Source organism: Diaphorobacter sp. ED-3, assembly GCF_027625375.1.
Classification (GTDB): domain Bacteria; phylum Pseudomonadota; class Gammaproteobacteria; order Burkholderiales; family Burkholderiaceae_C; genus Diaphorobacter; species Diaphorobacter nitroreducens.
In genome coordinates, this window is sequence record NZ_CP115182.1 from 1167157 (window position 1) to 1224240 (window position 57084).

At 67.8% G+C, this 57084-nt stretch carries 46 protein-coding genes and 1 pseudogene (2 of these 47 cut by a window edge); 20 read left to right on the forward strand and 27 right to left on the reverse strand.

Features of this window, described 5'->3' with window-relative positions:
* From PCQ86_RS05725 to PCQ86_RS05755, 7 genes are all read right to left on the reverse strand, one after another.
* Positions 1–207, reverse strand: the 5' portion of a protein-coding gene (locus PCQ86_RS05725; protein WP_270175056.1) for a DUF4198 domain-containing protein. 546 nt of this gene lie to the left of the window's left edge; the window shows 207 of its 753 coding nt (coding positions 1–207); its start codon is at positions 205–207; its stop codon lies beyond the left edge, outside the window.
* 265 nt (positions 208–472) lie between these two features.
* Positions 473–826 (reverse strand): DUF3325 domain-containing protein, encoded by a 354-nt coding sequence (locus tag PCQ86_RS05730; protein WP_088887442.1) that lies wholly within the window; start codon positions 824–826, stop codon positions 473–475.
* Position 827: 1 nt separating this feature from the next.
* On the reverse strand, positions 828–2510 hold the full coding sequence (locus PCQ86_RS05735; protein ID WP_270175057.1) for a PepSY-associated TM helix domain-containing protein: 1683 nt from the start codon (positions 2508–2510) through the stop codon (positions 828–830).
* Positions 2507–2815, reverse strand: coding sequence for a DUF3649 domain-containing protein (locus tag PCQ86_RS05740; protein WP_011804469.1), 309 nt, complete (start codon positions 2813–2815; stop codon positions 2507–2509). The genes PCQ86_RS05735 and PCQ86_RS05740 overlap by 4 nt, the downstream gene beginning before the upstream one ends.
* A 329-nt stretch (positions 2816–3144) precedes the next feature.
* A complete protein-coding gene (locus tag PCQ86_RS05745) occupies positions 3145–4044 on the reverse strand; it encodes a sulfurtransferase (RefSeq protein WP_041835920.1) in 900 nt (299 codons plus the stop codon).
* A gap of 60 nt (positions 4045–4104) precedes the next feature.
* Complete coding sequence (locus PCQ86_RS05750) at positions 4105–5016, reverse strand: DMT family transporter (RefSeq protein WP_270175058.1); 912 nt, start codon at positions 5014–5016, stop codon at positions 4105–4107.
* Between the two features lie 97 nt (positions 5017–5113).
* On the reverse strand, positions 5114–6253 hold the full coding sequence (locus PCQ86_RS05755; RefSeq protein WP_270175059.1) for an aromatic ring-hydroxylating oxygenase subunit alpha: 1140 nt from the start codon (positions 6251–6253) through the stop codon (positions 5114–5116).
* A 306-nt stretch (positions 6254–6559) separates the two neighbouring features.
* Here PCQ86_RS05755 and xseB point away from each other — a divergent pair, with 306 nt between their 5' ends.
* The 4 genes from xseB to PCQ86_RS05775 all read left to right on the forward strand — a co-directional run bounded on the left by xseB (position 6560) and on the right by PCQ86_RS05775 (position 11059).
* Positions 6560–6805: an exodeoxyribonuclease VII small subunit gene (xseB, locus tag PCQ86_RS05760; protein WP_015912683.1), complete on the forward strand. Its 246-nt coding sequence runs from the start codon at positions 6560–6562 to the stop codon at positions 6803–6805.
* Between the two features lie 8 nt (positions 6806–6813).
* Positions 6814–7710, forward strand: a complete 897-nt coding sequence (locus PCQ86_RS05765) for a polyprenyl synthetase family protein (protein ID WP_270175060.1) — start codon at positions 6814–6816, stop codon at positions 7708–7710.
* Between the two features lie 103 nt (positions 7711–7813).
* Positions 7814–9703: a 1-deoxy-D-xylulose-5-phosphate synthase gene (dxs, locus tag PCQ86_RS05770; protein WP_270175061.1), complete on the forward strand. Its 1890-nt coding sequence runs from the start codon at positions 7814–7816 to the stop codon at positions 9701–9703.
* Between the two features lie 273 nt (positions 9704–9976).
* On the forward strand, positions 9977–11059 hold the full coding sequence (locus PCQ86_RS05775; protein ID WP_011804476.1) for a TRAP transporter substrate-binding protein: 1083 nt from the start codon (positions 9977–9979) through the stop codon (positions 11057–11059).
* A 140-nt stretch (positions 11060–11199) separates the two neighbouring features.
* On the opposite strand, the gene PCQ86_RS05780 is transcribed toward PCQ86_RS05775, so the two are convergent.
* The 3 genes from PCQ86_RS05780 to PCQ86_RS05790 all read right to left on the reverse strand — a co-directional run bounded on the left by PCQ86_RS05780 (position 11200) and on the right by PCQ86_RS05790 (position 15871).
* The gene (locus PCQ86_RS05780) at positions 11200–13026 is read right to left on the reverse strand and encodes a TRAP transporter large permease (RefSeq protein ID WP_015912686.1); all 1827 of its coding nucleotides are present in this window, start codon (positions 13024–13026) and stop codon (positions 11200–11202) included.
* A 21-nt stretch (positions 13027–13047) separates the two neighbouring features.
* On the reverse strand, positions 13048–13674 hold the full coding sequence (locus PCQ86_RS05785) for a TRAP transporter small permease subunit (RefSeq protein WP_172206491.1): 627 nt from the start codon (positions 13672–13674) through the stop codon (positions 13048–13050).
* Positions 13675–13999: 325 nt separating this feature from the next.
* Complete coding sequence (locus PCQ86_RS05790; RefSeq protein ID WP_270175062.1) at positions 14000–15871, reverse strand: gamma-glutamyltransferase family protein; 1872 nt, start codon at positions 15869–15871, stop codon at positions 14000–14002.
* Between the two features lie 1326 nt (positions 15872–17197).
* On the opposite strand from PCQ86_RS05790, the gene PCQ86_RS05795 reads away from it, so the two are divergent.
* Together PCQ86_RS05795 and PCQ86_RS05800 are read left to right on the forward strand one after the other, a co-directional pair.
* Entirely contained in the window at positions 17198–20998 is a 3801-nt protein-coding gene (locus PCQ86_RS05795; protein WP_333489960.1) for a PAS domain-containing hybrid sensor histidine kinase/response regulator, read from the forward strand.
* A 35-nt stretch (positions 20999–21033) separates the two neighbouring features.
* Positions 21034–22168: pseudogene (locus PCQ86_RS05800) on the forward strand (response regulator).
* 83 nt (positions 22169–22251) lie between these two features.
* On the opposite strand, the gene PCQ86_RS05805 reads toward PCQ86_RS05800, so the two are convergent.
* A complete protein-coding gene (locus tag PCQ86_RS05805) occupies positions 22252–23220 on the reverse strand; it encodes an inositol monophosphatase family protein (protein WP_270175063.1) in 969 nt (322 codons plus the stop codon).
* Positions 23221–23390: 170 nt separating this feature from the next.
* Here PCQ86_RS05805 and PCQ86_RS05810 point away from each other — a divergent pair, with 170 nt between their 5' ends.
* Genes PCQ86_RS05810 through PCQ86_RS05820 form a run of 3 tightly spaced genes read left to right on the forward strand, consistent with a single transcriptional unit; the run spans position 23391 to position 25677 of the window.
* The gene (locus PCQ86_RS05810; RefSeq protein WP_270175064.1) at positions 23391–24185 is read left to right on the forward strand and encodes an RNA methyltransferase; all 795 of its coding nucleotides are present in this window, start codon (positions 23391–23393) and stop codon (positions 24183–24185) included.
* Positions 24186–24218: 33 nt separating this feature from the next.
* Entirely contained in the window at positions 24219–25010 is a 792-nt protein-coding gene (gene cysE, locus PCQ86_RS05815; RefSeq protein WP_270175065.1) for a serine O-acetyltransferase, read from the forward strand.
* Between the two features lie 7 nt (positions 25011–25017).
* The gene (locus PCQ86_RS05820) at positions 25018–25677 is read left to right on the forward strand and encodes a nitroreductase (RefSeq protein WP_123675151.1); all 660 of its coding nucleotides are present in this window, start codon (positions 25018–25020) and stop codon (positions 25675–25677) included.
* A 117-nt stretch (positions 25678–25794) separates the two neighbouring features.
* Here the strand turns inward: PCQ86_RS05820 and PCQ86_RS05825 are convergent, their stop codons facing one another.
* Genes PCQ86_RS05825 through yjgA form a run of 4 tightly spaced genes read right to left on the reverse strand, consistent with a single transcriptional unit; the run spans position 25795 to position 29891 of the window.
* Positions 25795–26895 carry an NAD(P)-dependent alcohol dehydrogenase gene (locus tag PCQ86_RS05825; protein WP_270175066.1) on the reverse strand — a complete coding sequence of 367 codons (1101 nt, stop codon included), beginning with the start codon at positions 26893–26895 and terminating at the stop codon, positions 25795–25797.
* Positions 26896–26952: 57 nt separating this feature from the next.
* A complete protein-coding gene (locus PCQ86_RS05830; RefSeq protein WP_270175067.1) occupies positions 26953–28599 on the reverse strand; it encodes a SulP family inorganic anion transporter in 1647 nt (548 codons plus the stop codon).
* Positions 28600–28627: 28 nt separating this feature from the next.
* A complete protein-coding gene (mog, locus tag PCQ86_RS05835; RefSeq protein ID WP_011804487.1) occupies positions 28628–29236 on the reverse strand; it encodes a molybdopterin adenylyltransferase in 609 nt (202 codons plus the stop codon).
* Positions 29229–29891, reverse strand: a complete 663-nt coding sequence (gene yjgA / locus PCQ86_RS05840; protein WP_135149292.1) for a ribosome biogenesis factor YjgA — start codon at positions 29889–29891, stop codon at positions 29229–29231. The genes mog and yjgA overlap by 8 nt, the downstream gene beginning before the upstream one ends.
* A gap of 95 nt (positions 29892–29986) precedes the next feature.
* Between yjgA and pmbA the strand changes: the two genes are divergently transcribed.
* Together pmbA and PCQ86_RS05850 are read left to right on the forward strand one after the other, a co-directional pair.
* On the forward strand, positions 29987–31396 hold the full coding sequence (gene pmbA, locus PCQ86_RS05845) for a metalloprotease PmbA (RefSeq protein ID WP_270175068.1): 1410 nt from the start codon (positions 29987–29989) through the stop codon (positions 31394–31396).
* A gap of 25 nt (positions 31397–31421) precedes the next feature.
* Positions 31422–32342, forward strand: coding sequence for an O-acetylserine/cysteine exporter (locus PCQ86_RS05850; protein ID WP_011804490.1), 921 nt, complete (start codon positions 31422–31424; stop codon positions 32340–32342).
* Between the two features lie 84 nt (positions 32343–32426).
* Here the strand turns inward: PCQ86_RS05850 and PCQ86_RS05855 are convergent, their stop codons facing one another.
* The gene (locus PCQ86_RS05855) at positions 32427–33455 is read right to left on the reverse strand and encodes a YcjF family protein (protein ID WP_270175069.1); all 1029 of its coding nucleotides are present in this window, start codon (positions 33453–33455) and stop codon (positions 32427–32429) included.
* Between the two features lie 143 nt (positions 33456–33598).
* Positions 33599–35158: a fumarate hydratase gene (locus PCQ86_RS05860; protein WP_015912701.1), complete on the reverse strand. Its 1560-nt coding sequence runs from the start codon at positions 35156–35158 to the stop codon at positions 33599–33601.
* A gap of 238 nt (positions 35159–35396) precedes the next feature.
* Between PCQ86_RS05860 and fumC the strand changes: the two genes are divergently transcribed.
* Complete coding sequence (gene fumC, locus PCQ86_RS05865; RefSeq protein WP_270175070.1) at positions 35397–36788, forward strand: class II fumarate hydratase; 1392 nt, start codon at positions 35397–35399, stop codon at positions 36786–36788.
* A 36-nt stretch (positions 36789–36824) separates the two neighbouring features.
* Here the strand turns inward: fumC and PCQ86_RS05870 are convergent, their stop codons facing one another.
* The 7 genes from PCQ86_RS05870 to PCQ86_RS05900 form a co-directional block, all read right to left on the reverse strand.
* A complete protein-coding gene (locus tag PCQ86_RS05870; protein WP_103737291.1) occupies positions 36825–37601 on the reverse strand; it encodes a Crp/Fnr family transcriptional regulator in 777 nt (258 codons plus the stop codon).
* 195 nt (positions 37602–37796) lie between these two features.
* On the reverse strand, positions 37797–38525 hold the full coding sequence (locus PCQ86_RS05875; RefSeq protein ID WP_270175071.1) for a response regulator: 729 nt from the start codon (positions 38523–38525) through the stop codon (positions 37797–37799).
* A complete protein-coding gene (locus tag PCQ86_RS05880; protein WP_270175072.1) occupies positions 38522–40009 on the reverse strand; it encodes an ATP-binding protein in 1488 nt (495 codons plus the stop codon). Before PCQ86_RS05880 ends, PCQ86_RS05875 begins: the two co-directional genes overlap by 4 nt.
* 242 nt (positions 40010–40251) lie before the next feature.
* Positions 40252–41331, reverse strand: coding sequence for a glycine betaine/L-proline ABC transporter substrate-binding protein ProX (gene proX / locus PCQ86_RS05885; RefSeq protein WP_231403361.1), 1080 nt, complete (start codon positions 41329–41331; stop codon positions 40252–40254).
* A 36-nt stretch (positions 41332–41367) separates the two neighbouring features.
* Positions 41368–42570 carry a glycine betaine/L-proline ABC transporter permease ProW gene (gene proW / locus PCQ86_RS05890; RefSeq protein WP_270175073.1) on the reverse strand — a complete coding sequence of 401 codons (1203 nt, stop codon included), beginning with the start codon at positions 42568–42570 and terminating at the stop codon, positions 41368–41370.
* Positions 42571–42594: 24 nt separating this feature from the next.
* The gene (proV, locus tag PCQ86_RS05895) at positions 42595–43884 is read right to left on the reverse strand and encodes a glycine betaine/L-proline ABC transporter ATP-binding protein ProV (RefSeq protein ID WP_270175074.1); all 1290 of its coding nucleotides are present in this window, start codon (positions 43882–43884) and stop codon (positions 42595–42597) included.
* Positions 43885–44540: 656 nt separating this feature from the next.
* Positions 44541–45152 (reverse strand): TIGR00645 family protein, encoded by a 612-nt coding sequence (locus PCQ86_RS05900; RefSeq protein ID WP_011804501.1) that lies wholly within the window; start codon positions 45150–45152, stop codon positions 44541–44543.
* A gap of 205 nt (positions 45153–45357) precedes the next feature.
* On the opposite strand from PCQ86_RS05900, the gene acs reads away from it, so the two are divergent.
* A complete protein-coding gene (gene acs, locus PCQ86_RS05905) occupies positions 45358–47355 on the forward strand; it encodes an acetate--CoA ligase (RefSeq protein ID WP_015912709.1) in 1998 nt (665 codons plus the stop codon).
* Positions 47356–47952: 597 nt separating this feature from the next.
* Positions 47953–48462, forward strand: coding sequence for a hypothetical protein (locus PCQ86_RS05910; protein WP_011804503.1), 510 nt, complete (start codon positions 47953–47955; stop codon positions 48460–48462).
* 87 nt (positions 48463–48549) lie between these two features.
* Here the strand turns inward: PCQ86_RS05910 and PCQ86_RS05915 are convergent, their stop codons facing one another.
* Positions 48550–48855, reverse strand: a complete 306-nt coding sequence (locus tag PCQ86_RS05915; protein WP_011804504.1) for a c-type cytochrome — start codon at positions 48853–48855, stop codon at positions 48550–48552.
* A 108-nt stretch (positions 48856–48963) separates the two neighbouring features.
* Here PCQ86_RS05915 and PCQ86_RS05920 point away from each other — a divergent pair, with 108 nt between their 5' ends.
* Positions 48964–49206 (forward strand): TIGR04438 family Trp-rich protein, encoded by a 243-nt coding sequence (locus tag PCQ86_RS05920; protein WP_011804505.1) that lies wholly within the window; start codon positions 48964–48966, stop codon positions 49204–49206.
* 132 nt (positions 49207–49338) lie between these two features.
* Here the strand turns inward: PCQ86_RS05920 and ilvD (PCQ86_RS05925) are convergent, their stop codons facing one another.
* Positions 49339–51033 carry a dihydroxy-acid dehydratase gene (gene ilvD / locus PCQ86_RS05925; protein ID WP_196995097.1) on the reverse strand — a complete coding sequence of 565 codons (1695 nt, stop codon included), beginning with the start codon at positions 51031–51033 and terminating at the stop codon, positions 49339–49341.
* A 229-nt stretch (positions 51034–51262) separates the two neighbouring features.
* Between ilvD (PCQ86_RS05925) and ilvD (PCQ86_RS05930) the strand changes: the two genes are divergently transcribed.
* Together ilvD (PCQ86_RS05930) and PCQ86_RS05935 are read left to right on the forward strand one after the other, a co-directional pair.
* Complete coding sequence (gene ilvD / locus PCQ86_RS05930) at positions 51263–53119, forward strand: dihydroxy-acid dehydratase (RefSeq protein ID WP_270175075.1); 1857 nt, start codon at positions 51263–51265, stop codon at positions 53117–53119.
* Positions 53120–53273: 154 nt separating this feature from the next.
* Positions 53274–53702: a PaaI family thioesterase gene (locus PCQ86_RS05935; RefSeq protein ID WP_270175076.1), complete on the forward strand. Its 429-nt coding sequence runs from the start codon at positions 53274–53276 to the stop codon at positions 53700–53702.
* A gap of 13 nt (positions 53703–53715) precedes the next feature.
* On the opposite strand, the gene bfr is transcribed toward PCQ86_RS05935, so the two are convergent.
* A complete protein-coding gene (gene bfr, locus PCQ86_RS05940; protein ID WP_011804509.1) occupies positions 53716–54198 on the reverse strand; it encodes a bacterioferritin in 483 nt (160 codons plus the stop codon).
* Positions 54199–54379: 181 nt separating this feature from the next.
* Here bfr and lgt point away from each other — a divergent pair, with 181 nt between their 5' ends.
* The 3 genes from lgt to PCQ86_RS05955 all read left to right on the forward strand — a co-directional run.
* Positions 54380–55204: a prolipoprotein diacylglyceryl transferase gene (lgt, locus tag PCQ86_RS05945; RefSeq protein ID WP_270175077.1), complete on the forward strand. Its 825-nt coding sequence runs from the start codon at positions 54380–54382 to the stop codon at positions 55202–55204.
* 235 nt (positions 55205–55439) lie between these two features.
* Positions 55440–56111 (forward strand): GntR family transcriptional regulator, encoded by a 672-nt coding sequence (locus PCQ86_RS05950; RefSeq protein ID WP_011804511.1) that lies wholly within the window; start codon positions 55440–55442, stop codon positions 56109–56111.
* On the forward strand, positions 56108–57084 hold the 5' portion of the coding sequence (locus PCQ86_RS05955; protein WP_270175078.1) for a malonyl-CoA decarboxylase. Its footprint extends 490 nt past the window's final position; only the first 977 of its 1467 coding nucleotides appear in the window; it begins with the start codon at positions 56108–56110; the stop codon falls past the right edge of the window. The genes PCQ86_RS05950 and PCQ86_RS05955 overlap by 4 nt, the downstream gene beginning before the upstream one ends.

Here is a 57084-nt window from a genome sequence, read left to right on the forward strand (position 1 = left end):
TGCGGCCTGGCGTAGCACAGGCACTGCGGTGAATTTATCCAACAGGCCCGGCGAGGTCTCGCGCAGGTTATCGGCGTATTCACCGAAGTGCAGGCGCGTCTCGTTCGGTGCCTGCTCCAGCCAGACCTGGTGGGCCTGCGCAGCGCCGCCGGCCAGCAGCAGCGCACCGGCCAGCCGCGCGAGGGGGTGTCGAGGGATGAGGGACATGGGCGTGTTCTCCTGTGAATGGATGGATGTATGCGCGGAATGGCGTTTGCTATTGAATGAATAGCTGCCAGCGCTTTACGGATAAGCGCTGTGGCCGGTTTTTTATGTGAAATACAGGCAGGCGCATGAAGGCTCTCGCAAGGGCGCCCCGGGGCGCCTTGTGGATAACGCTGGCTGCCTGCGCCAGCCGGGCGGCTGGCGTGGGTGGCTCTGAAAGAAGTGCGTGTGCGTCGGCACACCGGCCCGCGATGCGGGCCATGCGGGCTCAGCCCGGCCCGGCGCCGGCGCAGCCCGTGGCCGCGGCCCCTACGAACAGCGCGGCCAGCAAGGCCGCCACGCCGGCGGTGGGCAGCCAGCGTGGCCGCCAGGTGGCCAGCGCCGTGGCGGCCAGCGCTGCCAGCGAGAGGGCTACGCCCCACCACACCAGGCCCATGGGCACGGTCGGGGCCGGCCGTCCCACGGCATGGGCCAGGGCCGCTGCCAGCAGTACCCAGCCCGCGCCGCGCAGGCGCTGCAGCGTGGGCGCGGTGGCGGATCGGCGCAGCGCGTCCTCGTGGTGCCGATCCATGCCCAGGGCCATGGCGCACCAGCCGGCCAGGCACAACAACAGTTCCGTCATCTCAGGCTCCCGCGCGGTGGCCGCGCGCGGCCGTTAGGTGTGCCGGCACGGCCGCTGGGGGCCTTGCGCCAGCGGTCGCCCGCAGGGGTCGCAGCCGGTAGGCCAGCGCCAGCAGCAACGCGCCGGTGGCGAGGAATGCCAGGTCCATGCCTGCCAAAACCCAGTCGCGGGCTGGCAGGCTGACGCCCAGGTGCGCGTGCGTGGTGGCTGCGTTCAACAGCGGCATCAGCGCCCAGAGCGCCCCGGCCAGTGCCAGCAGGGCGCACCAGCCGCGCCGGCCCGGCGAGGCGGCCGCGAGCAGCAGCGCTAGCGCCCATGCGCTGAAGAAACAGGCCAGCTCCGCATCGGCCCGCGCCGCCCAGTGCAGCGGCAGCAGCCGGTTGGCAGCGAGGTAGACCGCCAAAGCCAGCGGCAGGCCGGCCAGCGCCGCCAGGTTGAGGCTGGCCACCAGCCGCTCGCCGAAGGGCAGGCGCTGGGGCTGCCCGGCATGGGGACGCCGTGCCTGCGCTTGGCGCTTGACAGTCCACAGCACCAGGCCGGTGGCGATCATCAGGCTGCCCAGCACGCCGAAGCCGAACAGGGCCCAGCGCAGGCCGGGACCTGCGAACCGTGCAAGGTGCAGGCCGTAGAGCACGCCATAGGTCTGCCGTGCCGCGCCGGCGGGGGCGGCTTCGTGCAGCAACTGGCCACTGGCGCCATCGAACCACAGGCGTTCGGGACCGTACTGCAGGCGGTCGCCGTCATGGCGCGTGACCTCCAGGCGCACATCGCCGCCGGGGTCGCGCTGCGCGCGCAGGCGCTGCACGCGCCCTCCCTGCCAGTGGGCCTGGGCCTGCTGCATGGCAGCGGCCACGGCCAGCGGTGGCAGGGGCGCGGGCGGACCGGCCTGGGCGGTGCCCGCGCTGCGCGGGGCGTCCCCCTGCAGTTCTGCGAAGTAGCTGGCCGTGTCGGTGCCGCGTGCGCCGGGATACACGGCGGCAATGCCCGCCGGCAGGTACAGCGAGTGAAAGATCATGAGTCCGCTGAAGGTGATCACCAGGTAGAACGGCAGCGCCAGCACGCCGCTGACGTTGTGCGCATCCAGCCATGCACGCTGGCCGCCCTTGGCGGGGCGAAAGGTGAAGAAGTCCTTGAAGATGCGCCGGTGCGTGACCACGCCGGTGAGCAGCGCCACGAACATCAGCAGCGTGGCCACGCCCACGATCCAGCGCCCTTGCAGCACCCATCGGCCCTGGTGCGCAGTGCGCAACTCGAAATGGAAGCGGTAGAAGAAGTCTCCCCCCGCCGTGGCCCGTGGCGTGAGGATGTCGCCGGTGGCGGGGTGCACCAGCAGGGTCTGGAAGCGCTCGCGCGGCCCCGCGTGCCACAGCAGCGACACCTCGGGCTGGCGCTCGTCGGGCAGGCGCATGATCCACTGGGTGGCCTGCGGTGCGTGCTGCCGCAGCGCGGCCAGGGCGCGCTCCGCGACGGCTGCCGCGTCATCTGCCTTGGCGGGCGGCAGGGCCTGGAGTTCGGGGCGCATCCAGTGGTTGAACTCGGGCTTGAAATACGACAGCGTGCCCGTCACGAAGATGGCAAACAGCAGCCAGCCCAGCAGCAGTCCCGCCCAGGTGTGCAGCCAGGCCATGGCCTGGCGAAAGCCCTCGCGTGCGGGGGCGCGGGATGCGTCGGCGGGCGGGCTCATGCGGCACCCGCCAGCCATTGCGGCACCTGGGCGGCCAGCCCCAGCAGCATCGCAGGGCCCAGCACGCCGCACCAGGCCTGCCAGGCCGTGCGCGCAAAGAAAACCCAGGCGATGGCCAACACATAGACCAGCCACGCCAGCAAGGTGGCGGCCAGCACGGCGTCCACGCGGGTGCTGCGTTGTGCCAGGGCCATCGCGGCCGCAGCCGTGAAGGCCGCCGTGAGCGCATAGCCTCCCGCCACCGCGGCCAGTGTGCGCGAGGCCACGGCGAGCCGGTAGCGCCACAACGGTTGCGTGGGCCTCATCGGACTCCCTCCTGTGCCGCGAGGGAGCGGGACGGCCGCACGGCGGCCGAGGCCTCGCCGTTGAACAGGGGCGGGGCGGCGTCGAGGCGCAACGTCAAGGCGGAGCAAGCGCAGATCACGGGCTACTTAAGATATGTCATGAGAACGATTCGCATTTAAGTATAGGTGAGAAATGCCTGCGCACGTGAAGGCCGTCCGCCGTTGCGATGCGCGCGCGCGACAGGTGCCGCTGCGCGGGCACCACAGGCGGGCCCATGCGCGGCGCCGGCCTAGCCGTGCACCGCAAAACGGGCTGTAACGTTGCGGAAGCGTCCGCGTCCGCGTGAGCGTCAGCCGCGCTCAACCGGCCGGCCGGGGTCGCTGCACCACTCGCTCCAGCTGCCGGCAAACAGGGCCGTGGGACCCAGGCCCGCGATTTCCATGGCCAGCAGGTTGGGCAGGGCACTCACGCCGCTGCCGCATTGATGGACGACGGTGGCGGGGTCGCGGCCATCCAGCAGGGTGGTGAACTCGGCACGCAGCTGCTCCGGGCTCTTGAAGTGGCCGTCCGTTCCCAGGTTCAGGCCGAAGGGGCGGTTGAGTGCGCCGGGGATGTGGCCCGCCACGGGATCCAGCGGCTCCACCTCGCCCCGGTAGCGCGGTGTGGCGCGCGCGTCGACCACCGTCTGGCCGGGCTGACCCAGTTGCGCCAGCACCTCCTGCGCGCTCACCAGCCGGCGTAGCGGCGCCTGCAGCCGAAAGTGCGACTGGAAACGCGCCGGCTCGTCGCCGCTGGCCACCGCGCCGCCGGCGGCCTGCCAGGCCTGCAGCCCGCCGTCGAGCACGGCCACGGCATCATGTCCCGCCCACTTGAGCATCCACCACAGGCGGCCGCAGTAGTTGGCGCCGTTGCGGTCGTACACCACGGCCTGCATGTCATTAGCAAAGCCGATGTCCGAGAGCCAGGTCGCAAATCGCTCGCGGTTGGGCAGCGGGTGGCGCCCGCCCGATGCGGGCTCGTCCGCCGCCGAGGCCACGACCGTGCCGCCCGCGCCGGGGGCGCCATGGCGGGCGCTCAGGTGCTTGTCCAGGTCGGCGTGGAAGGCGCCGGGGATGTGCGCCTCGCGGTATTGGCTGGCGCCCAGGGTGGGTTGGGTGAGGTCGAAGCTGCAGTCGAAAACCATCAGCGGCTGGCCGCTGTGCAGGAGGGACTGCAGTTCAGGAACGGAGATCAGCGTGGTGTAGGGCATGGTCGGGCTCTGTGCGTATCGATCAGGCCCCATTGTCGCGGCGTTGGGCGCGCCAGCGCGTCAGTGTTCTTCGGCAGGCGTGTCCGGCGCGGCCCGGGCGCGCAGTACGGTGGCCGTGATGCCGCTGCCCACGATGAGCGCCATGCCCGCCCAGCCGATGAGTGGCAACTGGTCGCCGAACAGCGCCACGCCGTAGATGCTGGCGAAGACGATGCCCGAGTACTGCAGGTTGGCCACCACCAGCGTGCCGCGGGCGGTGAGGGCGCGCGAGTAGGCACGTGTCATGCACAACTGCCCGCCCGCGGCCAGCAGGCCCAGCGGCAGCAGCCACAGCGCGGGCCACCCGGGCCAGTCGGACATGCCCGTGACCAGCATGGCCGCGCCGCCGGCTACGGCCGAGCCCACAGCGAAATAGAACACGGTGCGCGTCTCGGGCTCGCCCAGGCGCGACAGCGCCACCACCTGCATGTAGGCGAACGCGGCGGTCAGGCCCGAGCACAGGCCCACCAGGCCCGCGAAGGCCTGGTTGTCGTCGATGCTGGGGCGCAGCATCATGACCACGCCCGCGAACCCGGCCAGCACGGTCAGCACCAGGGTCACTTGCAACGGCGGGCGCGGCTGCGCGCTGGAGGGGCGCCAGGCGAGCAACGCGCCGCCGATCAGGAAGGCGGCGATCCACACGCTGCTCATGTAGTTGAGCGTCATCGCCGTGGGCAGTGGCAGGTAGGCGATCGCGTAGAACCACGCGCCCAGCGATGTCACGCCAATCAGGCTGCGCCAGGCGTGCATGCCAGGGTAGCGTGTGGCCAGTGCCACCTTTTGCGAGCGTGCCAGCGCCCAGAGGATGGCCATGCCGATGAAGCCGCGGTAGCAGACCAGTTCGGCCGCGTTGAAGTAGGCCGAGGCCATCTTCACGCAGACCCCCATGCTTGCGAACAGGAACGCCGCCAACACCATCCAGAGCGCTTGCATGGAAAACCTATGGGTATGAATAAAAATAGCTGCCAGCGCTTGTGTATCAAGCGCTGGCAGCTATTGTAATGGTAGCGTGGGGCGGCGGTGTGGGGCCTTAGCCGCGGGACACGGCGGCACCCATGCGACCGCGGTACCACTCGTGGAAGTGCTGCATGCCGTCCTCCATGGGGCTCTGGTAGGGGCCGACCTCGTTGTCGCCGCGTTCCATCAGGGCCTTGCGGCCCGCGTCCATGCGCTCGGCGATCTCGTCGTCCTCGATGCAGGTTTCCATGTAGGCCGCACGCTGCGCCTCGACGAACTCGCGCTCGAAGGCGACGATTTCCTCGGGGTAGTAGAACTCCACCATGTTCAGCGTCTTGTCCACACCGATCGGGTGCAGCGTGCTGACGGTGAGCACGTGCGGATACCACTCCACCATGATGTGCGGGTAGTAGGTCAGCCAGATCGCGCCGCGCTCGGGGATCTTGCCTTCGCGGTACTTCAGCAGCACCTCGTGCCACTTCTTGTACACGTCGGAGCCCGGCTTGCCGAACGTGGAAGCCACCCCCACGGTTTGCACGGAGTATTCCTTCTGGAACTCCCACTTCAGATCGTCACAGGTGACGAAGTTGCCCAGGCCCGGATGGAACGGACCCACGTGGTAGTCCTCCAGGTAGACCTCGATGAAGGTCTTCCAGTTGTAGTTGCACTCGTGCAGTTCCACATGGTCGAGCGCATAGCCCTCGAACGACAGCTCACGCTGCGTGCCCATGCCGGCCAGGTCGGCGGCGATGTCGCGACCGTTGTCCTCGAACAGCAGGCCGTTCCATTCGCGCAGCTTGTAGTTGTTGAGATTCAGGCAGGGGTCGTGCGCGAAATGCGGCGCGCCCAACAGCTCGCCGCTGGTGGAATACGTCCAGCGGTGAATCGGGCAGACGATGTTGCCGCCCGCATGGCCCTTGCCTTGGGCCTGCAGGTTGCCGCGGCCCTTGAGCATCACTGCCTGGCGGTGCCGGCAGACGTTGGAGATCAGCTCCACCTGCCCCTGGGCATTGCGCACGAGGGCGCGGCCCTCCTTTTCCTGGGGCAGCGCGAAGTAGTCGCCCACCTCGGGGACGGCGAGTTGGTGCCCCACGTAGCGGGGCCCTCGCTGGAAGATCGTCTCCAGTTCGCGCTGCAGCAGCGCTTCGTCGAAATAGCTGGAAACTGGTAGTTGGCTTGCGGCCTGCTGCAGTTGAAGACTTAAATCAGACATGGGTGACCTGACCTAAAGACTCCCCACAGGGAGGGTGCGCGTGCGCACGGGGCTATAGAAAAAACGAAACCGGCCCAGGGAAGTACTCCATAGCCGGTTCGTGGTGAAGGAATGGGATTATAGGTGGTGGGGTTATTTCCGCGGCGGGTGTACGTGTATTGCGCGTGCCTAGCAAGCCGCGTGCGGCGTCCGGGGCGGCGATCTCCCGCCGGCCGCGGGGGCATCCCCGCGGCCTTCGCCGGGCAGGCGCGGGGCCCTGCGCCTAAAATTGGCCGTTTCCACTTGCGCCCTTGGCGCTCCGTCTCCATGGCCAAGGCCCCCGCCGCCCCTTCATCCACCCAGCCCGATCCCGTCAGCTACGAAGCCGCACTGGAAGAGCTTGAGCAGCTCGTGGGCCGCATCGAGTCGGGCCAGCTGCCGCTGGACCAGATGCTGGCGGGCTACCAGCGGGGCGCGGTGTTGCTGAACTTCTGCCGCGCGCGCCTGGACGCGGTACAGGACCAGATCAAGGTGTTGGACGAAGGCACGCTGCAGCCATGGACGCAGGAGTGACGCCCGCCATGTCCGCCGTGCCTGTGTTCGATTTCGATGGCTGGATGCGCGCGCAGCTTGCGCGGGTCGAGGACGCCCTGTCCCGTTGGGTGTGCCCCGATGCGCCCGCAGGCCTGGGCGAGGCCATGCGCTATGCCGTGCTGGATGGCGGTAAGCGCCTGCGCCCGCTGTTGGTGCTGGCCGCTTGCGAGGCCGTCGGTGGAAACGCGCAGGCCGCCCTGCGCGCCGCCTGCGCGGTGGAGCTGATCCACGCCTATTCGCTGGTGCATGACGACATGCCCTGCATGGACAACGATGTGATGCGCCGCGGCAAGCCCACGGTGCATGTGCGCTTTGGCGAAGCGCGTGCACTGCTGGCGGGCGACGCACTGCAGGCGCTGGCGTTTGAGCTGCTCACACCCGAGGAGGGGGTACCGCCGGCCATGCAGGCGCGGCTGTGCCGTGAGTTGGCCCGCGCCGCAGGTGCCGACGGCATGGCCGGCGGGCAGGCCATCGACCTGGCCAGCGTGGGCCTGCAGCTGTCTGAAGACCAGTTGCGTCAGATGCATCGCCTGAAGACGGGCGCGCTGCTGCAGGCCAGCGTGGTGATGGGCGCGGTCTGCGGCCAGACCCCGGAGGGCACGCTGCGCGCGCTGAGCGACTACGGCGCAGCCATGGGGCTGGCCTTCCAGGTGGTGGACGACGTGCTGGACGTGACCCAGGACTCCGCCACACTGGGCAAGACCGCCGGCAAGGACGCCGCGAGCGACAAGCCGACCTATGTCTCGCTGATGGGGCTGGAGGCCGCGCGCGCGCATGCCGAAGCCCTGCGCGCGCAGGCACTGGCGGCGTTGGCCGCCAGCGGCCTGACCGACACGCGGGCGTTGGCGGCGTTGGCCGACATGGTGGTGCGCCGTTCGCATTGATGATGGGCAAGGCTGCGCATGGCGGGGCTGGTGTCTTTTTATGAGTCAAATTGGCCTCTAGCGCTTGTTCATCAAGCGCTAACAGCTACTAAAAATATAGCATATGTCCACGACGAACTATCCGCTGCTTGAGCGCGTGAACGATCCCGCCGACCTGCGCCGGCTGCCCCGTGCCGAGCTCAAGGCACTGGCTACGGAGCTGCGCGCCTTCGTGCTGGAGAGCGTGTCCAAGACCGGCGGGCATCTGTCGTCCAACCTGGGCACGGTGGAGCTGACCGTGGCGCTGCACGCCGTGTTCGACACGCCGCGCGACCGGCTGGTGTGGGACGTGGGCCACCAGACCTACCCGCACAAAATCCTGACCGGGCGGCGCGACCGCATGCCCTCGCTGCGCCAGCTGGGCGGCCTGTCGGGCTTTCCGCAGCGCGCCGAGAGCGAATACGACACCTTTGGCACCGCGCACTCGTCCACCAGCATCTCCGCGGCGCTGGGCATGGCGCTGGCGGCCAAGCAGCGCGGCGACGAACGCCGCTGTGTAGCCATCATCGGCGACGGCGCCATGACCGCCGGCATGGCCTTCGAGGCGCTGAATAACGCCGGCGTGGCCGACGCCAACCTGCTGGTGATCCTGAACGACAACGACATGAGCATCAGCCCGCCCGTGGGTGCACTGAACCGCTACCTGGCGCAGCTCATGAGCGGACAGTTCTACGCCAAGGCACGCGACGTGGGCAAGAGCGTGCTCAAGAACGCGCCGCCGCTGCTGGAGCTGGCCAAGCGCCTGGAGCAGCAGGCCAAGGGCATGGTGGTGCCGGCCACGCTGTTCGAGAAGTTCGGCTTCAACTACATCGGCCCCATTGACGGGCACGACCTGGACTCGCTGATTCCTACGCTGGAAAACATCCGCGGCCTCAAGGGCCCGCAGTTCCTGCACGTAGTCACCAAGAAGGGCCAGGGCTACAAGCTGGCCGAGGCCGACCCGGTGGCCTACCACGGCCCGGGCAAGTTCGATCCGCGCGTGGGCCTGGTGAAACCGGCCACGCCGCCCAAGCAGACCTTCACGCAGGTCTTTGGCCAGTGGCTGTGCGACATGGCCGAGAAGGACGAGCGCCTGGTGGGTATCACGCCCGCCATGCGCGAGGGGTCGGGCATGGTGGAGTTCCACCAGCGCTTTCCCGAGCGCTACTACGACGTGGGCATCGCCGAGCAGCACGCCGTGACCTTTGCCGCCGGCATGGCGTGCGAGGGGGTGAAGCCGGTGGTGGCGATCTACTCGACCTTCCTGCAGCGCGCCTATGACCAGCTCATCCACGACGTGGCGCTGCAGAACCTGCCCGTGGTGTTTGCCCTGGACCGTGCGGGCCTGGTGGGTGCGGACGGCGCCACGCACGCCGGCGCGTATGACATCGCCTTCGTGCGCTGCATTCCCAACATGAGCATGGCCTGCCCGGCCGACGAGCGCGAATGCCGCCAACTGCTCACCACCGCCTACGAGCAAGACCACCCTGTGGCCGTGCGCTACCCGCGCGGCGCGGGCGTGGGCGTGGCGCCGCTACCCGGTCTGGAGGGGCTGCCCTTCGGCAAGGGCGAGGTGCGCCGCAAGGGCCGGCGCATTGCCATCCTGGCTTTCGGCACGCTGCTGTACCCGGCGCTGCAGGCGGCCGAGGCGCTGGACGCTACGGTGGTGAACATGCGCTGGGCCAAGCCGCTGGATACGCAGCTGCTGCTTCAGGTGGCAGCGGAGCATGATGCGCTGGTCACCGTCGAGGAGGGCTGCATCATGGGCGGCGCCGGCAGTGCCGTGGCCGAGGCGCTGGCCGCCGCAGGCGTGCAGCGCCCCTTGCTGCAACTGGGCCTGCCCGACGCGTTCATCGAGCATGGCGACCCGGCCAAGCTGCTGGCCCTGCAGGGGCTGGACGCCGCTGGCATGCAGCGCTCCATCACCGAGCGCTTCGGCGCATTGCCGGGCGAGCAGGCGCTGGCAGCGGCCTGACGCGTTTTCCTTCCCTGCACAACAATGCAGTCATCCCGCGGCAGCGTGCCGCTGGGATGCGTCGCGGCGCCTGTGCAGCCCATCGCGGAGGCCTGCGCTGCCCCTTGCCCGGCCGAGTAGTACGCGCCATTCGCGGATTTTTCAGGGGAAACCCGCAACGGGGCCGGCAACCCACGTTTTTACAATTTACCTCCGCTCATCGGCGGGATTCAGCGGCGCGTACACTCAACCGCGTTACTGTTTGTTTGCTTCATCATTTCGGAGAATTTGTCCATGGATCGTCGCTCAATCATCAAGCAGGCCGGTTTGGCTGGCGTACTCGCAGCCGGGGTTGCACCCGCAGTGCATGCCCAGGCCGCCGTTCGCTGGCGCCTTGCCTCCAGCTTCCCCAAGTCGCTGGACACGATCTTTGGCAGTGCAGAAAAATTGTCCCAGGCCGTCAAGGCGATGTCGGGCGGCAAGTTCGAGATCTCCGTGCACCCCGCCGGCGAGCTGATGCCCGCGTTTGGCGTGGTGGATGCGCTGCAGGGCGACACCATCGATATGGCCCAGACGGCCGCCTACTATTTCACCGGCAAGGACCCCGTGTTCGCCTTCAGCTGCGCCGTGCCCTTCGGCCTGACCACGCTGCAGATGGCAGCCTGGAAGGACCACGGCAACGGCCGCAAGTACCTGGATGCCTTCTTCGAGAAGTACAACTTCAAGACCGCCAGCGCCGGCAACACCACCACCCAGATGGGCGGCTGGTACCGCAAGGAAATCAAGACCGTCGCTGACCTCAAGGGCCTGAAGATGCGCCTGGGCGGCGGCGTGTTCGGCGAGGCCATGGCCAAGCTGGGCGTGGTGGCGCAGAACATGCCCGCCGGTGACGTGTACCAGGCGCTCGAGAAGGGCACGCTGGACGCCGTGGAGTTCGTTGGCCCGTACGACGATGAAAAGCTGGGCTTCAACAAGGTGGCGCCGTACTACTACTATCCCGGCTGGTGGGAAGGCTCCGCTGACCTGGAGTTCTTCATCAACATCAAGAAGTACAACGCCCTGTCGCCCGAGCACAAGGCGATCCTGGACGCGGCCACCCGCGTGGCCGCTGCCGACATGACCGCCAAGTACCAGGTGTTCAATCCGCGCGCCATCAAGAACCTGGTGGCCAACAAGACGCAGCTCAAGGCGTTCCCCAAGGCGATCATGGACGCCGGCTTCAAGGCGTCGATGGAAGTGTTTGCCGAGCACGAGGCCAAGTCGCCCGAGTTCAAGAAGATCCACCAGGACATGCGCGCCTTCCAGCGTGACCAGATCCTGTGGAACCGCTTCTCGGAGTTCCCGTTCAACCAGTACATGAACAGCGTGAAGATCTGATCGCGTGGCGGGCTGCTGCCCTTGCGGCGGCGGCTTGCGACCAATCCAACGAGGCCGCAGTTCCCTGCGGCTTTTTTGTTGCCCGCGCAAAATAAAAAAAGCCCCGGCGTACCGGGGCTTTTTAGTGGGGTTGAGACGGCTTACTTGCTGCCCGAGCCCATGGCGTCCTGCAGCGCCTTGGCTGGGTCGTCCGAACCGTAGCCGCCGTCGGCAGGGGGCGCCAACTCGCCCTCCGGTGCCGGTGCCGGTGCCTGCTCGGCGTCTGGAGCGGGCTGCGATGCGAACGGGTCGTTGCCTGGGGCCCCGTAGCTCTCCGCATCCTGGAGCGCATCCATCATTTGCGCGCCCACCGCTTCCATGTTCACTTCCACCTTTTTGTCCAGGCTGCCCGTCACGAGGGACGGGAAGGCGATGAGCAGGCTCACCATGATCAGCTGGATCAGGACGAAGGGAATGGCGCCCTTGTAGATCTGCATGGTGGTCACGGGCTGGATGGCCTTGTGCGTTACCCGGTCGATGTAGGGCTTGTCCGGGGCCACCGAGCGCAGGAAGAACAGCGCGAAGCCGAAAGGCGGGTGCATGAACGAGGTCTGCATGTTCATCGCCAGCAGCACGCCGAACCAGATCAGATCGATGCCCATCTTGTCGGCGACGGGTCCCAGCAGCGGCACCACGATGAAGGACAGCTCGAAGTAGTCCAGGAAGAACGCCAGAAAGAAGATCATGAGGTTCACCACGATCAGGAAGCCCACCTGTCCGCCGGGCAGGCTGGCCAGCAGGTGCTCCACCCACTTCGGGCCGTCTGCCGCCTGGAACACCAGGCTGAACGTGGTGGCGCCGATCATGATGAACATCACGAAGCTGGCCAGGCGCGTAGTGGCGCCCAGCGCCTGCTTGAGCAGGGGCATGTCCAGGCGCCGGCGCGCGAAGCCCATGACCAGCGCCGCCATGGCACCCATGGCGCCGCCTTCGGTCGGTGTGGCAATGCCCAGGAAGATGGTGCCCAGCACCAGGAAGATCAGCAGCAGTGGCGGAATCAGCACGAAGGTCACGCGCTCGGCCAGGCGGGAGAGCATGCCCAGCTTGAGCACGCGGTTGATGCTCGCGATGACGAACGCGATGAAGGTGCCGCCGCACATGGCGGTGACGACCTTCTCATCGGTCGGCACGTCCAGCACCTCGGTGCCTGTCCACCACGTATGCACGTCGGCCATGTGAGCGGCCAGGAAGATCGATGCTGCCGTGGAGATGCCCATCACGACGGCCAGCGAGGCATAGCCGGAGCTGCCATTGTCTTCACGGTAGATGCGCGCCTCGGGTGGCAGGGCGGGTACGGACTGGGGCTTGAAGATGGCCAGGATGACCACCCACAGCACGTAGAGGCCGACGAGGATGAAGGCGGGCACGAATGCGCCCTTGTACATCTCGCCCACGCTGCGGCCGAGCTGGTCGGCCATCAGGATCAGCACCAGTGATGGGGGAATGATCTGGGCCAGGGTGCCGGATGCGGCAATCACACCGCTGGCGAGCCGCCGGTCGTAGCCGTAGCGCAGCATGATGGGCAGCGAGATCAGGCCCATGGAGATCACCGAGGCCGCCACCACACCGGTGGTGGCCGCCAGCAGCGCGCCCACGAAAACCACCGCCAGCGCCAGGCCGCCGCGCAAAGGGCCGAACACCTGGCCCACCGTGTCGAGCAGGTCCTCAGCCATGCCGCTGCGCTCCATGATCAGGCCCATGAGCGTGAAGAAGGGCACCGCCAGCAGCGTGTCGTTGGCCATGATGCCGATCAGGCGCTGCGGCAGCCAGGCCATCACGGACGAAGGAAAGACCCCCAACTCGATCCCCAGGAAGCCGAACAGCAGGCCGCAGGCGCCCAGGCTGAACGCCACGGGGAAGCCCAGCAGCAGGAAGATGATCAGGCCCCCGAACATGACGGGGGCGTAATTGCTTGTGATGAATTCCATGAAATGCTTTCCTGGGGCAGATCAGCGTTGCGCGGCGGGAGCGGCGGACAGGGCCTGCTCCTGCTTTCTCTCAGCTTCGGCGCGCAGCGCCTCGGCCAGTTCTTCTTCAGCGCTCTTGTCGCTGAGCTTGCCCATGGGATCGGGCCCCTGGCCACGCAGGAAAGCGATGCGCTTGATGAGTTCGGACCAGCCCTGCAGCATCAGCAGCGTGATACCGACGGGAATCGCCACCCATACGGGCCAGCGGATCAGGCCGCCAGGATTGCCGGACACTTCACCCGACTGGTACATCTGGATCACGACCGGCACGCTCAGGTACAGGATGGTGATGCACAGCGGGGTGAGAAAGAGCGCAAAGCCCACGATGTCGATCCACACCTGCACCTTCTTGGGCAAGCGGCTGTTGACCACGTCGATGCGCACGTGCTCGCGGTTGAGCAGCGTCCAGCCGGCGGCGATCAGGAAAGACCATGCGAACAGGTACCACTGCACTTCCAGAAAGGCGTTGGAACTCGTGTCCAACGCCTTGCGCACGATGGCGTTGGCGGCACTGATGAAAGTGGATGCGAAGATGAGCCAGATTGAATACTTGCCCACGAACGCGTTGAGCCTGTCGATGGCCCGCGACAGTGAAAGTAAAGCCTGCATGGTGTCTCCAAGAAGATGGCTGGGTGCGCGTGTCTGTCCGCACGCGGGGTGGGGCATGGGCCAGATCGATTTGCAGAACGCTGACGCTGCCGTCGGTAGGCAGGGCACGGTCGGCGGCGCCGCGCACACGTTCTTACAAAGGTGACATTCTACGAAGTCACGCAGCCTCGCCAGGTAAAGGGTTTAGCCTGCCCCCGCAGGGGGAGGGGCGTTGCGCTGCTATGAAAATGGGAGAAAACGGCGCACGCAATAGCGCAGGCGGTCCACGCGCTGCCGCATGAAGGGCGACGCATCGCCCGTGCGTCGCCAGGGGGGATCGGGGCCTTCAGTCGCCCATGACCACGCCTTCGCGCCGCGGGTCCGCTCCGCCCAGCCACATGGGTTTGCCATGCACTTCGCTGCGCGTAATGGCCTGCAGGCCGCTGGTCATGTTCATCTCGCGCACTTCCGCGCCGCGTGCGCGCAGGTTGTCGATCGTGGTGGAGGTGAAGCGCTTTTCCTCCAGCAGGGTGGGGCCGTTGAGGTTGCCGAAGTTGGGCAGATTGATCGCCTGCTGCGGCGTCAGGCCCCAGTTGAAGATCCCGTAGATCGTCTTGGCGGTGTAGTGGATGATGAGCGCGCCGCCCGGGCTGCCTCCGCTCATCAGCAGGCGCCCGGACGCCTTGTCAAACACCAGTGTGGGCGCCATGGACGAGCGGGGGCGCTTGCCCGGCTCGACGCGGTTGGCGATGGGGCGGCCCTGGGCGTCGCGCGGCGCAAAGCTGAAGTCGGTCAGTTCGTTGTTGAGCAGGAAGCCCCCGCTGCGCGCGCTGCTGGTGCTGACCATCTGGCGGGAGCCGAACTGGTCTTCGATGGTGGTGGTCATGGCGACGGCATTGCCCCGGGCATCGACGACGCTGATGTGGCTGGTGCCGTATTCCGGCTGGTCGGGCATGGGCGCCATGCTGGTCTGCGCCCCGCCGGGGGTTCCGGGCTGGGCCACCTTCATGCTCTGCGGCTGGATGAGGCGTGCGCGGCTGGCGAGGTAGGCCGGCTCCAGCAGGCTCATCCAGCTGCCGGCAGGGGGGCGCACGAAATCGGGGTCGGCCACGTATTGCGCGCGGTCGGCGAAGGCCAGGCGCGCGGCTTCGTTGTACAGATAGAGCCAGTCGGCCGTGGGCAGCGGGCCCAGCGGGTCGGCGGAACCTTGGGGGCCCTCCTGCAACGGCATGGTCGTGGCATCGGTGTTCTTCAGGATGCCCAGGATCTGCGCCACGGCAATGGCGCCGGAACTGGGCGGCGGAAAGCCGCAGACGCGATAGGCTTTAGCGCCGATCTGGTAGTCGGAGCACAGGGCCTCCCGTTTCTTGGGCTGGTAGCCTGCCAAGTCGGCCAGGCTGAGCCCGCCGGGATTGCCTGCGTGGCCCTGGACCTTGGCCACGATGGCCTGGGCCACTTCCCCTTCAAGCAGCGCCTTGGAGCCGTTCCTGGCTATGGCACGCAGCACGCTCGCCAGCTCAGGATTCTTGAGCGTGTGCCCCACGGGCCAGGGTTGGCCGGCGGTATCGAAGAAATAGGCACGCGCCACGGGGTCCTGCGCGAGGAACTTCTCATTGGCCAGCAAGGTGTGCAGGCGCGCACTGACCTTGAAGCCCTGTTCCGCCAACTGGATGGCGGGCTCGAACAGTGTGGCCCAGGCAAGCTTGCCGTGTTCCTTGTGGGCCTGCTCCAGCATGCGCACCGTACCCGGCACGCCGACCGAGCGCCCGCCCACCACAGCGTCATGGAAGGCCATGGGCTTGCCATTGGCGCCAATGAACAGGTTCTCCGTGGCGGCCGCGGGGGCGGTCTCGCGCCCGTCGTAGGCCTCGACCTTGCTGCCAGCCGCGTGCAGCAGGAACGCGCCGCCGCCGATGCCACTGGACTGCGGTTCCACGAGGGTAAGCACCATCTGTACCGCGATGGCCGCATCCAGCGCCGAGCCGCCCGCCTTCAGCACCTGGTAGCCGGCGTCGGTCGCCAGCGGATTGGCGGCTGCCACCGCGAAGCGCTCGGTAGCCCAGCCGGGCTTCTCCGTGTAGCCGGAAGAGCCCTCGGGCTGTTGCGGCACCTGGTAGTGGAATGCGGCGGGGGGGCTGGAGCAGGCCGCCAGCGTCACCACCGCGAGGGCGGCGACGACAGAGGCGGTCATACGTTGGGCGCGCAGGTACGGTCGCATCGGGGTCTCCTTGGTGGTGGCGTGATCCGGGCCATCGTACTGGGCAGAAAGGTCACACGCTCCCGCTGTTACATGCTGGTACGCTGCTGTTGGCAGGTGGTGGATAGGTGTCATGCAGGATGGCGAAAATGGTTACGTTTTGACATACTCCGCGCACCCACTGGATCACGGCGCGCCACGCGTCTGTGACGCATCTTGCACCGACCCCCGAAGCACGGGGCTGATGGAGGTTTCCTTGAAAAGCTCCCCCGACGTGTGGCTGGTCGCTCGGCCCCTTGGCAGGCATGACGGCCATGCCTGAGCGCAAGGAACGGCCGGCTGTTCTGCGCGATTCTCTGCGCGACCCACAGGGCCGGTGGTTGCGGGGCGCCGTATGGGTGCTCGTGCTGGCGGCGCTGGGTGCCTGGCTGGCAGTGGAAGCGATCGCGCTGGTGCGCTCGGAACAGCGCCAACACGAACGCAATCAGCTGCTGGAAGGCATGGAGCAGACGCTGCTGAGCGAGAGCAGCAACGGCCCGCTGCTGGGGATGGTTACCTTGCTTGGCTTGAGCGAGCCGTCACTCAAGGCTGCCGCGCAGGGCTTTCTGCCCTACGATGCGCCGCCGGTGCTGGCGCGCCTGGGCGTCATCCGCGGCCGCTTCATGGTGGATGGCGCCTACGTGATCGCGCGCGACGGCACGGTGGTAGCGCATGACACCGCCGGCAACCGCACGACCGGTGCGCAGCTGGGACATCGGCCCTATTTTCAGCAGGCCCTGCAGGGCAATGCGTCCGTATATGCCGCCCTGGGCGGCACGTCGCAGGAGCGCGGCCTCTATTACGCAGCGCCGCTGTATGAGAGCGATACCCCGTCCAGTCCCGTCATCGGTGTGGTTACCGTCAAGGTGGGGTTCTCCCATTTCGACCGCCTGCTCACGCGGGCGGGGCATCCCGTGCTGCTGATGTCGCCGCAGGGCGTGGTGTTCTCTTCCACCCGTCCGGAGTGGCTCTACGCGATGACCGCGCCCCTGACGCAGGAACGCATCGACGCGGTGCGCAGCACGCGCCAGTTTGGCAGCCGTTTCGACAACGGGCTGGTGTCGGCCCTGCCGTTTTCCACCGATTCCCGCGAAGCGCTGATCGACGGCGTGCGCTATGCCGTGGGCCGCCGCGCCGTGGACTGGAAGGACCCTGCGGGCCCCTGGCAGCTGGTGTTGCTGGACGACAAGCGCCATCATGCCCATGGGGTTGCGCTGGATGGTGGGAGGGGTCGCATTCGCGCTCTTTGCGCTCGTGGGTGCCATGGCGCTGGATGCGCTGCGCAACCGGCGCCGCCTGGCGGAGGGCATGCAGCGCTTTTCGGTGCTGGGCGCGGCACTGGAGAACAGCCCCATTTCCATCGTCATCACCGATGCGGAAGGGGTGATCGCGTGGGTCAATCCCCAGTACGAACGCAGCACCGGCTATACGCTGGGCGAAGTGCGCGGGCGCAAGCCATCGATAGCCGCCAGCGAACACACGCCCGCCGGTACCTACCGGGACATGTGGAACCGGCTGCTGGCCGGCCATTCCTGGCGCGGACGCTTCGTGAACCGGCGCAGGGACGGCACCCTGTACCACGAGGAGGCCACGCTGTCGCCGGTGTTCGACGCCAAGGGCCGGCGCATCGCGATCGTGGGGCTGCAGCAGGACGTGACCGCGCGTATCGAGGCGGCGCAGGAACTGGAGCGGCGTGAGCGCCGCCTGAGCGAACTGCTGGAACAACAGACAGCGCTTTTTGACAACGCGCCGCCCATCGTGCTCGTCTGCGACGGGCAGATACGGCAGTTCAACCGCGCCCTGGCGGAATTGCTGCACTCCTCGGACGAGGCCCTGGCGGGAACCCCGGTACAGGAGCTGTTCGCAGGCGAGGCCGGCTACGGCGCCTTCACCGCACGGACCGTTCCCATGCTTCTGGCCGGTGGCTCGGTGCGCGAGCAGGCCGTGCTGCGGCGTCCGGACGGCACGTCGTTCACGGCGCGCATGGCGGGCCGCGGGCTGAAGATGGAAGGCGTGCAGATCGCATCGCTGTGGGTGATCGAGGACGTGACCGAGGCGCAGCGCGCCGAGGCTGCCACGCGCGAAGCCAACGCGCGGCTGGAGCTGGCGCAGGAGGCGGGGCACATCGGCGTGTTCGACTACAACTTGCTGACGCAGCGCATGGTGTGGTCGCCCCAGCTGGAGCAGCTGTATGGCGCGGCGTCGCTGCCGGCGCAAAAGGACGGGCATGCCGCAGAGAGGCCGTTCCAGGCGTGGATGGATGTGATCCATCCCGAAGACCGTGCGCGCGTGCGAGGCCTGCTGGCGCAGGCACAGGCCGGCCAGGGCGGCGGCCGTCTGCGCGATTCCTGGCGCATCGTGCGCGCCGATGGCAGTACGCGCTGGATCCTGTGCACCGCGCGCGTGGTGCGCGACGAAGCAGGACAGGCCGCGCGCATCATCGGCGTGCAGGTGGATGTGCATGACCAGAAGATGTTGGAGGCGCGCGTGGCCGAGCAGCTCGCCTTCCAGCAGGCGCTGATCGATGCCATTCCGGTACCGCTCTTCTACAAAGACGCGCAGGGGCGCTACCTGGGTTTCAACCGGGCCTATGTCCAGGCCTTCGACATCCATACGGAAGACTTCATCGGCAAGACGGTGCTGGACCTGGAGTTCCTGCCCATGCTGGAGCGCGAACGCCTGCATGCGGATACCGAGGCCGCGCTGCGGGGCGCGCAGTCCATGCACCGCGAGGTGGCCATGCCGTATGCCGATGGACTGGTGCACCACACGATGTTCTGGCTGCATGGGTTCAACCGCCCGGACGGCTCGGCGGGCGGAGTCATCGGCACCTTCGTGGACGTCTCCGACCGCCAGCGCGCCGAAGTGGAACTGCGCCGCGCCAAGGAACTGGCCGAGGAGACGGCGGCGCTCAAGTCGCGTTTCCTGGCCAACATGAGCCATGAGATCCGCACGCCGCTCAACGCGATCATCGGCATGTCGCACCTGGCCCTGAAGTCGGGGCTGGATGCGCGCCAAAGCGGCTACGTGGTGCGCATGCAGCAGGCGGGCCAGCATCTGCTGGGCGTGATCAACGACATCCTGGACTTCTCCAAGATCGAGGCCGGCAAGCTCGCGGTGGAGCGCAGCCCCTTCGCGCTGGATCGTATGCTGGAAGGCGTGGCCGACGTGGTGGGCTTCAAGGCGGCGGCCAAGGGGCTGGAGCTGGTGCTGGACGTGGCCCCCGACGTGCCGCAGCACTTGGTGGGCGACGCGTTGCGCCTGGGGCAGATCCTCATCAACTTTGCCAATAACGCCGTTCAGTTCACCGAGCAAGGAGAGATCCATCTGCTGGTGCGGCTGGAGCGCGACGAGGGCGCGCGCGTGCTGCTGCGCTTCGAGGTGCGCGACACGGGCATCGGCATCGCGCCGCAGCAGATGCAGCGCCTGTTCCAGAGCTTTGAACAGGCGGACACGTCTACCACGCGCCGATACGGTGGCACCGGCTTGGGCCTGGCCATTAGCAAGAGCCTGGCCGAGTTGATGGGCGGTGAGGTAGGCGTGCGCAGCGAGCTGGGGCATGGCTCGGCCTTTTGGGTGACCGTGCCGCAGGAGCGTGGCGAGCCCCTGCCCCGTGCGCTGTTGCGCAGCGATTGGCGTGGCAGCCGGGTGCTGGTGGTGGACGACAACCACACCGCCGCCCAGGTGCTGGTGGACATGCTGCAGACCATGGGCCTGCAGGCCACGCAGGTGCACTCGGGCGTGCAGGCGCTGCAGGCACTGCGCGACGCGGTGGCCGAGCAGCGCCCCTACGGCCTGCTGCTGCTGGATTGGCACATGCCGGGCATGGACGGGATCGAGTTGGCGCGCCGCATTCGCGGGCTGGGCCTTGCGCATATCCCGCAGATGCTGATGGTTACGGCGCACGGGCGCGACGAGGTGATGGACGCCGCGCGCAGCGAGGGGATCGACAACGTGCTCGTCAAGCCGGTGAGCGCGTCGGTGCTGTTCGACACGCTCATGCAGCCGCTGGCCCAGGCGTGGGACGTGCATCCGCTGCCGCGGTCTCCGTCTGGCGCCGCACCCGCCGTGCTGCGCGGTGCGGTGGTGCTGCTGGTGGAAGACAACGAGCTCAACCAGATCGTGGCGCAGGAGCTGCTGCGCGATGCCGGCATGCACGTGGATGTGGCGTCCAACGGCCAGGAGGCCATCGCGTGCATCGACCGGCGCCGGTACGACGTGGTGCTCATGGACATGCAGATGCCCGTGATGGATGGCGAAACGGCCACGCGGCAACTGCGTGCCGACCCACGCCACGCCGGCCTGCCGATCATCGCCATGACTGCCAATGCCATGCAGGCCGACCGGGAGCGCTGCTTTGCCGCGGGCATGAACGACCACGTGCCCAAGCCCATCGACCCCGACGTGCTGTGGGCCACGCTGGTGCGCTGGCTGTCGCCGCGCCCCGAGGCGGCGTCGCACTCGCCCGCACCCCCGGCGGACGCGCCGCTGGCACCTGCGTTCGCGCCTGCCCTGCCACAGGGCGTGCCGGGCCTGGATACCGCGCAGGGCCTGAAGCGGGCTTCGGGTAAGCCGGGGCTGTACGCCGAACTGTTGCAGCGCTTCGCGCTGAGCCAGAGTGACGTCGTCCAGAACCTGCAGGCGGCCATACAGGCGGAGGACTGGGCACTGGCCGAGCGCACCGCGCACACGCTGCGCTCGGTGGCCGCCAACCTCGGTGCGCAGCCGGTGTCGCGGCATGCGCAGGCACTGGAGCAGGCGCTGCGCTCTCAGGCGCCGGCAGAAACGCTCCAGCCCCTGCTGGCGGCCCTGGCAGAGCATATGGCGCCTTTGCTGCAGGCGTTGGGTGCCTGGACCCGGCAGGCCCCGGGCGCGGACGCTCGCGAGGCCACCGTGCCGCCGCAGACGCCAGTCCAGCTGCTGCGCGGGCTGCGTACGCTGCTGCGCGCGGATGACCCGGCCGCAGGCGACTACCTCCAGCGCAACGCGGCTGGGCTGGCCGCCTTGCTGGGTGCGGACTTCGATGCGCTGGAGCGCAGCGTGCGCAGCTTCGCCTATGACGACGCGCTGCGGCGGCTGGAGGCATGCCCGGCGGCCCCGGCGGAATGACGCCCCATCCCACCAACTCTTTGGCAGGACTTCCCATGGATCAGCAACGCTACGTGAACGCCGCCCCGGACCGCCTGGTCGACAAGCCCATCGCCACCGTGCTGGTAGTGGACGACACGCCCGACAACCTGACGCTCATGGGCCGGACTGCTGCAGGGGCATTACCGCGTCAAGGTGGCGGCCAGCGGTGAGAAGGCCCTGGTAATCGCGCAGTCCGACGCTCCGCCCGACCTGCTGCTGCTGGACATCATGATGCCCGGCATGGACGGCTACGAGGTCTGCCGGCGCCTCAAGGCCAACGAGGCCACGCGTCACATTCCGGTGATCTTTCTCACCGCACGCTCCGATCCCGACGACGAGCGCGAAGGGCTGGCGCTGGGGGCGGTGGACTACATCACCAAGCCCATCAGCCCCTCCATCCTGCTGGCGCGCGTGGCCACGCACTTGGCGCTCAAGGCCACGGCCGACTTCCTGCGCGACAAGAGCGCCTACCTGGAGCGCGAGGTGGCGATGCGCACGCTGGAGGTGCAGGCGATCCAGGACGTGACCATCATGGCGATGACTTCTCTGGCCGAGACGCGCGACAACGAAACCGGCAACCACATCCGCCGCACGCAGCTGTACGTCAAGGCCCTGGCTGAGCTTCTGCGCCACCACCCGCGCTTCGAGGCGGCCTTGAACGACCGCATGATCGACCTGCTGTACAAGTCGGCGCCGCTGCACGACATCGGCAAGATCGGCATCCCCGACAGCATCCTGCTCAAGCCGGGCAAGCTCACGGTGGAGGAGTTCGAGATCATGAAGACCCACACCACGCTGGGGCGCAAGGCCATCGAGGATGCCGAGCAGCGCCTGGGCATGCGCGTGGCCTTCCTCAGCGTGTCCAAGGAGATCGCGTACAGCCACCAGGAGAAGTGGGACGGATCGGGCTACCCCGAAGGCCTCAAGGGCGACGCCATTCCCGTGTCTGCGCGCCTGATGGCCGTGGCCGACGTGTATGACGCACTCATCAGCAAGCGCGTGTACAAGCCGGCGTTCTCCCATGAGCAGGCTTGCACCATCATCCTCAAGGGGCGGGGCACGCACTTCGACCCGGACATGGTGGATGCGTTCGTGGAACTGGCCGACGACTTCCGCGGCATCGCACAGCGCTACCCCGATCCCCATTGAAGTGCTGCCGCAGCTCTCATAAAAAATAGCTGCTAAGGCGCTTGCAGCAAGCGCGAGCAGCTATTGTTTTGTGAGTGTGGGGGTTACGGCGCGGCCGGGGGGCGCGTGTGGGTGTCCTCGGCGGCGCTGTCCGGTGCGGTGGGCGTGGCGTCGTCTGGCGACTGCGCGGCCGCCTCGTCGCCGGCCACGTCAGCGACTTCCGTGACGTCGGCGGCCTGGCGCACCGCGGCCTTGTCGCCCGCGCTGGCGAACTTGCTGTATTTGCCCAGCAGAGTCACCAGCTGGCCATAGATGCGTGGCGCGCCGGCCAGGCATTCGCGCTGCTCCATGTAGTCGGCCTCGCCCGTGAAGTTGCCCACCAAACCTCCGGCCTCGGTCACCAGCAGACCGCCCGCGGCCACGTCCCAGATCGACAGGCCGCTCTCGAAGAAGCCGTCCGTGTAGCCGGCGGCGACATAGGCCAGGTCCAGCGCGGCAGCGCCGGGGCGGCGCAGGCCGGCGGTGCGGGGCATCACCTCGGCCATCATGTTCAGGTATTGCTTGAAGTTGTCGCCGGGGCGGAAGGGGAAGCCCGTGGAGATCAGGCATTCGCCCAGGCGCGTGCGCTTGCTCACGCGGATGCGGCGCTCGTTCAGGAAGGCGCCTCGCCCGCGCGTGGCGGTGAAAAGGTCGTTGCGCGAGGGGTCGTACACCACGGCCTGCTCGACCTTGCCGCGCACGGCCAGGGCGATGCTCACGCAATACACGGGAAAGCCGTGGATGAAATTGGTGGTGCCGTCCAGCGGGTCGATGATCCAGACGTATTCGGAATGCTTGGAGCCGTGCTCCGAACCCGATTCCTCGGCCAGGATGCCGTGGCCGGGGTAGGCGGTGAGCAGCGTCTCGATGATGGCCTGCTCGGCGGCATGGTCCACCTCGGTCACGAAGTCGTTGATCTGCTTTTGCGAAATACGCACGGCCTCCACGTCAAGGGCCGCGCGGTTGATGATGGCGCCGGCGGCGCGAGCGGCCTTGATGGCCACGTTGAGCATGGGGTGCAGATTGGACGACATTGGATTGTGACGAAGGAGCGGGGCGGCTCGTGGCCGCGGGGCGCGCAGCCGGCGATGCGGGCGCAAAACGGGCATTTTACCCATCACCCTCCGGGCTTGCACGCGCGGGCCTTCGGGCGCTTTGCAGCAGCAGCGACAATGGCAGGCTTGCTCCCGAGTCACTTCGCGCCATGAGAACCCGCTTCATCCTGATCCAGACCAGCCATGCCGGCAACGTGGGCGCCACGGCCCGCGCCATGAAGACCATGGGTTTCGATGACCTGGTGCTGGTCGCACCGCGCTGGCCCAACGTGCTGCGCAAGGAGGAGACCATCCAGCGGGCCAGCGGCGCGCTGGACGTGCTGGCCCATGCCCGCATCGTCGCCACGCTGGACGAGGCGCTGGAGGGCGTGAGCCACCTGTGTGCCACGGCGATGACGCCGCGCGACTTCGGCCCGCCCACGCGCACGCCGCGCCAGCATTTCGAGATGCTATTGAATAATGAGCTGTCAGCGCATGATGGCAAAGCGCCAGGGGCTGATTTGGCTAGAAAGCCGTCGCCGGAAACTGGCGTGGCCTTCCTGTTCGGCTCCGAGCGTTTTGGCATGGCCAACGAGGATGTGTACCGCTGCCATGTGGCGCTGAGCATTCCCACCAATCCGCAGTTCGGCTCGCTCAACCTGGGCGCGGCGGTACAGGTCATCGCCTATGAATGGCGGCAGGCCCTCGCCACCCGTGGGGAGGGCTTTGCGGTGCAGGAGTCCGCCCCTCAGGGCGAGCGCGCGGACGCCGCGCAGGTGGCCGGCATGCTGGCGCACTGGGAGCAGGCGCTCACGGGCATCGGCTTTCTGGACCCGGCCGCGCCCAAGAAGCTCATGCCGCGCTTGAACCAGCTTTTCAACCGCGCGCAACTCACGCAGGAGGAAATCCACATCCTGCGCGGTGTCGCCAAATCCATGCTGCAGGCCGCGCAGGCAAACCGCTAGACTGCCAAGCTTCTCGTTACACCATTGCCCTTCATGCTTGCCCGCCTGCGATCCGACGTCCAGTGCATCCTCGAACGCGACCCGGCTGCGCGCAGCACCTGGGAGGTCATTACCTGCTATCCCGGCCTGCACGCCATCTGGCTGCACCGGCCGGCGCACTGGTGCTGGACGAACGGTTTCAAGTGGCTGGGGCGCTTCATCTCGCACTTTGCGCGCTGGTTCACGGGCATCGAGATCCACCCGGGCGCCAAGATCGGCGAGCGGGTTTTCTTCGACCACGCCATGGGGGTGGTGGTGGGCGAGACCGCCGAGATCGGCGACGGCTGCACCATCTACCAGGGCGTGACGCTGGGCGGAACCTCGCTCTACAAGGGCACCAAGCGCCATCCCACGCTGGGCAAGAACGTGGTGGTGAGCGCGGGCGCCAAGGTGCTGGGCGGCTTCGAGGTGGGCGATGGGGCCAAGATCGGCAGCAACGCCGTGGTCATCAAGCCGGTGCCGGCGGGTGCGACGGCCGTGGGCATCCCCGCGCGCATCATTCCGTCCAAGGAAGGCCAGAGCGCCGATGTGACCGAGCCGCACAAGCCCGAGGAGGCCAAGTTCAGCGCCTACGGCGTGACCTCCCTGCAGGACGACCCGCTGACCCAGGCCATGCGCGGCCTGATCGATTCCGCCGCCACGCAGGAGCACCAGATCTCACTGCTGTGGCAGGCCATTGAAAAGCTCTCCAGGTCCAACCCGCAAAGCGGCGGCTGCGTACCCGACGAGGCCGTGCGCTGCGAGCAATTCCAGGCGGCCAAGCTCAACGACATCATTGGCAAGTAAACAATCCATGGAAGTCACCCAGGCCCTGCGTGCGCGCCGCTCGGTGCGCGCCTTCCTGCCCGACGCGCCCCCCGCGGCGACGGTGCAGACGATTCTTCAAGAAGCCGCACAGGCGGCCTCCGGCGGCAATCTGCAGCCCTGGCGCGTGGTGGCCCTCACGGGCGCGCCGCTGCAGGAGTTGTTGGCGGTCGTCGCCCAGGCGCAACCGGAGGAAGGACCGGACAACCAGTCCTACCCGCCGGGCCTGTGGGAGCCCTACCGCACACGCCGCTTCGCCAACGGCGAAGACCTGTACCGCAGCATCGGCATTCCGCGCGAGGACAAGGCCGGGCGCCTGCAGCAGCTGGCCAAGAATGCCGAGTTGTTTGGCGCGCCCGTGGGCATCTTCGTCTGCGTGGACGAGCGCATGGGCCAGCCGCAATGGGCTGATCTGGGGATTTACCTGCAGTCGCTGATGCTGCTGGCGGTGCAGCATGGGCTGGCCACCTGCGCCCAGGGCTTCTGGCGCCGCTATGCCGGCACGCTGCAGCAGCAGCTGGGACTGCCCGAGCCGTACCGCGTGGCCTTTGGCGTGGCGCTGGGCTATGAGGATGCGGCGGCGCCCATCAATACCCTGCGCTCCTCGCGGGCTCCCTGGGCCGAGTGGGGCGAGATGCGCGGGTTCTGAGCCCGAGGAAGGGCCGCCGGGGCCTTTTGTTGGATGAGCGCTCCTAATTCAATAGCTGCCAGCGCTTGATGTATAAGCGCTAGCGGCCTATTTTCCCTTGATGGGCGTTGGCTCGCCTCAGTGAGGCTTGATGGCGATCTTGAGCACCCCGTCGCGCTGGTGCGCAAACAGGTCGTAGGCCTCCACGATGTCGTCCAGCTTGCGCTGGTGCGTCACCAGCAGCCCCAGGTCCAGGCGGTTGGCGGCGATCACGTTCATCAGGCGGCGCATGCGCTCCTTGCCGCCGGGGCACAGCGCGGTGCGGATGGTATGGTCGCCCAGGCCCGCAGCGAACTGCGCCAGCGGGATCGACAGATCTTCCGAGTACACCCCCAGGCTGGACAGCGTGCCGCCGGGCTTGAGCACCTTCATGGCCTGGGCGAACGTGGCCTGCGTGCCCAGGGCCTCGATGGAGCCGTCGGCGCCCTTGCCGCCGGTGAGCCTCATCACTTCGTCCACCACATCCACGTTGCGGAAGTTCAGCGTCACGTCGGCGCCCATCTTCTTCGCAACCGCCAGGCGGTCGTCGTTGCCGTCCACGGCGATGATGGTGGTGGCACCCAGCAGGCGCGCGCCGGCGGTGGCGCACAGGCCGATGGGACCTTGTGCGAACACCACCACGGTGTCGCCGATCTTGATGTTGGCGTTCTCCGCGCCCTTGAAACCGGTGGACATGATGTCCGGGCACATCAGCACCTGCTCGTCGGTCAGCCCGTCGGGAATGGGCGCCAGGTTGGCCTGGGCATCGGGCACCAGCACGTACTCGGCCTGGGTGCCGTCGATCAGGTTGCCAAAGCGCCAGCCGGCCGTGGCCTTGTAGCCGTGGCAGCCGCACAGGCCACGCGGCACCAGGTAGCTGCCATCCTGGCTGGGATAGCCGTCCTGCGCCGCGTAGCTGTTGAAGTTGGGGCAGATGGCGCCGGCGATCACGCGCTGGCCTTCCTGGTAGCCCTGCACGGCGCTGCCCAGTTTCTCGATCACACCCACGGGCTCATGGCCCACGGTCAGGCCCTTGGCCACCGGATATTCACCCTTGAGGATGTGCACGTCGGTGCCGCAGATGGTGGTGGTGGTGATGCGCACCAGCGCGTCGTTGGGGCCCACGTCGGGAATGGGCTTGTCGGCCAGTTCAATGCGGCCTTTTTCGACGAAGACAGCGGCTTTCATCATGGCGGTCATGCGGGGCTCCTTTGCGGGGTGAAGCCGCTACATTACGCCGGGTACGCGGCGGCGGGGCTACGGTTGAGTGGACTGCTCGGGTATGGCCATGCCCTGTGCCGCGCCCACGGCGTCGTCCACGCTCCAGAACAGCGGAATATGCGTGAGCCCGGCGCGCTGAAGCGCGGCACGCGGGTGGTCCTTGATGCGCGCGAGCAGCAGGGCCAGTCCCCGGCGCGCCAGATGGGCCTGCAACTCCTGCAGGGCCTCCAGCGTGGTCACGTCCATATCGTCGCTGGACTCCACGCTCAGCACCACGGCGCGCACGCCCTGGGCTCCTGCGTGCGTGGCCACGATATGCGCCATGGCCTCGGCATTGGCAAAGAACAGCGGTTCGTCCGGCCGCAGCACCAGCACGCCCGGCGTGCGCTGCGCGTGCGGGTGCAGCTTGAGCGCGACGAAATCATGCGTGCCCGGCAGGCGGCCCAGCTCACTGGCGGCCGGCTGCGCAAAGCGGCGCAGCGCCAGCAGCAGCGAAAGCCCCACCGCGAGCAGCATGCCGAACAGCACGCCCAGCACCAACACGCCGGCCGCGGCGGCCAATGCCATCCAGGCGTCGCCATTCCAGCGCAGCGTGGCCCACAAGGGGCGCGGGCCCAGCTTGTGCGACAGGATGCCGATCACCACCGCACACAGCACGGGTAGCGGCACAAGCGCCAGTGCGCCTTGCGCCAATCCCAGCGCCAACGCAATCGCCGCTGCGGCGACGAGGCCCGTCCAGCGGCTGTGCCCCCCAGCCTCGTAGTTGGCCGACGAAGCCGAGAAGCCTGCGCCCACGGGCAGGCCCTGCAGCAGGCTGCTGCCGATGTTGGCGGCGCCCAGGGCCAGCATCTCGCGCCGCGCGTGCACGCGGTCGCCCGCTTGCAGGGCCAGGGAGCGGGCCGATCCCCACGACTCGGCGAACAGGATCATCATCAGCGCCGGCGCCACCTGGGCGGCGCGCACCCAGTGGTCCCAGTCCAGCCGCGGCCAGCCCCACTGCAGCCCCTGCAGCGTGACCGGCCCCACCAGCACCACGCCGTGCGCCGCCAAAGGCAGCGCCGCGGACAGCGCGATGCCCAGCGCCAGCACCAGCACCGAGGGCTGCACCCAGGCATGCCGCGCCTGGGCGCGCTGTAGCGCCAGCCACAGAGCCAGCGTGCCGCAGCCCAGCGCTGCCGTCAGACCCTGTGCGTTGCCGAGCCCGCCCAGCCAGTCCCACAGCAGGCCGGGCGTGTGTGAGCCCTGGGCCGGAACGCCCGTGAGGCCGGGCAGTTGCTTGACGACGATGGTGACCGCGAGCGCCCACGCAAAGCCGCGCAGCACGGGGCGCGAGACGAACGCCGCCAGGAAGTCGGCGCGTGCGAGCGCCGCCACGATGAATAGTCCGCCGGTGACACCGACCAGCGCGAACGCTCCGCCCGTGCCTTCCGCCGCCACGACGGACGCGAAGATCGCCGCGGCCGACGACGTGGCCGAGAGCGTGGCGAAGCGGCTGGTGCCGATGAACGGATAGACGAGCAGCCCGACGAGCGCCGCCACCAGCGCATGGGCCGGCGGTACGCCGGCGATGGCGGCGTACGCCACCGCCTCGGGAACCAGCAGGCCGGCGATGGCCAGGCCGGCCAGGAACGTGTGGCCTGCGCGGGGGCGCGAAGGCGCGGCAGGACGATCGGTGGGCAGCATGGCACGGCCCCGTGGCGGGGCGGCGCGCTCAGCGCTGGGGGCGCACGGCGGTCTTGGGGCGGAAGGCCTTGCAGACCTCGGGGCGTGTCTCCAGGTAGGGCCCGCCGATCAGGTCGATGCAGTAGGGCACGGCGGCGAAGATGCCCGGCACGCGCTGTGCGCCGCTGTCGTCCTTGAGACCCTCCAGCGTCTCGGCAATCGCCTTGGGCTGGCCCGGCAGGTTGATGATGAGGCTCTGGCCGCGAATCACCGCCACCTGGCGCGACAGGATGGCCGTGGGCACGAACGTCAGCGAGATCTGGCGCATCTGCTCGCCAAAGCCCGGCATCTCCTTGTCGGCCACGGCCAGCGTGGCCTCGGGCGTCACGTCGCGCAGCGCGGGGCCGGTGCCGCCGGTGGTCAGCACCAGGCTGCAGCCGGCATCCACCAGTTCGACCAGCGTGGCGCTGATGCGCTCTTTCTCGTCGGGAATCAGGCGCGGCTCGAAAGCAATCGGGTTGTGCAGCGCGCGCTTGAGCCAGTCGTGCAGGGCGGGCAGGCCCTTGTCTTCGTACGTGCCGCTGCTGGCGCGGTCGCTGATGGAGACGATGCCGATCTTGACCGGCTCGTAGGACGGGGCTTTGTGGGTGTCAGGCATCGTCTTCGCGCTCCTCATGCACGGCCAGGGCGGCCGCTTCGGTCATCTGGTGGCGCACCAACTGGAACAGTTCGCGGTAGGCACGCCCCTTGCGCGGAGCTTCGCCCTGCGACTGGGCCAACCGCGCCTCATGGTCGGACGGCGCATCCTTGCGCGCCTGGCGAATCAGCGCGCGGATCTGTTGCGTGTCCGTGCGCGGAAACTGCTCCAGCCATGCTGCCAGCGCATTGTCGTCCGCAATGAGGCGGTCGCGCCAGTGCTCGGCCTGGTGCAGGGCCAGCTTCTCGGCGGCGGAGCCGTTGCGCTGTTCGTCCAGCGCGGCGTGGATGGCCGCCACGGTGCCTTCTTCCAGCTTGCGCATGAGCTTGCCCACGAACTGCATCTGCCGGCGCTTGCCCTCGAAGTTGGTGATGCGGCGGGCCTCGGCCAATGCATCCTGGAGCTTTTCGGGCAGGTCCAGGCGCGCGAACAGGTCGCTGCGCAGCGTGAGCAGCTCGGAGCCCAGGTCCTGCAGCGCCTCCATCTCGCGCTTGAGGTCGGTCTTGGTGGCACCGTCGGTGCCTTTGAGTTCGGCCTTGAGCTGCAGGTCCATCTCGCTGCCTTCGGCAACGAAATGGCCCTTCACAAAATAGCCTTTTTTGGGTTTGCGTGACATGGGTGTGCTGGGGGCGGAAACAGGCCCTGCGCGGCGCAGCGGCAATGGCGCCTGCCGCGCGGCGGCGCGGGTCGGCAAGTATCATAGCCGCCGCTATGAATACATCCAGCAACCGCGCCGCCAGCGGCACTTCTTCCCAGCCCGACAGCGGCTTCAGCTATACCCGAGAGTTCTTTGAAGGCCTGGTGGACCATGCCCTGGCCCATGCCAAGAAGTTGGGCGCTACCGACGCGGGGGCGGACGCCTCGGAAGGCTGCGGCCTGTCGGTGAACGTACGCAAGGGCGAGCTGGAGACGGTGGAGCGCAACCGCGACAAGTCGCTGGGCGTGACGGTGTACGTAGGCCACCGCCGTGGCAATGCGAGCACGTCCGACTTCTCGCTGGCCGCCGTGGAGCGCACGGTGCAGGCGGCCTACGACATCGCCCGCTTCACCGCCGAGGACCCGGTGGCCGGCCTGCCCGACGCGGCCGACATCGCGCCACAGGAAACGCACCGCGACCTGCAACTGTTCCACCCCTGGGCCATCACCAGCGAAGAGGCCGCGCTTCTCGCGCTGGAGTGCGAGGCCGCCGCCTTCAAGACCCACAAACGCATCACCAACAGCGAAGGCGCGGGCGTGTCGGCGCAGCAGAGCCATTTCTTCAGCGCCCACACACGCGGCTTTCGCGGCGGCTACGCCAGTTCGCGCCACAGCATCTCGGTGGCGCCCATCGCCTCGCTGCCAGGGCGCAATGCCGAGATGCAGCGCGACGCCTGGTACAGCTCCATGCGCGACGCGCGCGAACTGGCCGCGCCCGAGGCCGTGGGCCGCTACGCCGCCCAGCGCGCGTTGAGCCGCCTGGGCAGCCGCAAGATCCCCACCACCGAATGCCCGGTGCTGTTCGAGTCGCCCCTGGCCGCCGGCCTGCTGGGCGGCTTCGTGCAGGCCGTGAGCGGCGGCGCGCTGTACCGCAAGAGCAGCTTTCTCGTCGATTCGCTGGGCAAGCAGGTGTTCGCCAAGCACATCGACGTGGCCGAGGACCCGTTCATCCTGGGCGGCAAGGGCAGCACGCCGTTCGACGACGAGGGCGTGCGCGTGGCACCGCGCCAGGTGGTGGAGGCGGGCCGCGTGCAGGGCTATTTCCTCAGCACCTATTCGGCGCGCAAGCTCGGCATGCCGACCACCGGTAACGCCGGCGGCTCGCACAACCTGGTGCTGTCGTCGCGCCTTACGAAGCCCGGCGACGACCTGGACGCCATGCTGCAAAAGCTGGGCACGGGCCTGTTCGTGATCGAGCTCATGGGCCAGGGCGTGAACTACGTGACGGGCGACTACTCGCGCGGCGCCAGCGGCTTCTGGGTGGAGAACGGCCGCATCGCTTATCCGGTGCACGAGATCACCATCGCCGGCAACCTCAAGGACATGCTGCGCGGCATCGAGGCCGTGGGCGCCGACGCCTACACCTATGGCGCCAAGACGGTGGGCTCCATCCTCATCAACCGCATGAAGGTGGCGGGCAGTTGAGCCGCGCCGCGCCGGCAGTCCGCGCATGAGCACGTCGCTGTCGCGGGCCGACTGGGCCAAGGCGCTGGTGGTGGTTGTGGTCTGGGGGCTGAACTTCGTCGTCATGAAGTGGGGCCTGGCCACGCTGTCGCCGCTGGTGCTGTGCGCGCTGCGCTTTCTGGCGGCGTCGCTGCCGTTCCTGCTGTTCGTGCGCCCGCCGCGGCACCTGTCCTGGGGCGTGATGGCGGCCTATGGCTTGGTGCAGGGTGTGGGACAGTTCGGCCTGCTGTTCACCGGCATGCAGCTGGGCATGCCGGCGGGCATGTCCTCGGTGGTGCTGCAGACGCAGGCATTCATCACCATGCTCATGGCGGCAGCCTTGTTGGGCGAGACGCCGCACCGCTGGCAGTGGCTGGGCCTGTGCATCGCCATCGGCGGGCTGGTGTTCATCGGCGCGGCGCACGGCGATGGCGCCTCCGGCATGACCCTGGCGGGCTTCCTGCTCACCGTGGGGGCCGCGGCCATGTGGGCCGGCTCCAACCTGCTCACGCGCGTGGCAGCGCGCCAGGGGCCGTACGAGCCCGTGTCCTTCATCGTCTGGAGCAGCGTGTTCCCCATCGTGCCGCTGTTGCTGTTGGCCTGCGTGGTGGACGGCACGGAGGCCGTGGTGCAGCAGTTGCGCGGCCTGGGCGGGCGCGAGTTGGGCGTGGTGGCCTATCTGGCGCTGTTGTCCACCCTGCTGGGCTATGGCCTGTGGACGCGCCTGCTGCAGCGCTACGCCGCCAGCACCGTGGCGCCGCTATCGCTGCTGGTGCCGGTGGTGGGACTGCTGTCGGCCATGCTGCTGCTGGGCGAGCGCCCCACGGCCTGGCAATGGATGGGCACGCTGGGCGTGCTGGCGGGCATGGTAATCAACCAGTTCGGCGGGCTGTGGGCCAAGCGCCGCCGCGGGGTTGCATCTATATAAAAAATGGCTCTAGCGCTTACCAGTCAAGCGCTAGATGCTCCTGAAACGGTAGCAAAACCCGCGTTCGGCGCAGCAACTTGCCTCTCAGCCGCCGCGCACCATGGAGAGGATCTTGGCCGTGTCGAGCTGGCGCGCGGTCGCCTGCATCTGCGGCAGGTAGCGCGCCTGCAATTGCTGGCCGTCCTGCATCACGTGCTGGTAGGCGTCCTTGAGCATGTCGGTGGACAGGGTGCGCCCGCCCGCGTAGTACTGGTTGGCCACATGCCCCAGCGCATAGGTGGCCGCAAAGCTCATGCTGCTGCTCACCGCCTGGCGCCCCAGGCCGCCCAGCAGGCCCTTGCCGGCCTTGCCCAGCAGGCCGCTGAGCAGCTTGCGGCCTGCCTGCTCCAGGTACTGCGAGGTGAGCCCCACGCCCAGCGTCGCGAGGAAGTCCTTGATGTGCCCGCGGTCCAGCTCATAGCCGTAGCTTTGGCCGATCTGGTAGACCAGCCGCATTTGCAGCGGAATGATGGCCAGGGTGGACAGATTCTCGGGCAGCAGTTCGATGGCGCCGTTCATGATCGACGCCTGCAGGATCTTGCGGTCCATCTCGGCGGGCGGCAGGCTGCCGGGGCGGCGCTGCGCGGCGGTGGTAGGCAACGCGTCCGCAGCGGCGGGGTGGGGGGCCGGTGTCGCAGGCGCAGTGGATGCGTCCAATGGCGTTTGCAGAGGCGCTTGCAGAGGCGCTTGCAGAGGGGCGTCGGCCACGGCCTGGGCCTCGGCATCGAATCCCCCCGTGGTAAGCGCGCCCCCCAGGCCCCAGGCCTGGCGCACCTGGGCCAGGAAGGCGTCTTCCTTGGCGCTGGTGTGGCCGTCGGCTTCGCACACGCACACGGCCATCTCATAAGCCAGCTGGCGCGACTCGGGAGAGGCCAGGCGGCCCAACACTTCTGGTAGCTGCACGCGGCGCAGCAGCACGTCCTGGTACAGGCCGGGCAGGTTGACCTGCGCGTCGCCCGCAAGGCCTTGCGCGACCTCGCGGATCTGCTCGCGTTCGCGGTCGTGCTTCTCGCCGTCTGCGTACGAGGCCATCAGGCACAAGGTGAGGGTGGCGCGGATTTCTTCTGCGGTCATGGTGCTCCTGAGGCGGTGAAGAGATGCAGATGGGAGTGCAAGGCGGCAGCGGGGTTCCCTGCCGCGCTGGCCCTTTACCCGTTGGAAAAACAAAAACCGCCCGAGGGCGGTTTTTGTCACGGACGGTTCACATCGCGAGGCCGTCAGGCGGCCACCATGGGCACGACCTTGTATTCGCCCGCGGCGATTTTCTTTTGCCACTCGGCCGGGCCGGTGATGTGGGCGCTGGTGCCGCCCGCGTCCACGGCCACGGTGACGGGCATGTCCACCACGTCGAACTCATAGATGGCTTCCATGCCCAAGTCGGCAAAGCCCACCACCTTGGCGTTCTTGATGGCCTTGCTGACCAGGTAGGCGGCGCCGCCCACGGCCATCAGGTAGGCGCTCTTGTGGTTCTTGATGGACTCGATGGCGACCGGGCCGCGCTCGGCCTTGCCGATCATGGCGATCAGGCCGGTTTGCTCCAGCATCATGTCGGTGAACTTGTCCATGCGCGTGGCGGTGGTGGGGCCGGCGGGGCCCACGGCCTCGTCCTTCACCGGGTCCACGGGGCCCACGTAGTAGATCACGCGGTTGGTGAAGTCCACGGGCAGCTTCTCACCCTTGGCCAGCATGTCCTGGATGCGCTTGTGCGCGGCGTCGCGGCCGGTGAGCATCTTGCCGTTCAGCAGCAGCGTCTGGCCGGGCTTCCAGCTCGCGACCTCTTCCTTGGTCAGGGTGTTGAGGTCCACGCGCTTGCTGGTCTCGGTGTTGGGTGCCCAGTCCACCTTGGGCCACAGGTCCAGGCTCGGCGGGTCCATGTAGACGGGGCCAGAGCCGTCCATCACGAAGTGTGCGTGGCGCGTGGCCGCGCAGTTGGGAATCATGGCCACGGGCTTGCTGGCCGCGTGCGTGGGGTACATCTTGATCTTCACGTCCAGCACGGTGGCCAGGCCGCCCAGGCCCTGGGCGCCGATGCCGAGGGCGTTGACCTTCTCGTACAGCTCCAGGCGCAGCTCTTCGACCTGGTCCAGCTTCTCGCCGCGCTGGCTCTTGGCCAGCAGCTCGTACATGTCCAGGTCTTCCATCAGGCTTTCCTTGGCCAGCAGCACGGCCTTTTCCGCCGTGCCACCGATGCCGATGCCCAGCATGCCCGGCGGGCACCAGCCGGCGCCCATGGTGGGCACGGTCTTGAGCACCCAGTCCACCAGGTTGTCGCTGGGGTTCATCATGACCATCTTGGACTTGTTCTCGCTGCCGCCGCCCTTGGCGGCCACGGTCACGTCCAGCGTGTCGCCGGGCACGATCTGCACGCTGATGACGGCGGGTGTGTTGTCCTTGGTGTTCTTGCGAGCGAACTGCGGGTCGGCGACGACCGACGCACGCAGCGTGTTGTCGGGGTGGTTGTAGCCGCGGCGCACGCCTTCGTTGATGGCGTCCTCCAGGCTTTGGTCGGCGGCGAAGCCCTCGAAGCGCACGCCCATGCCCACCTTCAGGAACACGTTCACGATGCCCGTGTCCTGGCAGATCGGGCGGTGGCCCGTGGCGCTCATCTTGCTGTTGGTGAGGATCTGCGCCATCGCATCCTTGGCCGCGGGGCTCTGCTCGCGCTCGTAGGCGCGGGCCAGGTGCTGGATATAGTCGGCGGGGTGGTAGTAGGAGATGTACTGCAGCGCGGCAGCTACGGACTCCACAAGGTCGTTGTACCGGATGGTCGTGGTCATGTGGGGGAGGATTCTTGTGAAACGGACGCCCGCGATTATCGCCCTGCACCTTGCACGCGCCTGATGCAAGGGCAAAAGCAAGGGGAAAAGTCCCGCCCGCCCGCCCGCCCGCCCGCCCGGCTGCCCGTCCGCCCGTCCGCCCGTCCGCCCGGCGTGGCGGCAGGGGCTTTCAGTGGCCTCGTGGCCATTTGCGGTGAAATCGCCCCGTTGCTCCTTCCCGGATCAGAAAGGCGTTTCCATGAATTCCAACACCCGTATCGAACGCGACACCTTCGGCCCCATCGAGGTGCCGGCCGACAGGCTCTGGGGCGCGCAGACGCAGCGCTCGCTGCAGAACTTCGCCATCTCGGGCGAACGACAGCCGCAGGAACTCATCCGCGCGCTGGCGCAGGTCAAGCGCGCGTCGGCCCGGGTCAACCACGCGCTGGGGCTGCTGGGGGCGGACAAGACGCGCGCCATCGTCGCCGCGGCCGACGAGGTGCTGCTGGGCCAGCACGACGACGAGTTCCCGCTGGTGGTCTGGCAGACCGGCTCGGGCACGCAGACCAACATGAACGTCAACGAGGTGCTGGCCAACCGCGCCAGCGAGCTGTTGGGCGGCGAGCGCGGCGAGGCACGGCTGGTACATCCCAACGACGACGTGAACAAGAGCCAGTCCAGCAACGACGTGTTCCCCACCGCCACGCATGTGGCCGCGGTGCAGGCGCTGGTGCACCGGCTGCTGCCCGCCATGGAGGAGCTTCGCGCCACCCTGCAGGCCAAGGCCGAGGCGTTCGACGACATCGTGAAGATCGGCCGCACCCATTTGCAGGACGCGACGCCGCTCACGCTGGGGCAGGAGATCTCGGGCTGGGTGGCGCAGCTTGCCCATGGGGAACGCCACGTGCGCGCGGCGCTGCCGCACCTGTATGAACTGGCCCTGGGCGGGACGGCCGTGGGCACGGGCCTGAATGCGCCCGAGGGCTACGCCGAACGTGTGGCGCAGGAGCTGGCCCAGTTCACCGGTCAGCCCTTCGTGACCTCGCCCAACAAGTTCGAATCGCTCGCATCGCAGGACGCGCTGGTGCATGCCCACGGCGCGCTGAAGACGCTGGCGGCCAGCCTCACAAAGATCGCCAACGACGTGCGGTGGCTGGCCAGCGGCCCGCGCAGCGGCATCGGCGAGATCACCATCCCTGAGAACGAGCCCGGCTCGTCCATCATGCCCGGCAAAGTGAACCCCACGCAGTGCGAGGCGCTGACCATGCTGTGCGCCCAGGTGCTGGGCAACGATGTGGCCATCAACATCGGCGGGGCCAGTGGCAACTTCGAGCTGAACGTGTTCCGCCCGCTGGTGGCGCACAACTTCCTGCAGAGCGTGCGGTTGCTGGCCGATGGCATGGTGAGCTTCAACGAGCACTGCGCCGTGGGGATAGAGCCCAACCGCGCGCGCATCGCGGAGCTGGTGGAACGCTCGCTGATGCTGGTGACGGCGCTCAGCCCGCATATCGGCTACGACAAGGCCGCGGCGATTGCCAAGAAGGCGCACAAGGAAGGCAGCACGCTGCGCGAGGCCGCGCTGGCGCTGGGCTACGTGACGCCCGCGCAGTTCGATGAGTGGGTGGTGCCCGCCCGGATGGTGGGGCGCTGACGGCTGGGAGGGACGTTGCGACGGTGGGCGGCGCGCTCAATCGTCGCCGCGGCCGTCTGCCGCAGCCTGGTCCACCAGCGTCTGCAGGCCGGTGGCGTCCAGGATCTCGATGCCGCGGGGGCGCACGCTGATCAGGCCCTCGCGTTCCAGCCATTTCAATTCCACGTTCACGCGCTGGCGCGAGCCGCCCAGCAGGCAGGCCAGCTCATCTTGCGCCAGCGACAGGCCCAGCGGCACGCTCTCGCCCGGCTCGGTGCGCTGCGGGCCGAAGCGCTGCAGCAGTTGTAGCAGTTGCTTGGCCAGGCGCGCGCGCAGCGGCAGCGTGGCCATGTCTTCCATCATGCAGTACAGCGACCGCATGCTCCATGCCTGCAGCGTGAGCAGCGCTTCGCCGAACGAGGGATGCTCCTGCAGCAGCGTGCGGAAGGTGGGTTCGGGCACGCTCAACAGCGTGGTGGGGCCATGGGCATGCGCGTCGTAGGTGCAGGGACGGCCGTAGAGCACCTCGGCCTCACCCACCCAGATGCCGGGCTCCACATAGGCCAGCGTGACCAGCTTGCCGGAGGGCGTGGTGCGTTGAAAGCGCAGCGCGCCACTGGCGCAGGTGAACCATTCGCGGATGGGACGGCCCTGCTCGACGATCAGGTCGCCGTGTGCATGGCGCGTCACGTGGCCCAGGCGAAAGATGTCGTGCCGCAGCGAGGGCGAGAGGGTGGAGAACCAGGGGCTGCGGTCCAGGGCCTCGCGCTCGCGCGCCGACAACAGGGGACGTTGCAGCGACACGTCGGCACAAAAGCGCAGGGGAGCGGGCATGGTGGTTCGTCGGTGAAGGGCGCCGGGCGCGGGAACAGCGGCAGCGGCAGCGGCATTCTAGGCGCCGTCACGCTCGGGAAAAACCCTTGACCCCACCCGGCGTAGGCCGCTGTGGCTACCGGGGTGCGTTTAAAGTAAAAAGTGCTCTAAATGCGCTTGTAGCAAGCGCAAGCAGCTATTGAAAAAGGAGCGACTTCAGTCCTGCGCGTCCTGCGGCGCCGCGGGCGGGTCGAAGGCAAAGCCCACGCCATAGACCGAGCGGATCCAGTCGTGCCCGGCGGGGTCGGCGCTGCGCAGCTTGCGGCGCAGATTCTTGATGTGGCTGTCCACGGCGCGCTCGTTGGGCTCCTGCGGCGAGTCCGGGTAGGCGTGCTGCAGCAACTGGGCGCGCGACAGCACGCTGCGCGGGTGTGCCAGCAGGGTGCGCAGCAGATGCCATTCGCGCGGTGTCAGCGCCACGAGGGTGCCGTACAGCGTGGCGTGCAGCTGGGCCTCGTCCAGCACTAGCGCGCCGTAGGCCAGCTCCGCCTGCGCGGCGGCCTGGGCCGGCGGTGCGCGCCGGCGCAGCACGGCCTTCACGCGCGCCACCACCTCGCGCGGCGAGAAGGGCTTGCAGATGTAGTCGTCCGCGCCCAGTTCCAGGCCGATGAGGCGGTCCACCTCTTCCACGCGGGCGGTGATCACCACGATGGGGTTGTCGGTGTGGCGGCGCGCCTGGCGCAGCACCTCCAGCCCGTCGATGCCGGGCAGCATGACGTCCAGCAGCGTCAGGTCGGGCGGCTGGGGGGCGGTGAGGGCCTGCAGGGCCGTGCGGCCGTCGGCCGCGTGCTCCGGGGCGTAGCCCGCGTGGCGCAGGTAGTCCAGCAGCACGTCGGCGATGTCCTGCTCGTCCTCCACGACGAGGATGCGTGCGGGCGTGGTCATGGCGAGGGGTTCTCCAGTAGAGGCAGCGTGAGGGTGATGCGCAGGCCGCCCAGCGGCGAGGCGCTGGCTTCGATCTGGCCGCCGTGCGCCTGCACGATGGTGCGGCAGATGGCCAGGCCCAGGCCCGAGCCGCCCAGGTCGCCCGAGGCGCGGCGGCGCGAGGCCTCGGCACGGTACAGGCGCTCAAACAGGTGCGGCAGCTCGTGCGGCGCCACGCCGGGCGCCGTGTCGTCCAGGCGCAGCGTGAGGCGCGGCGGGCCGCCATTGCGCTGCACATTGGCCGACACCTGCAGCCGCCCGCCAGGGTCGGTGTAGCGCAGGCTGTTTTCCAGCAGGTTCAGGAACACGCGGTGCAGCTGCTGTGCGTTGCCGTGTACCTGCAGCGGCTGCTTGGCGAGCGTGGCCAGGTCTGGCGCGGCCTGCAGGGCGACACCCGTCTGGTCGAAGCGCGACTGCATGCCGGCCATGGCCTCGCGCAGCAGCGCGAGCGGCTGCACGGCGCTCATGACGGGCGGGGGCTGGTCGCCGGCCATGTCCACGCTGGCGCGCAGATCGCCCACGAGCTGGATCAGCCGCATGACTTGGCGGTGCAGGCGGCGCGCGGTCTTTTCGTCGAACGGGCGCACGCCGTCCTGCACGGCCTCGATCTCGGCGCGCATCGCGGCCAGCGGCGTGCGCAGTTCATGCGCGGTGTCCCCGATCCACTGGCGGCGCGAGGCCTCGACGCTCGCAAGCTGCTCCGCCATGGCGTTGAAGGTGTGGATCAGGCGGGCGAATTCCTCGCTGTCGGCCTGTTCGGGCACGCGGGTGTGCAGCTCGCCTGCCGCAATGGCCTGCGCGCCGGTCACCAGCGTGTCGATGGGGCGCAGCCAGCGCCGCGCCAGCCACCAGGACAGCAGCAACGCCAGCGCCAGGCCCGTCACGCCGCTCCACACCACGAAACCGAGCTGCTTGGACAGGAAGGCGCGGTCCGCATCGCGCTCCAGCCCGTCAAGCGGCGCCAGCACCAGGTGGCCGATCAGGCGCCCCTCGCCGTCGCGCAGCGCGGTCCGCGCACCGCCGGCAACGGGTGCGGCGCCGGCCACCACGCGGCCCTGCGTATCCACCACGCCCAGGCGCCGCGAAAGCGCGTCCACCGGCGGCGGGGCCGTGCCGGGCGTGACCTGGGGTAGCAACAGGGGCTCGGGCGCAGGCACGGGAGCGGGTCCGAAGGTCGGCATCTGGACGTTGCGCGGGCGGCGCAGCTCGCGCCACAGGCCGGGCTGCTCGCGCAGTGTCTGCCAGCCGCCCTGCTGTTCATACGCGGCCTGCAGGCGGAACACCAGCCAGTCCATGCGCGCCAACTCCACCTCGGCCACGTAGGGGCCCAGCCCCCGCTGCAGCCCCAGCAGCGAGAAGCCCACGAACAGCACCAGCATCACCCCCAGCAGCGCCGACAGGGCTGCAAAGGCCTTGCCTTGGAGGGTGAGACGCGGAAGTTGCATGAAGTGGGGAGCTGCTTGACCGTGGGGAAACGCCGAGGATGGCATGGCCGGGCCACCCCCGGGGCCTGGCCGCGGTGGCACCAAGCGCGCCAAATGCAACCAATGGCAACGCCTCGCCCGCAGGCATGGGCGGGGCGAAAGCCCGCCCCGTCCGACTCTTGCGCTACTTAAAAGATAGCTGTTCGCGCATGAGGGACGGGCGTTATCTCCTGTTTTTATGCAAATTGTTGCAAAGGCACCCGTCAGCGGGCCGCGGCCAGCGCCTGCTGCACCCAGCCGTCAAAGGTCTTCTGGTGTGCCTTGATCCAGCCGTTCACATGGCGTTCGATGTCGGCGGCCTTGTTCTGGCCCCGGCTCATCAGGTGGTTCTGGGCGTTGATGTCGGCCACGGGCAGCTGCATCACTTCGAACAGCTTGGCGGCGGCGGGGTTGGCCTCGGCCCAGGCCTTGTTGGCCACGATCTGCTGCTGGTTCACCACGAAGCCGTAGTTCTTGCCGTTGGGCAGGCGCGTGTCCAGGCCTTTTTGCTCGCCGGGCAGGGAGGAGAAGGGCACTTCCAGCCAGACCACGTCCTTGCCGGGCTTGAGCTCGTTGCTCACCCAATAGGGCGTCCAGGTGTAGTACAGGACGGGCTTGCCTGCGCGGTAGCGCGTGATGGTGTCGGCGATCAGCGCGGAGTAGGTGCCCTGCTGGTGCGTGACGGTGTTGCGCAGGCCGTAGGCGTCCAGGTGGTGCTCGATCATGGCCTCGCAGCCCCAGCCGGGCGTGCAGCCCGTCAGGTCGGCCTTGCCGTCGCCGTTGGTGTCGAACAGCTGGGCAATTTTCGGGTCCTTGAGCTGCTCGACGTTGGTGATGCCATGCGCGTCGGCGGTCTTCTTGTCGATCAGGTAACCCTGCGCCGCGTTGCCCGAGTAGGTGCCGCGCCGGTAGAGCTTCGCGTCGCCGCCGGCGTTCTTGTAATAGTCGGCATGCAGCGGGTTCCAGTGGTCGGCCATGAACGTGGCGTCGCCATTGCCGATGGCGATGTGGGCCGTGGGGTACTCCACCTCCTGGATGGGCTGCACGTCGTAGCCGAGTTTTTCCAGGCCCTTCATGACCAGCAGTGTCTGGAAGGTCTCCTCGGCGATCGAGCTCTTGAGAGGCAGCACCTTCACGCCCTTGCCGGGCAGGGCGGTGGGCTGGGCCAGCGCAGCGGTGGCGCCCAGCGCCAGGCCCAGACCCGCGGCAACCGCGGCCAGCGGCGCGCGCAGGCGGCGGGCGAGGGCGGCGCATGCGCCGGAACGTGCAGTGTGTGTGGGAGAGGTCAGCGACAGAAGAGTCATCCGGGGTTTCCTTTCTGGTGGTGAACGGGAGTGGTGTCAGGCCGCGGAGTTGCGGGGGGTGGCAAGCGGGGCGGCATGCGGCGCGGGCGCTGCGGGCTTGCCGCGCACGGCGCGCAGCACCAGGCCCGCGGGGCCGGTGTGCCACCAGCGCGCACTGGCGCGCCGCGGCTGGCCCATGGCCTGGGTGAGGCGGTCCAGCACGATGGCCAGCAGCACGATCCCCAGGCCGCCCACGGTGGCCAGGCCCATGTCCAGCCGGCCGATGCCGCGCAGCACCATCTGGCCCAGGCCGCCCACGGCGATCATCGAGGCGATGACCACCATCGATAGCGACAGCATCAAGGCCTGGTTGATGCCCGCCATGATCGAGGGCATGGCCAGCGGCAGCTGCACCTTCCACAGCAATTGCAGGGGCGAAGCGCCATAGGCGCGGCTGGCCTCGATCAGATCAGGGCGCACCTGGCGCAGGCCCAGGTTGGTCAGGCGGACCAACGGCGGCAGCGCGAACACGATGGTCACGATCACGCCCGGTACGTTGCCGATGCCGAACAGCATCACCACCGGCACCAGGTACACGAAGGCGGGCGTGGTCTGCATGGCGTCCAGCAGCGGGCGCGTCCAGCGCTGTGCGCGTTCGCTGGCCGCCAGCACGATGCCCATGGGCAGGCCGATGACGACGCAGAACAACAGCGATGTGAGCACCAGCGCCAGCGTCACCATGGCGTCGGGCCAGATGCCCAAGAGCGCCACCAGCCCCAGCGACAGCGCCGCACCCACGGCCAGGCCGCGGCCGGCGAACTGCCAGGCCAGCAGCGTGACCAGCGCGATGAGCGCGGGCGCGGGCACGGCCAGCAGCAGGTCGGTCACGCCGGTGAGCGTGGCGTCGATGGGCGCGCGCACCGCCTGGAAGAACGGGCGGAAGTTCTCCACCACCCAATGCAGGCCCTCGTTGATCCAGCCCTGCACGGGCAGGCCGTCGGTGGCGACCTGCTGCCACAGGCCGGCCAGGCCGGCGTCGGGCTCGGGCATCGGCGCCGCCGCGGCGTCAAGCCAGTCCACGCCGGCCGTGGCATCGGTGCCGGCGGTGCCGCCAGCGCCCCACGGATCGGCATCCGCGGGTTGCAGCGTCGTGTCGGCGGCCCAGGGGTCGCTGGCTTGTGCTTGCGCCTGAGTGGGCGCGGCGTCGGCGGGTGCCCAGGGATCGTCGATGGCGGCGGTCTCTTGCGTTGTGTCGTTCATGCGTGTCCTCTCCTTGGGTTGTTCTTAGCGGGGCGCTGCCACCGGCGTGCTGGCTTGCGCCGGGAAGTGGGCGTTGAGCTGGATGGGTGGCACCTCCGCCTGCGGCGGCGGCACGGGCGGCGTGTCGCGGTCCAGGAACTTCATCAGCGTGGTGCGGCTGATCACGCCCTGGTAGATGCCGTCCTCGTCCACCACCGGCAGCGGGCAGGGCGCACTGCTCATGGGGCCGAACAGGTCCGCCACCGGCGTGGAGGCATCCAGCGGCTGGGCATTGGGCAAGAAGGCGTGGTGCAGGCCCAGCGCGCCCTGGCGGCCGTGCAGCGCTTCGCGCAGCGACTGCGACGACACCACGCCCAGCAGGCGCTTGCGGCTGTTGAGCACGTAGGCGTGGTCGCGGTCCGAGTCCTCCAGCAGGCGCAGTGCCGCGCGGCAGCCGCGGTCGTCGTGCTCGGACACCACGGTGAGCGCCTGGCGCGCGATGTCGGCCGCCTTGAACACCGCCGCGGCGTCCACGCCGCGCACGAAGCTGCGTACGTAGTCGTTGGCTGGCGCGCGCAGGATCTCGTCGGGCGTGCCCACCTGCACCACGTGGCCGTCCTTCATGATGGCGATGCGGTCGCCGATGCGCATGGCCTCGTCCAGGTCGTGCGAGATGAAGACGATGGTGCGGCGCTTGATCTGCTGCAGGCGCAGCAGCTCGCTTTGCATCTCGGTGCGGATGATCGGGTCCAGCGCGGAGAACGCCTCGTCCATGAGCAGGATGGACGGGTCGGCTGCCAGCGCGCGCGCCAGCCCCACGCGTTGCTGCATGCCGCCCGAGAGTTCGTCGGGGTAGCTGGCGCCCCAGGCGCCCAGGCCCACCTGCTGCAGGGCCTCCTGCGCTGCCTGCTGGCGCTCGGCACGGGCCACTCCGGCGAGTTCCAGCCCGAAGGCGGCGTTGTCCAGCACCGTCATGTGCGGCATCAGGGCGAACGACTGGAACACCATGCTGACGTCCTTGCGCCGCAGCGCGCGCAACTCGCGGTCGCCCAGACGGTTGATGTCTTGGCCGTCCACCAGGATGCGGCCGCTGGTGGGCTCGATCAGGCGGTTGAGCATGCGCACCAGCGTGGACTTGCCCGAGCCCGATAGGCCCATGACGACGAAGATTTCGCCGGCCTCGATGGTGAAGCTGGCATCGAACACGCCGATGGAATGGCCCGTGCGCTCCAGGATCTGCTGCTTGCTCAGGCCCTGCTGCACCAGGCGCAGCGCTTCCTGCGGCGAGTCGCCGAAGACCTTGAAGACATGGTCGATGATGATTTGCTTGGCCACCGTGTGGGTCCTTCCTCGGTTGTGACGGGTTGAACGGGCCCCTGCCGCACCAATGGCGGCAGGAACGCAAAGGCCAAAGCGGCACACACGACCCCGATGCGGCGTCCCCGCGAGGGCACGCGCGTCGCCAATCGACGGGCGCGGCCTGCAGGGCCGGGAAGAGGGCGGACACGAAAAGTGACCAGATCGGCCCGAATGGCACGCGAACGGTGCGCAAGGGCCTGGGTGCGCGGCGCAAGAGGTCTGGCTGAGGACTTGCGCAGTCACGCGGGTACCGTGCGCCGCGCATTGGCGGCAGGGCACCCTGGGGCATCAGGGGCGAATACTTCGGCCTGTGTGCCAGGGCCGCCAGCAGTGGGAGGCGCGTTGGCACGGGGCGCTCTCGGGCAACGCAGCCACAAAGAGCGAATTACCTGCGTGGCAGGTTGTAAAACACCGTGAAAGTATAGTTATTCGGTATTTTTTAGTCAAAAAACGGGTTTTTTGATTTGTGCTATTTCGCGCGTGGACGGATGGCAGGCTCGCCGATCGCTGCAAAATTAATAGCTGCTCGCGCTTGCTGCATGGGCGCTGGAGGGCTTTTGAAGCAAAAAACCCATGGAGCGCGGGCGCTCCATGGGTTTGCGGGCGATTGGCCGGGTGACCGGCCGCATGCCTCAGTGCTTGTCCTCGGAAGTGTGCAGCAGCCGGTCGGTGAGTGCGATGGCCAGCGCGCTGAACAGGAAAGTGACGTGGATGATGGTCTGCCACATGAGCACCTTCTCGCTGTAGTTGGCGGCGTTGATGAAGGTCTTGAGCAGGTGGATCGAACTGATGCCGATGATCGACAGGCCCAGCTTCACCTTGAGCACCGAGGCGTTCACATGGCCCAGCCACTCGGGCTGGTCGGGGTGGCGGTCCAGGCCAAGGCGGCTCACGAAGGTCTCGTAGCCCCCGACGATCACCATGATGAGCAGGTTGGAGATCATCACCACATCGATCAGCGCCAGCACCACCAGCATGATCACCGTCTCGTTGAGCGAGGTGACGGGCGCGTCCGGCTTGTAGCCGATGCTGGTGATGAGCGCCTGCAGCGCGGCCTCGTGGCCGAAAGCCGCTTCCACCAGGTGCCACAGTTCCAGCAGGAAGTGCCAGACATAGACGCCCTGGGCGGCGATCAGGCCCAGGTACAGGGGCAGTTGCAGCCAGCGGCTGGCAAAGATCAGGGCGGGCAGGGGGCGCAGCGGGGCGTTTGCCATGTGGGCGGAATGGGGGGAAGGGGAAGTCATGGTGACGGGAAATGCGTCGGGAAGGTGAGGCGCGCCATTTTAGGGGCAGCCCGTTTCGCCCCGAAGACATGCCACCGTCAGGCATTTCACGCATGCCAGGGCATGGCGCTGGAGCGCTGCCGTATGCTGTGGCGCTCCGTCAGTGGCCTGTAAGTACCAGGGCTGAAAGTACCACTCAAAATTCTTAGCTTCAGGAGACAAACCCATGAGTGCATCGTCCAATGCCATCGAATCCGTATTGGTGGAGAACCGCGTCTTCCCGCCTGCCGATAGCGTGGTGAAGGCGGCCCGCGTGTCGGGCATGGCCGGCTACGAGGCCCTGTGCGCCGAAGCCAACAAGGATCCCGAGGGCTTCTGGGCGCGCCTGGCGCGCGAGCACCTGCAATGGACCAAGCCGTTCACGCAGACGCTGGACGAGTCCAAGGCGCCGTTCTACCAGTGGTTTGCCGACGGCGAGCTCAACGCCAGTGCCAACTGCCTGGACAAGCACATGGGCACGCCGGTCGAGAACAAGGCCGCCATCCTCTTCGAGGCCGACGACGGCACCGTCACCCAGGTCACTTACCGGCAACTGCTGGAGCGCGTGAGCCAGTTCGCCAATGCCTTGAAGGCGCATGGCGTGCAGCAGGGCGACCGCGTGCTCATCTACATGCCGATGGGCGTGGAAGGCGTGGTGGCCATGCAGGCCTGTGCGCGCATCGGCGCCACGCACAGCGTGGTGTTCGGCGGTTTCTCTGCCAAGGCGCTGAACGAGCGCATCATTGATGCGGGTGCCGTGGCGGTGATCACGGCCAACTACCAATTGCGCGGCGGCAAGGAACTGCCCCTGAAGGCCATCGTGGACGAGGGCCTGTCCATGGGCGGCTGCGACAGCATCAAGAATGTCTTCGTATACCAGCGCACGGCCACGGCCTGCGACATGGTGGCGGGGCGTGACAAGACCTTCTCCGAGATCCTGGCCGGGCAGAGCACCGAATGCCCACCCACGCCTGTGGGCGCGGAGCATCCGCTGTTCATCCTCTACACCAGCGGCTCCACGGGCAAGCCCAAGGGCGTGCAGCACAGCACCGGCGGCTACCTGCTGTGGGCCAAGGTGACGATGGAGTGGACCTTCGACATTCGCCCCGACGACGTGTTCTGGTGCACGGCCGATATCGGCTGGATCACGGGCCACACCTACGTGGCCTACGGTCCGCTGGCTGCGGGTGCCACGCAGGTGGTGTTCGAGGGCGTACCCACGTACCCCAACGCCGGGCGCTTCTGGCAGATGATCGAGCGCCACAAGGTCACGGTGTTCTACACGGCGCCCACTGCCATCCGCTCGCTCATCAAGGCGGCCGACTCCGACGAGAGCGTGCACCCCAAGAACTGGGATCTGTCGAGCCTGCGCATCCTGGGCAGCGTGGGCGAGCCCATCAACCCCGAGGCCTGGATGTGGTACTACCGCCATGTGGGCGGCGAGCGCTGTCCTATCGTGGACACGTTCTGGCAGACCGAAAACGGCGGCCACGTCATCACCCCGCTGCCGGGTGCCACGCCGCTCGTGCCGGGTTCGTGCACCTTGCCGCTGCCGGGCATCCAGGCCGCCATCGTCGATGAAACCGGCAAAGACCTGCCCAACGGCGCGGGCGGCATGCTCGTGATCAAGCGGCCCTGGCCCTCGATGATCCGCACCATCTGGGGCGACCCCGAGCGCTTCAAGAAAAGCTACTTCCCCGAAGAGTTGGGGGGCACCACCTACCTGGCCGGCGACGGCGCCGTGCGCAGTGCCGACCGTGGCTACTTCCGCATCACGGGCCGCATCGACGACGTGCTGAACGTGTCGGGCCACCGCATGGGCACGATGGAGATCGAGTCCGCCCTGGTCGCCAAGACGGACCTCGTGGCCGAGGCCGCCGTGGTGGGCCGTCCCGACGACCTGACGGGCGAGGCGATTTGCGCCTTCGTGGTGCTCAAGCGCTCGCGCCCCACGGGCGAGGAGGCCAAGCAGATCGCCACCGAACTGCGCAACTGGGTCGCCAAGGAGATCGGCCCCATCGCCAAGCCCAAGGACATCCGCTTCGGTGACAACCTGCCCAAGACCCGCAGCGGCAAGATCATGCGCCGCCTGCTGCGCTCGATCGCCAAGGGCGAACCCATCACCCAGGACACCAGCACCCTGGAAAACCCCGCAATCCTGGATCAGTTGGCGCAGTCCAACTGATCCAGGAGGCGCCGCAAGGCGCCGGCGCGCAGCGCTTGCGGGGTTGGACGGCACTCATATCTGCGCAGCAGATGTGACGTGCTGGCAAAAACATTGGATCAGTTGGCGCAGCCCAACTGATGCAGGAGGCGCCGCAAGGCGCCGGCGCGCAGCGCTTGCGGGGTTGGACGGCACTCATATCTGCGCAGCAGATGTGACGTGCTGGCAAAAAAACATTGGATCAGTTGGCGCAGTCCAACTGATGCAGGAGGCGCCGCAAGGCGCCGGCGCGCAGCGCTTGCGGGGTTGGGCGGCACTCCTATCTGCGCAGCAGATGTGGAGTGCCGGCAAAACCTGCATCGGTGGGCCCAGCCCTGCGGGTGAAGGGGTGCCGCGAGGCGTCGTCGTCCAGACTTTGCAGACCCAAGCCGCTTCTTGCCAGGCGGCTTTTTCATTTCGGGCGAAGCAGCTTTGAACCCTGGCGTTGTAGGAGCAGGGCGCAAATACCGGGTTGGGCCATGACGGGCATGCCGCCATGGGGTACAACCCGCGCATTGGCCGCACATCCCGTGGGTTGAACACAGATAGCGGTCCAGCTGGCCATCAGGAGTCCCTCGCATGAAGCTCAAAACCCTCATCCTTTTATTGATCGTCGTGGCCATCGGTGCGTTGGCAGCACTCAATTGGGCGACGCTCTCGGTGCCCACCGTCGTTTCATTGGGCGTGGCCACGGTGCAGGCGCCCCTGGGGCTCATCATGCTGGGGCTGACCGTCCTGCTGGGGGCCTTTTTCTTGGCCTATGTGCTGACGCTGCAGGGCTCCGTGCTCATGGAGACGCGCCGCCATGCCAAGGAGATGGCGGCGCAGCGCGAACTGGCCGACCGGGCGGAGGCATCGCGTTTCACGGAGCTGCGCCAGTTCCTGGAAACCCAGCACCGCACGGGCTACGACGCCCTGATGGCGCGCCTGGACGCGCTGGAGGCGCGCCTGAGCGCGCGGGCGCAGGAATCGGACAACATCACTGCCGCCTACGTGGGACAGTTGGAAGACCAATTGCACCGCCGGGGCGAGCCGAAAGCCGTGCAGCCCGTGCCGCCGGTGCGCACGGAGCCGGAACTCAGGCTCTGACGGCCCTTGCGCCATAACAAAGGCCGCAGGGCGTGAGCGCTGCGGCCTTTTTGCAGGGCACGCCGCGAAGGCGCTTTCCCCTCTGGATTACTTGAGCGACAGGACCCAGGTCGCCAGCTTCTTGGCGTCGGCGGCGTTCACCTGGGCGTTGGCGGGCATGGGCACGGGGCCCCACACGCCGGAACTTCCCTTCATGATCTTCTCGGCCAGTTTGTCTGCGGCGCCTGCTTGGCCCGCGTATTTGGCGGCAACGTCCTTGTAGGACGGGCCCACCAGCTTCTTGTCCACGGCGTGGCAAGCCATGCAGTTCTTGGAGGTTGCCAGGGCCTGGTCGGCGAATGCAGGGGCTGCAACCGACAGCGTCATGGCGAGGGTGATCAGTGTGCGCTTCATCGCGGGGTTTCCTCTAGGGTTGGGGTACATTTAGCCTTCAATGGGATTGTAGTGTTCGCCGTTGACGGGCTCCAGGCCAAAGCTCGCGCGGCACCAAAGGATGTGACCATGTATGCGCTGCTTTTAGGCATCTTGTTGATACTTCTCAAATATCTGGAGATCGGCCCTGTGGCGAATTGGTCATGGTGGTGGGTGTTGTCTCCTTTTGCGGTAGCTGCGGCCTGGTGGGCCTGGGCGGATGCCACCGGCTACACCAAGCGCAAGGCCATGGAAAAGATGGACCAGCGCCGCAAGGACCGCATCAACAAGCAGAAGGAATCCATGGGCATGGGTCCGCGCCGACCGCGCTGAGGGCTTCTTCCCTGTCCAGACAACCCGCAGCGGTGCACGCGCCCTGCGGGTTTTTCTTGGGCGGTGCTGGCGCAGCAATGATCCTGTTTTGATAGCTGCTGGCGCTTATTGGATAAGCGTTTTCGGCATTTTTCATGAAAAGTCATCCAGCACCGCACCCTTGCTGGCGCTGGAGGCGTTGAAGGCAAACTTGGCCTGCACGCCCCGCATGTAGCGCGGCGTGGGTGGCTGCCAGGCGGCGCGGCGCTGTGCCAGCGTGGCGTCGTCCACGTGCAGTTGCAGCAGCAGTTGGTGGGCGTCGATGGTGATCGTGTCGCCCTCCTGCACCAGCGCAATAGTGCCCCCCGCAGCCGCCTCGGGCGCGACGTGGCCCACCACCATGCCCCAGGTGCCGCCCGAGAAGCGCCCGTCGGTGATCAAGCCCACGCTCTCGCCCAGGCCCGCACCGATCAGCGCGCCCGTGGGGGCCAGCATCTCCGGCATGCCCGGGCCACCCTTGGGGCCGAGGTAGCGCAACACCATCACGTCGCCCGCGACGATCCTGCCGTCCAGGATGGCCTGCAGCGCCGATTGCTCGTCGTCGAACACACGCGCGGGCCCGGTGATGACGGGGTTCTTCAGCCCGGTGATCTTGGCCACGGCGCCCTCGGGACTCAGGTTGCCCTTGAGGATGGCGAGGTGCCCCTCGCGGTACAGCGCCTTGTCGATCGGGCGAATCACGTCCTGGTCCGGCCGTGGCGCGTCGGGTACGTCGGCCAGGGTTTCGGCGATGGTTTTGCCGGTGATGGTCATGCAGTCGCCGTGCAACAGGCCGGCATTCAGCAGCACCTTCATCACCTGGGGAATGCCGCCCGCGCGGTGCAGGTCGACGGCCAGGTACCGGCCGCTGGGCTTGAGGTCGCAGATCACTGGGACCTTCTTGCGCATGCGCTCGAAGTCGTCGATGGACCACTCCACACCCGCCGCGTGCGCGATCGCCAGGAAGTGCAGCACCGCGTTGGTGGAGCCGCCCGTGGCCATGATCACGGCCACGGCGTTCTCGATGGCTTTGCGCGTGACGATGTCGCGTGGCTTCAAGTCCTTGCGGATGGCCTCGATCAGCACACGGGCGGATTCGCGGGCCGAGTTCATTTTCTCGTCGTGCGGATTGGCCATGGTGGAGGAGTAGGGCAGGCTCATGCCCAGCGCCTCGAAGGCCGAGGACATGGTGTTGGCCGTGTACATGCCGCCGCACGAACCCGTGCCCGGGATGGCGTGCTGCTCGATGTCCTTGAGTTCCTGGTCGGTCATCCTGCCTGCCGCGTTCTGGCCCACGGCTTCGAACACGCTCACGATGTTCAGGTCCTGCCCCTGCCAGCGGCCCGGCAGGATGGTGCCGCCATACACGTAGATCGCCGGCACGTTGGCGCGCAGCATGCCCATCAGGCCGCCGGGCATGTTCTTGTCGCAGCCGCCGATGACGACCACGCCGTCCATCCACTGGCCCTGCACGCAGGTCTCGACGCAGTCGGCAATCACCTCGCGGCTCACCAGGCTGTACTTCATGCCCTCGGTACCCATGGCCATGCCGTCGCTGATGGTGGGTGTGCCGAAGACCTGGGCGTTGCCGCCCGCTTCCTCGATGCCTGCGATGGCCGCGTCGGCCAGTCGTTGCAGGCCGCTGTTGCAGGGCGTGATGGTGCTGTGCCCGTTGGCCACGCCCACCATGGGCTTGGCGAAGTCACCCTCTTGGTAGCCCATGCCGTAGAACATGGAGCGGTTGGGCGCGCGCGCCTTGCCCTGGGTGATGTGGGCGGAGCGGCGGTTCAGCGGCAGCGGGTCGGTCATGGCGGGTCCTGCTTCTGCGGTGGCGAGACGGCCGAGTGTGGACGCCGCCGCAGCGGCTGTCCATGCGGGTGAATGCGGGGCCAGGGCGCCAACGTGGGTACCGGGGCTACGACATAATCAAACGGTTTTGCCTAGGGCGGGGCTCAAGAGGTTTCCGCTGCGGCGCGCGCAGGCCCCCAAGCGCACGGGCCCATCGACTTTCCTGAGCCACTCATCTCCCGCAACCACGATGCCCGCATACCGTTCCAAGACCTCCACCGCCGGCCGCAACATGGCAGGGGCCCGCTCCCTGTGGCGCGCCACCGGCATGAAAGACGCCGATTTCTCCAAGCCCATCATCGCGGTGGTCAACTCGTTCACCCAGTTCGTGCCCGGCCATGTGCACCTGAAGGACCTGGGCCAGCTCGTGGCGCGCGAGATCGAGGCCGCCGGCGGCGTGGCCAAGGAATTCAACACCATCGCCGTGGATGACGGCATCGCCATGGGCCACGACGGCATGCTGTATTCGCTGCCCAGCCGCGACATCATTGCCGACAGCGTGGAATACATGGTGAACGCGCACTGTGCCGACGCCATGGTCTGCATCAGCAACTGCGACAAGATCACCCCCGGCATGCTCATGGCCGCCATGCGGCTGAACATTCCGGTGATCTTCGTCTCCGGCGGCCCCATGGAGGCCGGCAAGGTGCAGCAGACCGTGCCCGGCACCAGCACCATCCAGATCAAGAAGCTGGACCTGATCGACGCCATGGTGATGGCCGCCGACGACAAGGTGAGCGATGCCGACCTGGCCGAGGCCGAGCGCAATGCCTGCCCCACCTGCGGCTCCTGCTCGGGCATGTTCACCGCCAACTCCATGAACTGCCTGACCGAGGCGCTGGGCCTGTCCCTGCCCGGCAACGGCACCGTGGTGGCCACGCACGCCGACCGCGAGCAGCTCTTCAAGCGCGCGGGCCGGCGCATCGTGGAGCTGGCGCGCCAGTACTACGAGCAGGGCGACGAGCGCATCCTGCCGCGCTCGGTCGGCTTCAAGGCCTTCGAGAACGCGATGACGCTGGACATCGCCATGGGCGGCTCCACCAACACCATCCTGCACCTGCTGGCCATTGCGCAGGAGGCCGGCATCGACTTCAGCATGGCCGACATCGACCGCCTGTCGCGCAGCGTGCCGCAGCTGTGCAAGGTGGCACCCAACACCGACAAGTACCACATCGAGGACGTGCACCGCGCCGGCGGCATCTTCGCCATCCTGGGCGAGCTGGAGCGTGCGGGCAAGCTGCACACCGACGTGCCCACCATCCACGCGCCCACGCTGGGCGAGGCGCTGGCGCAGTGGGACGTGACGCGCACGCAGGACGAAGCCGTCCAGACGTTCTACAAGGCCGGCCCCGGCGGCGTGCCCACGCAGGTCGCCTTCAGCCAGAGCGTGCGCTGGCCCAGCCTGGACCTGGACCGCGCCGCGGGCTGTATCCGCTCCGCAGAGCACGCCTTCAGCAAGGAAGGCGGCCTGGCGGTGCTCACCGGCAACATCGCCAAGGACGGCTGCGTGGTCAAGACCGCGGGCGTTCATGAATCCATCCTGGTCTTCGAAGGCCCGGCGCATGTGGTCGAAAGCCAGGACGAGGCGGTGGAGAACATCCTGGCAGACAAAGTGAAGGCCGGCGACGTGGTGGTGGTGCGCTACGAGGGCCCCAAGGGCGGCCCCGGCATGCAGGAAATGCTCTACCCCACGAGCTACATCAAGTCCAAGGGCCTGGGCAAGGCCTGCGCGCTGCTGACCGACGGGCGCTTCTCGGGCGGCACCTCGGGCCTGTCCATCGGCCACTGCTCGCCCGAGGCGGCAGCCGGCGGCGCGATCGGCCTGGTGCGCGACGGCGACCGCATCCGCATCGACATTCCCAACCGCACCATCAACGTATTGGTGAGCGACGAGGAGTTGGCCCAGCGCCGCGCCGAGCAGGACGCCAGGGGCTGGAAGCCCGCTCAGCCACGTCCGCGCAAGGTCTCGGCCGCGCTCAAGGCCTATGCCAAGCTCGTGACGTCGGCCGACAAGGGCGCCGTGCGCGACGTGTCGCTGCTGGACTGACGTGGTGCGGTGCACGCCCATGCCGGGCGTGCGCTCCTGATTTATGAGCTGCTCGCGCTGGACGGACGCGATTTACAGGTGCGTTTAAGCTTCAAATGGCCACGCTGCCAGCGCCAACAGCTCTTTTTGTTGTAGCAACGGAATGCCATCGCCCATGAACGAGTTCCAGCAACGCATCGCAGCCAGCTTCGCGGCACAAGGTTTGATGGCCACCCTCGGCGCCCGCCTGGCGCTGGTGGCGGAGGGTGAGGTGCATATCGAGATGCCGTTTTCCACCCACCTGTCGCAGCAGCAGGGCTTCGTGCACGCGGGGGCCATCACCAGCATCGTGGACAGCGCCTGCGGCTACGCGGCGCTGACCCGCTCGCCCCCCGGCTGCGAGATCGTCACGGCGGAATTCAAGACCAACTTCATGCGGCCCGCCATGGGGACGCGCTTCCTGGCCGTGGGCAAGGTGCAAAACGCCGGGCGCATGCTCACCGTGTGCACCGGCGAAGTGCGCGCGTACACGGGCGACGGGCCCGACTACAAGGTGGTGGCGTTGATGCAGGCCACCATGGTCAACGTGCCGGCCGGCGCCTGAGAGCGCCGCAGCCTCACGAGCCCGAAGGGCCGCCCGCCTGGGTTTGCAGGTAGTTGGGCAGGCCGATCTTCTCGATCAGGCCGAGCTGCTTTTCCAGCCAGTAGGCGTGGTCTTCCTCGGTGTCGCGCAACTGGGCCAGCAGCATGTCGCGGCTCACGTAGTCGCGGTGGGATTCGCACAGGGCCATCGCGGCCTTCAAGCGGGCCTGCACGGTGTATTCGGTGTCCAGGTCCTTGCGCAACATCTCCTGCGCGGATTCGCCGGGCGTGAAGTCGTGCGGGCGCATGTCGGGGCGCCCGCCCAGCATCAGGATGCGGCGCAGGATGGCGTCGGCATGCTGGGTTTCCTCCTCCATCTCGTGACCCATGCGCTCGTACAGGCGGGTGAGGCCCTGGTCCTCGTACTGGCGGGAGTGGATGAAGTACTGGTCACGCGCGGCCAGCTCGCCGCGCAGCAGATCCTTGAGGCAGTCGATGACTTCCGGGTGGCCTTGCATGTTGTTGTTCTCATGGGGGTGGTGATGGCGTGAGTATCCGGCGCCTTGCGCGCCGGTTCAATGGCGGCCGTCAATTCCCGGGCATGGGCGCCCTGGATGCGGGCCGTACGCAGGCGCATTCTCATCCTGGCAGCGTTGGATAGGCGCGGGCGTGTCACGGCCCTGCGGCACAATGCCCGCCATGCTGATGTACCCCCAAATCGACCCCGTGGCCCTGCAGGTCGGGCCTTTGTCCATCCACTGGTACGGCCTGACCTATCTGGCCGGTTTTGCGCTGTTCATGTTCCTGGGCATGCGCCGCCTGAGCCACCAGCCCTACGCATCCCTGCGTGGCGACCAGGCGTGGTCGCGCAAGGACGTGGAGGACATCCTGTTCCTGGGCGTGCTGGGCGTGGTGGTGGGCGGGAGGTTGGGGTACTGCCTGTTCTACAAGCCGGGCTACTACCTGAGCCACCCGCTGGAGATCTTCTACGTGTGGCAGGGCGGCATGAGCTTTCACGGCGGGTTGCTGGGCGTGATCGGTTCCATGCTGTGGTTTGCGCATTCGCGCCGCAGGCCCTGGCTGCAGGTGGCCGATTTCGTGGCGCCCTGCGTGCCCACGGGGTTGGCGGCCGGGCGCATCGGCAACTTCATCAACGGCGAACTGTGGGGGCGCTTCGCGCCGCCGGATCTGCCCTGGGGCATGGTGTTCCCGCAAAGCGGCTCCATGCTGCCGCGCCATCCGTCGCAGATCTACCAGTTCCTGCTCGAAGGCCTGCTGCTGTTCGTGCTGCTGTGGCTGTATGCGCGCCAGCCGCGCAAGCGTGGCGAGGTAGCGGCGGCGTTCCTCGTGGGCTATGGCGTGCTGCGCTTCACGGCCGAATACTTCCGCGAGCCCGACAGCTTCCTGGGCCTGTTGTCGCTGGGCATGAGCATGGGCCAGTGGCTGTGCATCCCGATGGTGGCGGCCGGGGTGGCGATGTGGGTCTGGGCGCAGCGGCAGGACGCTCCTGAGGGATTTGCATAAAAAAAGGCGCCAGCGCTTGTCCAGCAAGCGCCGGCAGCTCTTTTTTTTGATTGTTCCTTGCGGGCGGCGCGGTGGCGGAGTGTTGCCGCGTTGCGTCAATATGCCCCGCTAGGGATAGTCCCCATCCCGGCGGCTTGGCATGCTTTCATAATTATTGAAAATTACGCGAAATGATGCAGTTTCGCGACCACTTGTGTGCCATTCGTGACGTCATAACGCCTGCCGCCCATTCACCATGCGCCGTCCGCCTGCCAATTCCCTGCACCACCAGGCCGCCGAGATGCTGCGTCAGCAGATCTTTGCGGGCGAACTGGCGCCGGGCAGCTTCGTGGACGAGGCCGCGCTGTGCGAGCGGCTGGCCGTGTCGCGTACGCCGCTGCGCGAGGCGCTCAAGGTGCTGGTGGCGGAAGGGCTGCTGCGCCATGAGCCGCGCCGCGGCTGCTTCGTGGCCGAGATCACGGAGCGCGATCTGCAGGAGATCTTCCCCGTGATCGCGCTGCTGGAGGGCCGTGCGGCCTATGAGGCCACCGAGCACGCAGGGCCCGCCGACATCGACGCGCTGCAGGTGCTGCACCAGCGCCTGCAGGACCATGCCGAGGCGGGGCGCATCACCGAATACTACGAAGCCAACTACGCCATCCACGAGGCCTTCATCACCCTGGCGGACAACCGCTGGCTGGCCCAGGTGATCGGCGACCTGCGCAAGATCCTGCGCCTGGCGCGGCACCAGACGTTGCAGGTGCCCGGCCGGCTGCAGCAGAGCCTGTCGGAGCACCGGCAGGTGTTCGCCGCACTTCAAAAGGGCGACGCCGCCGCGGCCGAGCAGGCCATGCGCAACCACCTTCTGGCGCAGCGCGACGCGCTGCGCGAGCTTGCACGCAACCACCCCTCACGGATCACACCATGAACGCCGCCTCCACCTGGATCTCGCGCAACGTGGACCGCCTGCGGTCCGCAGACAGCAAAGCCGCCAGCAAGAACAAGGACAAGGACGGCGCAAGCGCCGCGTCGCCCAAGCCTGCGGCCGAACGCTCCACGCACGAGCGCCTGCAGGCCACGCTGCGCAGGAGCGGCGAGGTGCTGTCGCCCCGCGTGCTGCGCCGGTTGCTGACCGACCTGCAGGAAGTGGTGGCCCCGCGCGTGAGCGAGATCGAAGGCGGGCGCCGCGCGCAGGCCATTGCCGCGTGGTACGCCGAGGCCACGCCCGAAGAGCGGCGCGACCTGTGGTTGCTGATGTGCGAGCAGTTCGCGCCCGATGCCACGCGTTTCAAATCGGCCCAGCAGCGCTACGAGGCCGCCGCCGGCACCGACGATGCGCCCCAGGCCGAAGCCCACCTGCGCCGCGCCATGGTGTCGCCGCGTACACGGCTGCTGCAGCGCTTTGCGGTGTTTCCGGAAGGCATGCGCTTCCTCGTGGACTTGCGCGCCGAGCTGCTGCCCCTGCTCAAGAGCGACAAGCGCCTGCTGCCGCTGGACGCGGAGCTGGAGCAATTGTTCTCCACCTGGTTCGATGTGGCGTTCCTCGAACTGAGGCGCCTGTCGTGGGATTCGCCCGCTTCGCTGATCGAAAAGCTCATCAAGTACGAGGCGGTGCACGACATCCGCAGCTGGGCGGACCTGAAGAACCGACTGGACAGCGACCGCCGCTGCTACGGGTTCTTTCACCCCCGCCTGCCCAATGAGCCGCTGATCTTCGTGGAGGTGGCGCTGGTCAACGAGATTTCGTCCAGCATCACCCCGCTGCTGGACGAGGCCGCCGAGGCCGCCGACATCCAGCGTGCCACTACGGCGATCTTCTACTCGATCAGCAGCACGCAGACGGGGCTGCGCGGCGTGAGCTTCGGCGATTCGCTCATCAAGCACGTGGCCGAGACGCTCAC

Excerpts from the sequence above, each read along its gene's own strand:
- PCQ86_RS05730 (WP_088887442.1), bottom strand. The coding sequence starts at position 826 with ATGACGGAACTGTTGTTGTGCCTGGCCGGCTGGTGCGCCATGGCCCTG.
- PCQ86_RS05735 (WP_270175057.1), bottom strand. The coding sequence starts at position 2,510 with ATGAGCCCGCCCGCCGACGCATCCCGCGCCCCCGCACGCGAGGGCTTT.
- PCQ86_RS05740 (WP_011804469.1), bottom strand. The coding sequence starts at position 2,815 with ATGAGGCCCACGCAACCGTTGTGGCGCTACCGGCTCGCCGTGGCCTCG.
- PCQ86_RS05745 (WP_041835920.1), bottom strand. The coding sequence starts at position 4,044 with ATGCCCTACACCACGCTGATCTCCGTTCCTGAACTGCAGTCCCTCCTG.
- PCQ86_RS05750 (WP_270175058.1), bottom strand. The coding sequence starts at position 5,016 with ATGCAAGCGCTCTGGATGGTGTTGGCGGCGTTCCTGTTCGCAAGCATG.
- PCQ86_RS05755 (WP_270175059.1), bottom strand. The coding sequence starts at position 6,253 with ATGTCTGATTTAAGTCTTCAACTGCAGCAGGCCGCAAGCCAACTACCA.
- xseB (WP_015912683.1), top strand. The coding sequence starts at position 6,560 with ATGGCCAAGGCCCCCGCCGCCCCTTCATCCACCCAGCCCGATCCCGTC.
- PCQ86_RS05765 (WP_270175060.1), top strand. The coding sequence starts at position 6,814 with ATGTCCGCCGTGCCTGTGTTCGATTTCGATGGCTGGATGCGCGCGCAG.
- dxs (WP_270175061.1), top strand. The coding sequence starts at position 7,814 with ATGTCCACGACGAACTATCCGCTGCTTGAGCGCGTGAACGATCCCGCC.
- PCQ86_RS05775 (WP_011804476.1), top strand. The coding sequence starts at position 9,977 with ATGGATCGTCGCTCAATCATCAAGCAGGCCGGTTTGGCTGGCGTACTC.
- PCQ86_RS05780 (WP_015912686.1), bottom strand. The coding sequence starts at position 13,026 with ATGGAATTCATCACAAGCAATTACGCCCCCGTCATGTTCGGGGGCCTG.
- PCQ86_RS05785 (WP_172206491.1), bottom strand. The coding sequence starts at position 13,674 with ATGCAGGCTTTACTTTCACTGTCGCGGGCCATCGACAGGCTCAACGCG.
- PCQ86_RS05790 (WP_270175062.1), bottom strand. The coding sequence starts at position 15,871 with ATGCGACCGTACCTGCGCGCCCAACGTATGACCGCCTCTGTCGTCGCC.
- PCQ86_RS05795 (WP_333489960.1), top strand. The coding sequence starts at position 17,198 with ATGCAGCGCTTTTCGGTGCTGGGCGCGGCACTGGAGAACAGCCCCATT.
- PCQ86_RS05805 (WP_270175063.1), bottom strand. The coding sequence starts at position 23,220 with ATGTCGTCCAATCTGCACCCCATGCTCAACGTGGCCATCAAGGCCGCT.
- PCQ86_RS05810 (WP_270175064.1), top strand. The coding sequence starts at position 23,391 with ATGAGAACCCGCTTCATCCTGATCCAGACCAGCCATGCCGGCAACGTG.
- cysE (WP_270175065.1), top strand. The coding sequence starts at position 24,219 with ATGCTTGCCCGCCTGCGATCCGACGTCCAGTGCATCCTCGAACGCGAC.
- PCQ86_RS05820 (WP_123675151.1), top strand. The coding sequence starts at position 25,018 with ATGGAAGTCACCCAGGCCCTGCGTGCGCGCCGCTCGGTGCGCGCCTTC.
- PCQ86_RS05825 (WP_270175066.1), bottom strand. The coding sequence starts at position 26,895 with ATGACCGCCATGATGAAAGCCGCTGTCTTCGTCGAAAAAGGCCGCATT.
- PCQ86_RS05830 (WP_270175067.1), bottom strand. The coding sequence starts at position 28,599 with ATGCTGCCCACCGATCGTCCTGCCGCGCCTTCGCGCCCCCGCGCAGGC.
- mog (WP_011804487.1), bottom strand. The coding sequence starts at position 29,236 with ATGCCTGACACCCACAAAGCCCCGTCCTACGAGCCGGTCAAGATCGGC.
- yjgA (WP_135149292.1), bottom strand. The coding sequence starts at position 29,891 with ATGTCACGCAAACCCAAAAAAGGCTATTTTGTGAAGGGCCATTTCGTT.
- pmbA (WP_270175068.1), top strand. The coding sequence starts at position 29,987 with ATGAATACATCCAGCAACCGCGCCGCCAGCGGCACTTCTTCCCAGCCC.
- PCQ86_RS05850 (WP_011804490.1), top strand. The coding sequence starts at position 31,422 with ATGAGCACGTCGCTGTCGCGGGCCGACTGGGCCAAGGCGCTGGTGGTG.
- PCQ86_RS05855 (WP_270175069.1), bottom strand. The coding sequence starts at position 33,455 with ATGACCGCAGAAGAAATCCGCGCCACCCTCACCTTGTGCCTGATGGCC.
- PCQ86_RS05860 (WP_015912701.1), bottom strand. The coding sequence starts at position 35,158 with ATGACCACGACCATCCGGTACAACGACCTTGTGGAGTCCGTAGCTGCC.
- fumC (WP_270175070.1), top strand. The coding sequence starts at position 35,397 with ATGAATTCCAACACCCGTATCGAACGCGACACCTTCGGCCCCATCGAG.
- PCQ86_RS05870 (WP_103737291.1), bottom strand. The coding sequence starts at position 37,601 with ATGCCCGCTCCCCTGCGCTTTTGTGCCGACGTGTCGCTGCAACGTCCC.
- PCQ86_RS05875 (WP_270175071.1), bottom strand. The coding sequence starts at position 38,525 with ATGACCACGCCCGCACGCATCCTCGTCGTGGAGGACGAGCAGGACATC.
- PCQ86_RS05880 (WP_270175072.1), bottom strand. The coding sequence starts at position 40,009 with ATGCAACTTCCGCGTCTCACCCTCCAAGGCAAGGCCTTTGCAGCCCTG.
- proX (WP_231403361.1), bottom strand. The coding sequence starts at position 41,331 with ATGACTCTTCTGTCGCTGACCTCTCCCACACACACTGCACGTTCCGGC.
- proW (WP_270175073.1), bottom strand. The coding sequence starts at position 42,570 with ATGAACGACACAACGCAAGAGACCGCCGCCATCGACGATCCCTGGGCA.
- PCQ86_RS05900 (WP_011804501.1), bottom strand. The coding sequence starts at position 45,152 with ATGACTTCCCCTTCCCCCCATTCCGCCCACATGGCAAACGCCCCGCTG.
- acs (WP_015912709.1), top strand. The coding sequence starts at position 45,358 with ATGAGTGCATCGTCCAATGCCATCGAATCCGTATTGGTGGAGAACCGC.
- PCQ86_RS05910 (WP_011804503.1), top strand. The coding sequence starts at position 47,953 with ATGAAGCTCAAAACCCTCATCCTTTTATTGATCGTCGTGGCCATCGGT.
- PCQ86_RS05915 (WP_011804504.1), bottom strand. The coding sequence starts at position 48,855 with ATGAAGCGCACACTGATCACCCTCGCCATGACGCTGTCGGTTGCAGCC.
- PCQ86_RS05920 (WP_011804505.1), top strand. The coding sequence starts at position 48,964 with ATGTATGCGCTGCTTTTAGGCATCTTGTTGATACTTCTCAAATATCTG.
- ilvD (WP_196995097.1), bottom strand. The coding sequence starts at position 51,033 with ATGACCGACCCGCTGCCGCTGAACCGCCGCTCCGCCCACATCACCCAG.
- ilvD (WP_270175075.1), top strand. The coding sequence starts at position 51,263 with ATGCCCGCATACCGTTCCAAGACCTCCACCGCCGGCCGCAACATGGCA.
- PCQ86_RS05935 (WP_270175076.1), top strand. The coding sequence starts at position 53,274 with ATGAACGAGTTCCAGCAACGCATCGCAGCCAGCTTCGCGGCACAAGGT.
- bfr (WP_011804509.1), bottom strand. The coding sequence starts at position 54,198 with ATGCAAGGCCACCCGGAAGTCATCGACTGCCTCAAGGATCTGCTGCGC.
- lgt (WP_270175077.1), top strand. The coding sequence starts at position 54,380 with ATGCTGATGTACCCCCAAATCGACCCCGTGGCCCTGCAGGTCGGGCCT.
- PCQ86_RS05950 (WP_011804511.1), top strand. The coding sequence starts at position 55,440 with ATGCGCCGTCCGCCTGCCAATTCCCTGCACCACCAGGCCGCCGAGATG.